General features: G+C 66.7%; 53 protein-coding genes, 1 tRNA gene, 1 other RNA gene and 1 pseudogene (3 of these 56 running past the window's edge). 16 read left to right on the forward strand and 40 right to left on the reverse strand.

Translation table 11 applies throughout. The features are described 5' to 3' along the window. The 10 genes in view from wecB to ACIA49_RS20760 are tightly spaced (at most 26 nt apart) and all read right to left on the reverse strand, a layout consistent with a single transcriptional unit that may run on beyond the window. Positions 1-14, reverse strand: partial view of a non-hydrolyzing UDP-N-acetylglucosamine 2-epimerase gene (gene wecB / locus ACIA49_RS20715; RefSeq protein WP_396378820.1) — the 5' portion only. 1042 nt of this gene lie to the left of the window's left edge; only the first 14 of its 1056 coding nucleotides appear in the window; it begins with the start codon at positions 12-14; its stop codon lies off the left edge, out of view. Beyond that, a complete protein-coding gene (locus ACIA49_RS20720; protein WP_396378821.1) occupies positions 11-1006 on the reverse strand; it encodes a Gfo/Idh/MocA family protein in 996 nt (331 codons plus the stop codon). The genes wecB and ACIA49_RS20720 overlap by 4 nt, the downstream gene beginning before the upstream one ends. 1 nt (position 1007) lies before the next feature. After that, complete coding sequence (locus ACIA49_RS20725; RefSeq protein ID WP_396379038.1) at positions 1008-2099, reverse strand: DegT/DnrJ/EryC1/StrS family aminotransferase; 1092 nt, start codon at positions 2097-2099, stop codon at positions 1008-1010. Continuing rightward, entirely contained in the window at positions 2096-2707 is a 612-nt protein-coding gene (locus ACIA49_RS20730; RefSeq protein ID WP_396378822.1) for a DapH/DapD/GlmU-related protein, read from the reverse strand. The genes ACIA49_RS20725 and ACIA49_RS20730 overlap by 4 nt, the downstream gene beginning before the upstream one ends. Continuing rightward, positions 2704-3891 carry a hypothetical protein gene (locus tag ACIA49_RS20735; protein WP_396378823.1) on the reverse strand — a complete coding sequence of 396 codons (1188 nt, stop codon included), beginning with the start codon at positions 3889-3891 and terminating at the stop codon, positions 2704-2706. Before ACIA49_RS20735 ends, ACIA49_RS20730 begins: the two co-directional genes overlap by 4 nt. A gap of 10 nt (positions 3892-3901) precedes the next feature. After that, entirely contained in the window at positions 3902-4666 is a 765-nt protein-coding gene (locus ACIA49_RS20740; RefSeq protein WP_396378824.1) for a hypothetical protein, read from the reverse strand. Beyond that, positions 4663-6015: a glycosyltransferase gene (locus ACIA49_RS20745; RefSeq protein ID WP_396378825.1), complete on the reverse strand. Its 1353-nt coding sequence runs from the start codon at positions 6013-6015 to the stop codon at positions 4663-4665. Before ACIA49_RS20745 ends, ACIA49_RS20740 begins: the two co-directional genes overlap by 4 nt. Further along, positions 6012-7076, reverse strand: coding sequence for a glycosyltransferase (locus ACIA49_RS20750; protein WP_396378826.1), 1065 nt, complete (start codon positions 7074-7076; stop codon positions 6012-6014). Before ACIA49_RS20750 ends, ACIA49_RS20745 begins: the two co-directional genes overlap by 4 nt. 26 nt (positions 7077-7102) lie before the next feature. Next, entirely contained in the window at positions 7103-7891 is a 789-nt protein-coding gene (locus ACIA49_RS20755) for an ABC transporter ATP-binding protein (RefSeq protein ID WP_396378827.1), read from the reverse strand. Between the two features lie 16 nt (positions 7892-7907). Continuing rightward, positions 7908-8774, reverse strand: coding sequence for an ABC transporter permease (locus ACIA49_RS20760; protein ID WP_391548684.1), 867 nt, complete (start codon positions 8772-8774; stop codon positions 7908-7910). Positions 8775-9766: 992 nt separating this feature from the next. Here ACIA49_RS20760 and ACIA49_RS20765 point away from each other — a divergent pair. Beyond that, positions 9767-10756, forward strand: coding sequence for a helix-turn-helix domain-containing protein (locus ACIA49_RS20765; protein ID WP_396378828.1), 990 nt, complete (start codon positions 9767-9769; stop codon positions 10754-10756). Here ACIA49_RS20765 and ACIA49_RS20770 read toward each other — a convergent pair. The 4 genes from ACIA49_RS20770 to ACIA49_RS20785 all read right to left on the reverse strand — a co-directional run bounded on the left by ACIA49_RS20770 (position 10751) and on the right by ACIA49_RS20785 (position 16102). Continuing rightward, complete coding sequence (locus tag ACIA49_RS20770; RefSeq protein WP_396378829.1) at positions 10751-12520, reverse strand: glycoside hydrolase domain-containing protein; 1770 nt, start codon at positions 12518-12520, stop codon at positions 10751-10753. The genes ACIA49_RS20765 and ACIA49_RS20770 overlap by 6 nt on opposite strands. 76 nt (positions 12521-12596) lie before the next feature. Beyond that, positions 12597-13643, reverse strand: a complete 1047-nt coding sequence (locus tag ACIA49_RS20775; protein ID WP_396378830.1) for a hypothetical protein — start codon at positions 13641-13643, stop codon at positions 12597-12599. A gap of 93 nt (positions 13644-13736) precedes the next feature. Continuing rightward, complete coding sequence (locus ACIA49_RS20780) at positions 13737-14837, reverse strand: aspartate-semialdehyde dehydrogenase (protein ID WP_396378831.1); 1101 nt, start codon at positions 14835-14837, stop codon at positions 13737-13739. Further along, positions 14834-16102 (reverse strand): aspartate kinase, encoded by a 1269-nt coding sequence (locus tag ACIA49_RS20785; protein WP_396378832.1) that lies wholly within the window; start codon positions 16100-16102, stop codon positions 14834-14836. The genes ACIA49_RS20780 and ACIA49_RS20785 overlap by 4 nt, the downstream gene beginning before the upstream one ends. 245 nt (positions 16103-16347) lie before the next feature. Between ACIA49_RS20785 and ACIA49_RS20790 the strand changes: the two genes are divergently transcribed. Together ACIA49_RS20790 and ACIA49_RS20795 are read left to right on the forward strand one after the other, a co-directional pair. Beyond that, positions 16348-16683, forward strand: coding sequence for an ArsR/SmtB family transcription factor (locus ACIA49_RS20790; RefSeq protein WP_396378833.1), 336 nt, complete (start codon positions 16348-16350; stop codon positions 16681-16683). A gap of 63 nt (positions 16684-16746) precedes the next feature. Then, complete coding sequence (locus tag ACIA49_RS20795) at positions 16747-17334, forward strand: dihydrofolate reductase family protein (RefSeq protein ID WP_396378834.1); 588 nt, start codon at positions 16747-16749, stop codon at positions 17332-17334. Here ACIA49_RS20795 and ACIA49_RS20800 read toward each other — a convergent pair. Together ACIA49_RS20800 and ACIA49_RS20805 are read right to left on the reverse strand one after the other, a co-directional pair. Continuing rightward, positions 17220-18428: an MFS transporter gene (locus tag ACIA49_RS20800; RefSeq protein WP_396378835.1), complete on the reverse strand. Its 1209-nt coding sequence runs from the start codon at positions 18426-18428 to the stop codon at positions 17220-17222. The two genes, ACIA49_RS20795 and ACIA49_RS20800, sit on opposite strands and share 115 nt — an antisense overlap. Beyond that, a complete protein-coding gene (locus ACIA49_RS20805) occupies positions 18419-19648 on the reverse strand; it encodes an MFS transporter (protein WP_396378836.1) in 1230 nt (409 codons plus the stop codon). Before ACIA49_RS20805 ends, ACIA49_RS20800 begins: the two co-directional genes overlap by 10 nt. A 53-nt stretch (positions 19649-19701) precedes the next feature. On the opposite strand from ACIA49_RS20805, the gene ACIA49_RS20810 reads away from it, so the two are divergent. Both ACIA49_RS20810 and dinB read left to right on the forward strand, forming a co-directional pair. Beyond that, a complete protein-coding gene (locus tag ACIA49_RS20810) occupies positions 19702-20235 on the forward strand; it encodes a CGNR zinc finger domain-containing protein (RefSeq protein WP_396379039.1) in 534 nt (177 codons plus the stop codon). Positions 20236-20264: 29 nt separating this feature from the next. After that, positions 20265-21461, forward strand: a complete 1197-nt coding sequence (dinB, locus tag ACIA49_RS20815) for a DNA polymerase IV (RefSeq protein ID WP_396378837.1) — start codon at positions 20265-20267, stop codon at positions 21459-21461. Here dinB and ACIA49_RS20820 read toward each other — a convergent pair. From ACIA49_RS20820 to ACIA49_RS20850, 7 genes are all read right to left on the reverse strand, one after another. After that, positions 21436-21930, reverse strand: a complete 495-nt coding sequence (locus ACIA49_RS20820) for a GNAT family N-acetyltransferase (RefSeq protein WP_396378838.1) — start codon at positions 21928-21930, stop codon at positions 21436-21438. The two genes, dinB and ACIA49_RS20820, sit on opposite strands and share 26 nt — an antisense overlap. Further along, a complete protein-coding gene (locus ACIA49_RS20825) occupies positions 21927-22580 on the reverse strand; it encodes a hypothetical protein (protein ID WP_396378839.1) in 654 nt (217 codons plus the stop codon). Before ACIA49_RS20825 ends, ACIA49_RS20820 begins: the two co-directional genes overlap by 4 nt. A 28-nt stretch (positions 22581-22608) precedes the next feature. Further along, the gene (locus ACIA49_RS20830; protein ID WP_396378840.1) at positions 22609-23253 is read right to left on the reverse strand and encodes a DUF5063 domain-containing protein; all 645 of its coding nucleotides are present in this window, start codon (positions 23251-23253) and stop codon (positions 22609-22611) included. Further along, positions 23246-23845: a recombination mediator RecR gene (gene recR / locus ACIA49_RS20835; RefSeq protein WP_344148108.1), complete on the reverse strand. Its 600-nt coding sequence runs from the start codon at positions 23843-23845 to the stop codon at positions 23246-23248. Before recR ends, ACIA49_RS20830 begins: the two co-directional genes overlap by 8 nt. A gap of 1 nt (position 23846) precedes the next feature. Then, complete coding sequence (locus ACIA49_RS20840; RefSeq protein ID WP_396378841.1) at positions 23847-24266, reverse strand: YbaB/EbfC family nucleoid-associated protein; 420 nt, start codon at positions 24264-24266, stop codon at positions 23847-23849. Positions 24267-24463: 197 nt separating this feature from the next. Continuing rightward, complete coding sequence (locus tag ACIA49_RS20845; protein WP_396378842.1) at positions 24464-25084, reverse strand: LysE family translocator; 621 nt, start codon at positions 25082-25084, stop codon at positions 24464-24466. 19 nt (positions 25085-25103) lie between these two features. Next, positions 25104-28109 carry a DNA polymerase III subunit gamma and tau gene (locus ACIA49_RS20850; protein ID WP_396378843.1) on the reverse strand — a complete coding sequence of 1002 codons (3006 nt, stop codon included), beginning with the start codon at positions 28107-28109 and terminating at the stop codon, positions 25104-25106. Positions 28110-28197: 88 nt separating this feature from the next. On the opposite strand from ACIA49_RS20850, the gene ACIA49_RS20855 reads away from it, so the two are divergent. Next, positions 28198-29013 (forward strand): aminoglycoside 6-adenylyltransferase, encoded by an 816-nt coding sequence (locus ACIA49_RS20855; RefSeq protein WP_396378844.1) that lies wholly within the window; start codon positions 28198-28200, stop codon positions 29011-29013. Between the two features lie 35 nt (positions 29014-29048). After that, complete coding sequence (locus tag ACIA49_RS20860) at positions 29049-30464, forward strand: PepSY-associated TM helix domain-containing protein (protein WP_396378845.1); 1416 nt, start codon at positions 29049-29051, stop codon at positions 30462-30464. Positions 30465-31676: 1212 nt separating this feature from the next. Here ACIA49_RS20860 and ACIA49_RS20865 read toward each other — a convergent pair. Then, on the reverse strand, positions 31677-33302 hold the full coding sequence (locus ACIA49_RS20865; RefSeq protein ID WP_396378846.1) for a long-chain fatty acid--CoA ligase: 1626 nt from the start codon (positions 33300-33302) through the stop codon (positions 31677-31679). A gap of 128 nt (positions 33303-33430) precedes the next feature. On the opposite strand from ACIA49_RS20865, the gene ACIA49_RS20870 reads away from it, so the two are divergent. The 3 genes from ACIA49_RS20870 to ACIA49_RS20880 are packed head-to-tail and all read left to right on the forward strand — an operon-like array spanning position 33431 to position 35219. Continuing rightward, positions 33431-33901 carry a MarR family winged helix-turn-helix transcriptional regulator gene (locus ACIA49_RS20870; RefSeq protein WP_396378847.1) on the forward strand — a complete coding sequence of 157 codons (471 nt, stop codon included), beginning with the start codon at positions 33431-33433 and terminating at the stop codon, positions 33899-33901. 28 nt (positions 33902-33929) lie between these two features. Continuing rightward, complete coding sequence (locus ACIA49_RS20875) at positions 33930-34328, forward strand: hypothetical protein (RefSeq protein WP_396378848.1); 399 nt, start codon at positions 33930-33932, stop codon at positions 34326-34328. Positions 34329-34370: 42 nt separating this feature from the next. Then, positions 34371-35219 (forward strand): alpha/beta fold hydrolase, encoded by an 849-nt coding sequence (locus tag ACIA49_RS20880; RefSeq protein ID WP_396378849.1) that lies wholly within the window; start codon positions 34371-34373, stop codon positions 35217-35219. On the opposite strand, the gene nadE is transcribed toward ACIA49_RS20880, so the two are convergent. Next, positions 35212-36030, reverse strand: a complete 819-nt coding sequence (gene nadE / locus ACIA49_RS20885) for an ammonia-dependent NAD(+) synthetase (RefSeq protein WP_396378850.1) — start codon at positions 36028-36030, stop codon at positions 35212-35214. The two genes, ACIA49_RS20880 and nadE, sit on opposite strands and share 8 nt — an antisense overlap. A gap of 25 nt (positions 36031-36055) precedes the next feature. After that, positions 36056-36152, reverse strand: an RNA gene (gene ffs / locus ACIA49_RS20890) — signal recognition particle sRNA small type. A 106-nt stretch (positions 36153-36258) separates the two neighbouring features. Here ffs and ACIA49_RS20895 point away from each other — a divergent pair. Further along, on the forward strand, positions 36259-37068 hold the full coding sequence (locus ACIA49_RS20895; protein ID WP_396378851.1) for a TIGR03620 family F420-dependent LLM class oxidoreductase: 810 nt from the start codon (positions 36259-36261) through the stop codon (positions 37066-37068). Here the strand turns inward: ACIA49_RS20895 and ACIA49_RS20900 are convergent. Then, positions 37057-37683, reverse strand: a complete 627-nt coding sequence (locus tag ACIA49_RS20900) for a CatB-related O-acetyltransferase (RefSeq protein ID WP_396378852.1) — start codon at positions 37681-37683, stop codon at positions 37057-37059. The two genes, ACIA49_RS20895 and ACIA49_RS20900, sit on opposite strands and share 12 nt — an antisense overlap. Positions 37684-37907: 224 nt before the next feature. Here ACIA49_RS20900 and ACIA49_RS20905 point away from each other — a divergent pair. Then, positions 37908-37995 (forward strand) — tRNA-Ser (locus tag ACIA49_RS20905). Between the two features lie 157 nt (positions 37996-38152). Here the strand turns inward: ACIA49_RS20905 and ACIA49_RS20910 are convergent. The 3 genes and pseudogenes from ACIA49_RS20910 to ACIA49_RS20920 form a co-directional block, all read right to left on the reverse strand. Continuing rightward, positions 38153-38413: pseudogene (locus ACIA49_RS20910) on the reverse strand (tyrosine-type recombinase/integrase); the annotation flags it as partial. 210 nt (positions 38414-38623) lie between these two features. Then, on the reverse strand, positions 38624-42511 hold the full coding sequence (locus ACIA49_RS20915) for an SIR2 family protein (RefSeq protein ID WP_396378853.1): 3888 nt from the start codon (positions 42509-42511) through the stop codon (positions 38624-38626). Between the two features lie 1083 nt (positions 42512-43594). Next, complete coding sequence (locus ACIA49_RS20920) at positions 43595-43813, reverse strand: hypothetical protein (RefSeq protein WP_396378854.1); 219 nt, start codon at positions 43811-43813, stop codon at positions 43595-43597. A gap of 249 nt (positions 43814-44062) precedes the next feature. On the opposite strand from ACIA49_RS20920, the gene ACIA49_RS20925 reads away from it, so the two are divergent. Both ACIA49_RS20925 and ACIA49_RS20930 read left to right on the forward strand, forming a co-directional pair. After that, positions 44063-44593: a hypothetical protein gene (locus ACIA49_RS20925; RefSeq protein ID WP_396378855.1), complete on the forward strand. Its 531-nt coding sequence runs from the start codon at positions 44063-44065 to the stop codon at positions 44591-44593. After that, a complete protein-coding gene (locus ACIA49_RS20930) occupies positions 44590-45693 on the forward strand; it encodes a CHAT domain-containing protein (protein ID WP_396378856.1) in 1104 nt (367 codons plus the stop codon). Before ACIA49_RS20925 ends, ACIA49_RS20930 begins: the two co-directional genes overlap by 4 nt. A gap of 410 nt (positions 45694-46103) precedes the next feature. On the opposite strand, the gene ACIA49_RS20935 is transcribed toward ACIA49_RS20930, so the two are convergent. The 3 genes from ACIA49_RS20935 to ACIA49_RS20945 all read right to left on the reverse strand — a co-directional run bounded on the left by ACIA49_RS20935 (position 46104) and on the right by ACIA49_RS20945 (position 49792). Continuing rightward, positions 46104-46691: a PQQ-binding-like beta-propeller repeat protein gene (locus ACIA49_RS20935; RefSeq protein WP_396379040.1), complete on the reverse strand. Its 588-nt coding sequence runs from the start codon at positions 46689-46691 to the stop codon at positions 46104-46106. 157 nt (positions 46692-46848) lie between these two features. After that, positions 46849-47355: a DinB family protein gene (locus ACIA49_RS20940; protein WP_396378857.1), complete on the reverse strand. Its 507-nt coding sequence runs from the start codon at positions 47353-47355 to the stop codon at positions 46849-46851. Positions 47356-47359: 4 nt separating this feature from the next. After that, the gene (locus tag ACIA49_RS20945; protein ID WP_396378858.1) at positions 47360-49792 is read right to left on the reverse strand and encodes a LuxR C-terminal-related transcriptional regulator; all 2433 of its coding nucleotides are present in this window, start codon (positions 49790-49792) and stop codon (positions 47360-47362) included. 73 nt (positions 49793-49865) lie between these two features. Between ACIA49_RS20945 and ACIA49_RS20950 the strand changes: the two genes are divergently transcribed. After that, the gene (locus tag ACIA49_RS20950) at positions 49866-50813 is read left to right on the forward strand and encodes an MBL fold metallo-hydrolase (protein ID WP_396378859.1); all 948 of its coding nucleotides are present in this window, start codon (positions 49866-49868) and stop codon (positions 50811-50813) included. On the opposite strand, the gene ACIA49_RS20955 is transcribed toward ACIA49_RS20950, so the two are convergent. The 6 genes from ACIA49_RS20955 to ACIA49_RS20980 all read right to left on the reverse strand — a co-directional run bounded on the left by ACIA49_RS20955 (position 50810) and on the right by ACIA49_RS20980 (position 56695). Next, a complete protein-coding gene (locus ACIA49_RS20955; protein ID WP_396378860.1) occupies positions 50810-52009 on the reverse strand; it encodes a VWA-like domain-containing protein in 1200 nt (399 codons plus the stop codon). The two genes, ACIA49_RS20950 and ACIA49_RS20955, sit on opposite strands and share 4 nt — an antisense overlap. Positions 52010-52086: 77 nt before the next feature. Continuing rightward, the gene (locus ACIA49_RS20960) at positions 52087-53307 is read right to left on the reverse strand and encodes an AAA family ATPase (protein ID WP_396378861.1); all 1221 of its coding nucleotides are present in this window, start codon (positions 53305-53307) and stop codon (positions 52087-52089) included. A gap of 26 nt (positions 53308-53333) precedes the next feature. Next, entirely contained in the window at positions 53334-54572 is a 1239-nt protein-coding gene (locus tag ACIA49_RS20965) for a hypothetical protein (RefSeq protein ID WP_396378862.1), read from the reverse strand. 96 nt (positions 54573-54668) lie between these two features. After that, positions 54669-55256: a histidine phosphatase family protein gene (locus tag ACIA49_RS20970; protein WP_396378863.1), complete on the reverse strand. Its 588-nt coding sequence runs from the start codon at positions 55254-55256 to the stop codon at positions 54669-54671. Between the two features lie 4 nt (positions 55257-55260). Then, positions 55261-56082, reverse strand: a complete 822-nt coding sequence (locus ACIA49_RS20975; RefSeq protein WP_396378864.1) for a class I SAM-dependent methyltransferase — start codon at positions 56080-56082, stop codon at positions 55261-55263. A 49-nt stretch (positions 56083-56131) separates the two neighbouring features. Next, positions 56132-56695 carry a TetR/AcrR family transcriptional regulator gene (locus ACIA49_RS20980; protein ID WP_396378865.1) on the reverse strand — a complete coding sequence of 188 codons (564 nt, stop codon included), beginning with the start codon at positions 56693-56695 and terminating at the stop codon, positions 56132-56134. Between the two features lie 178 nt (positions 56696-56873). Between ACIA49_RS20980 and ACIA49_RS20985 the strand changes: the two genes are divergently transcribed. Beyond that, positions 56874-57671, forward strand: partial view of a nitroreductase/quinone reductase family protein gene (locus ACIA49_RS20985; protein ID WP_396378866.1) — the 5' portion only. 18 nt of this gene lie beyond the right edge of the window; 798 of the gene's 816 nt are visible here — the first part of the coding sequence; the start codon lies at positions 56874-56876; its stop codon lies beyond the right edge, outside the window. Beyond that, positions 57656-57671: the 3' portion of a class I SAM-dependent methyltransferase gene (locus ACIA49_RS20990; RefSeq protein ID WP_396378867.1), read on the reverse strand. Its footprint extends 758 nt past the window's final position; only the last 16 of its 774 coding nucleotides appear in the window; its start codon lies beyond the right edge, outside the window; the stop codon is at positions 57656-57658. The two genes, ACIA49_RS20985 and ACIA49_RS20990, sit on opposite strands and share 34 nt — an antisense overlap.

Consider the following 57671-nt stretch of genomic DNA (forward strand, 5'->3'; position numbering starts at 1 on the left):
CTCAGGACCTTCATGCGCCGGCGACCTTGATGGTGCGGTCCTCGGCGGCCGACTGGATGACAGCCTCGGCGACCGCGACGGTGGTCAGGCCCTGCTGCAGCGTGACGATGTCGGCTTCCTTGCCCAGAACGGCGTCGCGGAACTGCTCGTGCTCGGTGCGCAGCGGCTCGGGCTTGCTGATCGCGTAGCGGATCATGTCGCCCTCGCTGACACCACGGAAGTGCGCGACGTCGTCCCACGCGGTGGCGACCGTGCCGTTGGCGTGGAAGGTCAGGTCGGCGGTCAGGGTGTCGGCGATGAAGGCGCCCTTCTCACCGGTGACGACGGTGAGCCGCTCCTTCATCGGGGACAGCCAGTTGACCAGGTGGCTGGTGACGGTGCCGTCGGCCAGCTTGCCGGTGACGGCGATCAGGTCCTCGTACTCACGGCCGGACTTGTGCGCGCTCTGCGCGGACACGGTCACGAACGGGGACTGGGTCACCCACGCGGTCAGGTCGATGTCGTGTGTCGCCAGGTCCAGGACGACGCCGACGTCGGCGATCCGGGCCGGGAACGGGCCCTGCCGACGAGTGGTGATCTGGTAGATGTCGCCCAGCTCGCCGGCCTCGAGACGGACCCGCAGCGCCTGCAGCGCCGGGTTGTACCGCTCGATGTGACCGACCGCGCCGACCAGGCCGGCGGCCTCGAAGGCCTTGGCGATCTCGGTCGCCTCGGCCGAGGAACCGGCCAGCGGCTTCTCGATCATCGCGTGCACGCCGGCCTCGGCCAGCGCCTTGGCGATCTCCGCGTGGTACTGGGTCGGCACCGCGACCATGCAGTAGTCGATGCCTTCGGCAATCAACTGCTCGATGTTCTCGTGCACCGGACGACCGCCGGCGACACCGAACTTGTCACCGCCCGGGTCCGCGACGGCGACCAGGTCGACGCCGTCCAGGGAAGCCAGCACGCGGCCGTGGTGACGGCCCATCATGCCCAGGCCGATCAGGCCTGCCCGCAGGTTCGCCATCTCACGCACCAGCCTTCGCCACGGTGTTCACCGCGGCCACGATCCGGTTCAGGTCGTCCTCGGACAAGGACGGGTGGACCGGCAGCGAGAGCACCTCGGCCGCGGCCTTCTCGGTCTCCGGCAGGTCCAGCTCGCGCTGGAACGACGGGAGGCGGTGGTTCGGGATCGGGTAGTAGACGCCGCAACCGACGCCGTACTCGGTGCGCAGCGCGTTCGCGAAACCGTCGCGGTCCTCGGTGACGCGGATCGTGTACTGGTGGTAGACGTGGCTGGCCTCGTCGGCCACCGCGGGAACGCCGACACCGGCGAGGTTCGCGTCCAGGAAGGCCGCGTTCTCCTGCCGCTGCTTGGTCCAGCCGCCGACCTTGGTCAGCTGCACGCGGCCGATCGCGGCGTGCAGGTCGGTCATCCGGTTGTTCAGGCCGACGACCTCGTTCTCGTACTGCTTGAGCATGCCCTGGTTGCGGTACAGCCGCATCTGGCGCTCAAGGTGCTCGTTCGCGACCGAGTTCATGCCGCCCTCACCGGACGTCATGTTCTTGGTCGGGTAGAGGCTGAACATGGCGAAGTCGCCGAAGGTGCCGACCGGAGCGCCGTTCCAGGTCGCGCCGTGCGCCTGCGCGGCGTCCTCGTAGATCGCGATGCCGTGCTTGTCCGCGATCGCCTGCAGCGCGGTCATGTTGGCCGGGTGGCCGAACAGGTGCACCGGCATGACGGCCTTGGTCTTCTCGGTGATCGCGGCCTCGACCGCGACCGGGTCCAGGCAGAAGTACGTCGGCTCGATGTCGACGAAGACCGGGGTCGCACCGGTCAGCGCAACGCTGTTCGCGGTCGCGGCGAAGGTGAAGGACGGGACGATGACCTCGTCACCCGGTCCGACCCCCGCGGCCAGCAGGCCGAGGTGGAGACCCGACGTGCCCGAGTTCGTCGCGACGCACGCCCGGCCGGAGACCAGCGCTGCGCCGAACTCCTGCTCGAACGCCGCCACCTCAGGACCCTGGGCGAGCATGCCGGACTGCATGACACGGTCGACAGCCTCGCGCTCCTCCTTCCCGATGATCGGCTTCGCGGCCGGAATCGGCTGCACCATCAGTTCTCCTCCTGTGCTTCATCGGCCGGCCGCAGCCGTCCGTCGGTTTCGATGTAGATCTCGCCCGTGTTCGGGCATTTCCACTCGCCGTCCCCGACAGCGAGCAGCGGTACGCCGGCCTTGCCGACCCACTTGAGGTGGCGCGCCGGAACCCCGGCGACCAGCGAGAAGTCCGGCACGTCCTTGACCACGACGGCGCCGGCGGCGACGGTCGCCCAGCGGCCCACGGTGACCGGGGCCACGCAGGTGCTGCGCGCACCGAGCGAGCAGCCCTCCTTCAGGGTCACGCCGACCGGCTCCCAGTCGTGCCCGGACTTCGGTGTCCCGTCCGGGTTCACCGCGCGCGGGAAGTAGTCGTTGGTCAGCACCACGGCCGGGCCGATGAAGACGCCGTCCTCGAGCGAGGCGGGCTCGTACACCAGCGCGTAGTTCTGGATCTTGCAGTTGTCGCCGATCTGGACCCCGGTCCCGACATAGGCGCCGCGGCCGACGATGCAGTTCTTCCCCAGCACCGCGTTCTCGCGGACCTGGGCCAGGTGCCAGACCGACGATCCGTCGCCGATCTGGGCGCGCTCGTCGACGTCGGCCGACGGGGCGATGCGGGTGGTCACAGGGTCTCCTTAACAGTCAGCCAGTGGCTGAGAACTTCGGCTGCGCGACGGCCGTCGTGCAGCTCCGCCACGAACCCGGGCCCGGCCGCCGCCTGCGCGGCCGCGCTCTCGGTATCAGCGACGAGATCGCTGACGACGTCACCCAGCGTGTCGTCGTCCGCCTCCACGATCGGTACCTCTCGCCCAGCCAGACTACGCACCTGCGCGCGTAGCTCCGAACCGACGTACGAGACGACGATCCGGCCCGCCGCCAGCGCCTCGGCCGCAGCGACGCCGTACAGGCCGATTCCCAGCTGGTCTACAACGATGTCAGCGGCGCCGATCACCCTCGGCATCTCCGCGTGCGGTACGCCGGTGATGCGCCGGTACTCGATCAGGCCGCGCTCGTGCAGTCCGGTCAGCACCTCGTCGATCCGGGCGCTGCCCTTGAGCTTCGCGCTCGACGGGACGTGCACGACAACCGGACGCTCGCCGCTGAACAGCGGACGAGCGGCCTGGGCCCACGGCGCCGGGTCGATGACGACCGGCAGCCACTGCGCCTGCGGTACGTCGATCAGCAGGTCCGGCGTGGAGACGAAGACCGGCAGTCCGAGGCTCTCGACCAGTTCGGCATGCCGCCGCGCCTGGACCTCGAGCTTCTCGGTGAACTCGTCGCGTTCCGCGAACGGCGAGAACCGCTCCCGCGCCGCATGACGACTGGGCAGCCGGATGTCGGATCCATGGAACAGCAGGCTGACCTTGAGGCCCGCCTGCTGCAGTACGGCGATGTCCGCGGCCGCATCCGGATGGCCGCCGTACCCGAGCAGTGGCCGGAGGGACTCGACCATCACATGGGTGTAGTCGGCCACAACGTGCTCGCGCTGGGCACGGGCCCAGCGCGATTGGTTCCACCACGACTGCGGTACGCCGTAGTCGTCGGCGAACCGGAAGGCCGCCGAGCGCTGAATCGCGAACGACACGGCCGCGACGCCGGGTAACGTCTCGGCCGCGCGGGCCCAGGCGTAGCCCTGCCCGGCGGAGTTGGTCGGTCCGACCAGCAACCGCACGGGAGTGGTGGCAGCCGGCGGGAAGGCCGGCAGGGTCGCGTACGCGTAGCGCAGACCACGCAGACGGGCCCGGACCGCCTTCGCGGTCCGGGCAACTGGCGTCGGCAGGTGGCCACGAAGCGAACGCGACACCGTCATGGACATGACCTCAGTGACCTGCCGGAACCTTGAGCTGGTCCAGCTCACGCCGGGCAGCGGGCAGACCGAGCACGACCGGCCGGTCCGGCCGCTCCTGCCCGAGGTGCCAGCCAGCCCAGATCGCGTTCGCGTCCAGCGCGATGATCACGTCGGCCTGCTGGATGAAGTCGCGCACGTCGGTACGGGTCTGCACGCGCTTCCAGTAGGCCTTGCTGAGGTTCTTGCTGACCCGCGAGGTCCGGACGAACTTCACCGGTCCGAACTTCATCGCGGCGTTGACCGCCTTGCGCCGGGCCCGGCGGTAACGCCAGCGCACCGCCTGCTTGACCCGGGCGCCACCCCACGGCATCGGCTCCGGCCGCTTCTTCGGGCGGTGCCCATGGCCGTGACCATGACCGTGGCCGTGCTCGCCGTCACCGGCGTGCTGCTCGGCCGCGGCCGGCGTCAGGCTCTCCCCGGTGACCGAGTTCGGGTCCGAGACCGCCTCCGGCGCGATGACCGCGTCCGGCGACTCGTCGAACTCGTCGTCGCTGTCCTCGTCGTCGTACTCGTCCTCGTCGTCGTACTCGTCGTACTGGTCCTCGATGGTCGGCATCCGGCCCGGGCCGATCAACGTGAACGTGTTGACCTTCTCGTCGACGATGTCGATCGGCGGCAGCCAGCCGATCACGTCGAGCACGAGGTCGTCGCCACCCCCGAGGTCCTCGCGGATGGTGTCGAAGTAGTCCGGCTTCAGCCGCTTGGTGCTCAGCAGCAGAACCTTCTGCTCACTCATGCGGACACCTCGCTCTTCTTCGTGACGACCTCGGCGAGCGCCTCGATCCGCGGGTCCATCACCAGGTCCCGCCGGTAGCCGGCGCCGAACTCGCGCGCCTTCTGGCGGATGCCCTCGTCGGCCGTCCGGGCCGCGTGCGCGGCCTCGATCAGCGCCGCCGCGATGGCCTCCGGCGTCACCTCGGTGACCGGGAACCAGAGCGGGTGACCACGCAGTACGTCGGACGCCGCGTTCTCGGGGTCGTGCACGGAGACCACCGGCAGGCCGGTCGCCAGGTACTCGAAGACCTTGCCGCTGGTCACGTACTTGCCCTTGCCCAGCATCAGCAGCTGGACGTCGAACTCGTCGTACGCCTTGGCGATCTCGGCCTTGCCGACCGGGCCCTCGTAGCTGACGCCCTCGTCGGCACCGGAGTTGATCGCGGCCAGCATGTCCGGCCGCGGTACGGCGTAGTACCCGAGGTAACCGTGGATCTTGGCCTTCGCACCGGCCAGCTCCTCGGACTGCTCGACGGCGATCTTCCAACCGTCGACGAAGTCCTGCAGCGGCACCTTCGGCGACACGGTACCGACGTACCCGAAGGTCAACGGCCGGTCGGTGACCGGGCCGCGGTCATGGGTGTCCGGGACCAGCTCCGGGTCGAAGCCGTTGGCGACGACGTGCATCTTGCTCGCCTGCGCCGGGTAGAGCTCGACGTGCCACTCCTTGATCGGGTCGTTGACGAACCAGACCTCCTGAGCAGCCTCGACCAGCTTCTCTTCCCACTTCGCGGCCCGGCTCTTCGGCTCGTGCAGCCGGTTGCCGCTGAAGACGTCCAGCAGCCACGCGTCGCGATAGTCCATCACGTAAGGCACGTTGGCCTTCTCGTGCAGGTGGTACGCCGCCGTGAACGCGACATGCGGGTTGGCCGTGGCCACGGTCAGGTCGACCGGGTTCTCGGCGTGGATCCGCTCCGCCGCCTCCTCGATCACCGAACGCCACGGGCCGTAGCCGTGCTCCGGGAACGGGATCAGGTCCTGCTTGTTGCGCCACTTGCTCCACAACCGGGGGTTGCGGGCGCGGGCCTTCGGCCAGCGGCGCAGGTCGGTCTCCATGACCGGCCAGTCGAACGGCACCCGGACCACCTCGACAGAAGGGTCGACCCGGTCCTCAAGGGTCGCGTCGGCGCCGGTGAAACGGTAGAAGGTCTCGCGTTCGGCCGTCAGCACCGTCACCTTCCAGCCGAGCGCGGCGAACCGGTTCGCTGTCGCCAGCGCCCGGTACACACCGCCGCCCCGGCACGGGGGGAACCCCCAGGCGACGTACAACATGTGTGGGCGGTCCGTCATGCCCATCCTCTCAGCAGTCATGCTCTCAGCAAGGTGAGAATCGCGTCGGCCAATTCGTCGTACGGCGTCGTGGCGGGCAGATTGGCGGCTGCCCACTCGAGCGCGTGGTCACGCAGTTTCTCCAGCTCGCCGGGGTCCGCGGACCAGCGCCGCAGGGTCTCCGACGCCTCGGCCACCGAGTCCACCAGGACTCCGCCACCAGACTCCTCGATCACCCGGGTCTGCCGGGGCAGGCGGGTGGACAGCACCGGGAGGCCGCTGGCCAGGTACTCGTAGATCTTCGACGGCATCGCTTCCACGAACGCCGGGGTCGGCTGCAGCATGGCCAGGCTGGCCCAGGCACCCTGGGTCAGCTTCCAGGCGTCAGCCGGTGGCTGGCGGCCGTGCAGGCGGACCCGCCCGGCCAGGTCGGCCCGGTTGATCCGGGCCTCCAGCTCGTCGCGGTCGCTCGGGGCGACCGGACCGATCAGATCCAGGGACCAGTCCGGCGCCGCGGCGACGGTCTCGACCATGTCGAACAGTCCACGGCTGGCCCGCAGGTCCCCGACGTACACGGCGCGCGGGGCACCGGTCGGCGGGGTCAGGGCCAGGAACGGGACGTACGGAAAGTTCTGCACGACCAGGCGTTTCTTCGCCTGGTGCGGGGCAAGATGGGAATCGGCGACAACCGTCAGGTCGGCGCCGGCCGCCAGCTTGGAGCTGGCCCGGACGATCATCCGGGCCGGTAGTCCGGCCGGGCCCTTGGCCCAGGCGCGGTCCGCGAGCAGCCGGGTGTAGTCCTCGTGGACGTCGGCGACCATCTTGCGGCGGCGCAGCGTGGTGACGAGCCGGGTGATCGGGATCATGTCCGGATCGACCGTCATCACCACCTTGGCCTTGGTCCGCCACGGCAGCACCGCGGTGCGGGCGAGCCGCTGGACCAGGTTGCCTCGGGGACCGGCGTGCACGACAGCGCCTGCCGGACCGCCCTCGGGCTCACCGAGGCCCCACAGCTCGACACTGAGGTCGCGGTGCTGCAGGGCCGCGGTGATCTTGTGCAGACGCGCATCGGCGACATCGTGGCCGGTCGTGATGATGCCCACGTCCGGCACTGTCCGGCGAGACATCGTCAGAGGTCCTCGCGCGAAACGGCTTGTGCGGCGTCGACCTTGAGGAAGTTGGTGTACGCGTCGATGACCTCCTTGGGCTCGCCGCGCATCATCACCTTGCCCTTGTCGATCCAGATGCAGTCGTTGCAGAGCTCGCGAACACTGCTCATCGCGTGGCTGACCAGGAACATGGTCCGGCTGTTGGTGGCCAGTTCCTTCATCTTGTCGGCGGCCTTGACCTTGAACTTGGCGTCACCGGCCGACAGTGCCTCGTCGATCATCAGGATGTCGGGGTCCATGTGCACGGCGACCGCGAAGGCCACCCGCGCGAACATGCCGGACGAGTACGTCCGCATCGGCATCTCCATGAACCCCTCGCCGAGCTCGGCGAAGGCCTCGATCTCCTCGTACCGCTCCTGGACCTGCTTGCGGGTCAGGCCGGCCGCGAGACCACCGAGGGTGACGTTCTCCTTGCCGGACAGCTGGGCGTTGAAGCCCACACCCAGCGACAGCAGGGTGCTGACCCGACCGTGCACCTCGATCCGGCCCGTGGTCGGCGGCAGGATGCCGGCGATCGCCCGCAGCAGCGTCGACTTGCCGGCGCCGTTGGCCCCGATGATGCCGATCGCGCTGCCGTGCGCGACGTCGAAGGAGATGTTCTGAACGGCCTTGACCTCGCGGACCGCGCGCTCGCCACGGCCGAACCGGACGATCGCGCTCTTGAAGGTCGGCACCCGCTCGAACGTGGTCCGGTAGGTGATGGAGACGTCCTGGACCTTGACGGCCGGACTGGAGTCGACGTTTGACATGGTCTTCTTCTCGGCCTCAGAGACGGACAGCGAACTCACGCTCCCTCGACATGAAGAACAACGAACCGACCACGAACGCGGCCACCGCCCACGCCACGCCGCCGATCCACAGTTCGGCATCCGGCATCTTGGCGCGGACCAGCAGGTCGGTCCAGCCGCCCAGGAGGGAGTAGAGCGGGTTGTACTGGATGAAGTCCTTGAACTTCGCCGGTGCCTTCTCGGCGAACCACAGCACCGGGGACAGGTACAGCCAGATCCGCATCAGGTACGGCAGGAAGCTGGACGTGTCCCGGAAGTACACCTGGATCGCGGCGAAGATCATGCTGATCCCGGCCGCGAACATCGTCAGCAGGATCAGGAACGCCGGCGCCAGCAGCATCACCCAGTGCAGCGGCTGCTTGGTCAGCAGGTGGATCGCGCCGTACACGACCATCGTCGGCAGGAAGCGGAAGAACGCCGTCCGCAGCGCCGACAGCGGCAGCAGCATCCGCGGGAAGGCCATGTTCATCAGCAGCTTGCCGCCACCGACCACACTGCCGGCACCGGTCGTGACCGCGCCCTGGAAGTAGTAGAAGGCGAACAGGCCACCACACATATGTGCGAAGACCGCGCCCGCGTCCTTGCGGGCCCCGGCTCCGGCGATGATGTCGGTGAGCAGGTAGTAGACCCCGGCGAGCAGCAGCGGGTTGATGACCAACCAGATCTGCCCGAAGAAGGTATTGGTGTTGGCCGCACGGATTCCGCTCCGCGACATCTCTGCCGCGAACACCCGGCGTTCCCAGAGTGCTTTGAAGTACGGCCGCAAGGGCGGCAAGCCGGCCTTGTGTGGTTCGTACACATGCACCGACGGGTTAAATGCCTCGTCGACGCTAGTCGCGTTCATTCAGGCGACGCCTCTCTCTGCCATGAAGTCCTGTCCACGTTCAGCCGCTGGTGTTCGTTTGACCGGGCCACGTAGACCGGGAAGAGAGTAGCGGATCGGCCCCGGCGCCGATGACACAGCAGTCCACCAGTGTGAGCAACGACGTACGCACGGCTACCGACGTCGCGCCCGATCAAAGCGGCCCATCCAGGCTCCGGCCCACTTCGATCGTTATCCGGAATATACATTTGACGGCTCGTCGGCACCAAAACGCCTTCCGGCGCATGGAAATACGCCGTTCCCGATGTTCGTCGGCGGCCGTGGCGAACACGAGTGAACAAGGTCAAATCCGCGTCAAATCACGCCGGTGGGTCCCAGGGGTGCCTAGTGGCCGGGGCGAGCCGCGCGGTGGACGTCGTGTCCCCGCATCCCCATGGACAGCCTCACCATCCACGGAGCACCGCTCAGCACCACCTGGGACCGCACACTGGATCCGGCGGCCCGGCCACACTGGGCGGAGTCGGGCCGGGCAGCCACCGGATCGGCAGGCGCAATGACCAGGGCGGCGGTCATCGCACCAGAGGCCGCACAGGAAGGTGATGCTGATCGCATGGGACTCCCCTTCTCATCGGCCTCACGATGGAGATGCACAGTTTGTACACCCTCCAACACGGCCGGTGATGGCACGGGAGTGCGAGGGCACCGATACGCCGGGATCGAGACCCAACCGAAACGGCCACCGCTGACGGAACAGCGAACACACGCCAGAATTGGAACAGCAGCCCGGCGGCGCTCAGGTGGTCCGTCGCCGGGCTGCTGGACCTCAATCTTCGCTCACAACTGCGCGGAAATGGTGGCCGGATGGTGACACGGCACAAGAATGCTGACAGGACAACAAATATCGCTGCCCGCATTCATCAGGACACGGACAGTGCGGATCGCACTGGATCGCGCATCCTAGGCTGGAGAGGCGGTAGCGGACGGTGACGACTTTCGGAAGGGAGGGACGACTCGTGAGCAGCTCGGACACGGAGCGTGCCGATCATCTGCGCGTGCTCGGACTCAGCGACGACGAGATCAAGGTCTACCAGCACCTGCTGCGGACCGGCCCCTCGTCGATCACCGAGCTGGACGAGGGCGTCCCCGACCGCTCGGCGGGGATCGACACCATCCTCGGCGGGCTGGTGCAGGCGGGGCTGGCCCGGCGGTCCGGGTCCGACCACTCGCGCTTCCTCCCGGTGCCTCCGGACGCCGGTCTGGAGGCGATGACGCTGCGCCGGGAGTCCGAGCTCAAGCAGGCCCGGATCGAGGTCCTGAACGCGTACGACGAGTTCCGGCGGACCGTGCACAACGAGTCGACCACGCACCTGATCGAGGTCGTCACCGGTAGCGCGATCGTCGAGCGGATCCATCAGATCAAGGGCAGCGCCCAGCGCGAGATCCTGGCCATCGACTCCCCGCCGTACTACATCGGCGGCCCGAACCAGGAGGAGATCGACCAGCTCAGCCGAGGGGTCGCCTACCGGGTCGTGTACTCACCGGAGTCGGTCGAGGTGCCCGGCTACCTGACCGAGAACATCCTCCCGTGTGTGGAGGCCGGCGAGCAGGCGCGCGTACTGCCCGACGTACCGGCGAAGCTGACCATCATCGACGGCTCGATGGCGTTCGTGTCGATGTCGGTGCGCGACACCGATGTGAACCGGTCGCTGCTGATCATCCGGCCGAGCAGTCTGCTCACCGCGCTGATCGGCATGTTCGAGCTCTGCTGGCGCAACGCGCTGCCGTTGCACGCGTCGGTGGGCGCCGAGGACGACCGGCTGGAGCCGATCGAGCGCCGGCTGCTCGCCCTGCTCGCAACCGGCGCCGCCGACGACACCATCGCCCGCACCCTCGGCATCAGTCGCCGGACGTTCTTCCGCTACCTGGAGAGGCTGATGAACCGGACCGGCGCCAGCACCCGCTTCCAGTTGGCCCTGCACGCCGCCCGGGAGAACTGGCTATGAGGCTGCGATAGCCCGCGCGAGTCGGAGCCGGGCCCGCTCGTAGTCGTTGCCCTGCTGGGGAAACGAGACGCGCGGGCCGGCTTCGTCGAGGACCGCCGGGACGATCTCCTCGACGATGCCGTCGACGAGGTGGTGCAGGCCGCGGGCGCGGGCCGTCGTCAGGTAGAGGTGGTCCTGGATCCCGCGGCGGAAGTTGGCCAGCTGGATCGTGGAGACCGGGCCGGCGATCCCGCGGTCCTGGTCGGGGTAGATGCGGTCCTCCCCCGGATACATCAGGACGCCGTCACCGTTCGCCCACCAGCCGCGCTTGTTGTAGAACGTGACCGGGTCCACCCAGACGTTCTGGTTGCGTTCGCGCCCCGGCAACACTTGCCGGTTGTGCCGCCAGTGGTTGGTGTGCCAGTAGAAGTATGTCGAGACGTCGTGCTTGAACGCCGCCCACAGGTTGGCCCGTGGATCGGTGGCCGGCGACTCGATCACCACCGATCCGACGTTCGGCCGCTGACCGTTGTAGAACCACAGATCCCGGCCCTCCTTGCGGAGCATCTCCGCGGCCGGCGAGCGGTAGAGGTCGGCCACCGAGGCCCAGAGGTCGACCGCCTTCTCAGGACCATCCAGTACGGCGTCGTAGGCGTGCGTAGCGAAGATCGGCAGCGGCGCGCCCGACTCCCGCACCGCCGCGGACAACGAGCGGATGTAGTCGTAGTCCTCAGGCCCCGGCTCGTCGGGCATGTAGAGGAAGGTCTTCTTCCCCGGCAGGTTCCGCGCCAGCCAATCGGTCCACAGCGGAGCGTTGACCTTCGCCTTCTCCGGGGTGTCGAAGTCGGGCTCCGGACCGTAGAACGTGCGCGGGATCAGAGTGTTCCCGACGCCCTCCCCAGGACCCTCGTAGCCGTTTGCCTTGGTGAAGTCCGCGCCAGTGAAACGTGATCGGGCGGCGGTCGCGGCCGCGAGGTCGTAGGCGTCCACGAACTCGACCCGGTGCCGGTGGGCGAAGCGGTGGAAGACCTGGTCCAGGTTGCGGCCGTAGCGCAGTTCGACCTGAGAACTCTCGAAGTAGAACATCGCGGTGATGCTGTTCTGATCGGGCAGCGTGAAGGCGAAGACCGTCAGTTCGACCGGCACCCTTCGCACCTGGCCGTCGGCTTCGACCTCGATCTGCCCGCGATAGATCCCGGCCGACGCGTGCCGTGGGATGTACACGTCGAACCAGAACGCCTGATTGGTCGCAGCCGGTACGGCGAGCGGAAACCCACCCTGCGCGGCATTCTCGGGGACCAACTGGACCGGCTTGGTACCCAACGGATCCGGCGGTTCGTCCGGTGAGTCACGCAGGTAGATCCAGTCCGCGTTCGACTTCTCGGTAATGCGCATCGAACGTTCGGAGAAGACCTGGATCTGACGACCGACCGTGTCCGACGGATCCGCGGCCGGTGGGGCGTACCGGATCACGCCCGGTCCGCCCACTTGCCGCAGTACCGGAAGCCGTGCCGACAACGCACCGATCCCTGCCTGGCTGGCCTCCACGACGACCTGGAACGCGACCACCTCGTTGCGCGCACCGAAGATGCGCGCGGTGTGGCCGTCCCACGCCGAGTTGCGCCGCTTGTTCGGATTCGCCAGGTCGTCGGCCTCGACCTTCTCGCCGTCATTCACCGCCCACACAGCGGCCAGCGGCTCGGCGGCCGGCCGCACCGCCAGGGGCACGACGGCCGAGAGCGACCCGGCCAGCAGGGATCGCCGCGAGAACACCAACCTGGTCACGTCAGGAATCGTAGGCATCCACGGCGATCGCTGCGCTACTCGTTGCCCGAAAGGACAGCGAAGTCAGCCCTTTCCCTTACAGATAAAGGGCCGTCGCCGGTACGACGCGGCCACCGGCCACCCGGGATCCGGCCGCCCAGATGCCGCCGTCGGGTGCTGCGGCGAACGCCGACCGCACCTCGGAGTAGAGCACCCGGACCGGTGGCGTCGGCACAACCTGCCAGCCAGCCGCTCCCCATCGGTAGTAGCCGTCGTTCTGGGTTCGGATCAACGGTCCGCCGTTACCGACGTCGTACAGGCGGGACACCCGGCCACCGCCGGGGATGTCGAGGCGGCTCCAGGACTCTCCGTTCCAGCGGGCCAGGAAGCCTGAGCTGTTCGCGTCTTGGCCGCTTATCCACACCGCACTGGGTCCGAGAGCCAGCACAGCCTCGGGATAGACCGAGTCGCCCGGCAGTTGGTGGTCTACCCACGCACTGCCGTCCCATTGCACGACCAGCGTCCGGTCCGCTCCCACCCGCGTGCCCACGACCCAGGCGCCGGTCGCACCGGTCACATCGAGGTCCAGTACGTCGAACCCGGCCGTGGTCCGCGGCGGGTTCGGAAGGAGCTGCCACGCGGTACCGTCCCACCGCATCACTCGGTAGATCAGCGGTCCGGTGCCAAGCACAGTCGTGGTCGCTGTCGTGCTCCACGCGGTTCCTCTGGCGTCAGTCACCAGGTTGCCGGTGTCGATGTACATCTCACCCGCCGGTGGCGCCGGCACTGCCCGCACAGTCCAACTGACGCCGTCCCAGTGCATGTTCTTCGCGCCGGTCCCGATCCAGACGTCGTCTGCTGCCGTTCCGGCGATGTCGCCGCCGACAGCGGGTGCCTGGACCGCACGCCAGGAACTGCCGTCCCAACGACCGACCACCGGCTCGACACCGTCGACCCCGATCGACCAGGCCGCAGTGGGCGATGCGGCGAAGATCCCGTTCACTCGCTGCTCGGCGGTGCCGGCACGCGGCGGAAAGTCGTGCCGCGTCCAGCCAGCCGCGAAGGCCCGCACGGGAACGAGGGGTACGACCGCCATCGCCGCCAGACCGGTCAGCACGGTCCGGCGGGTTGTCCGTAGTGCCATCTACGTCTCCTCAGGTCGGGAAATCGATTCCTGCCGACCCAACGAGACGGCCGCCGAAGTGGTTCAGGCTTCGACGGCCGTGGAATGAGCTCTTCAGCCCTGGATGAATTCCTTGGCGACGACCTCGGCGATCTGCGCGGTGTTCAGGGCCGCGCCCTTGCGCAGGTTGTCGCCGCAGACGAACAGCTCCAGCGCGTTCGGGTCGTCGAGCGACTTACGGACGCGGCCGACCCAGGTCGGGTCGGTGCCCACGACATCGGCCGGGGTCGGGAACTCGGCCTCGGCCGGGTTGTCGAACAGCAGCACGCCCGGGGCGTCGCGCAGCACCTCGCGGGCCTCGTCGGCGTCGACCTCGTGGGCGAAGCGCGCGTGCACCGACAACGAGTGCGTGGTCACGACCGGCACCCGGACACAGGTCGCGGAGACCTTCAGGTCGGGCAGGCCGAGGATCTTGCGGGACTCGTTGCGGACCTTCAGCTCCTCGGAGCTCCAGCCGCCGTCCTTGAGCGAGCCGGCCCACGGCACCACGTTGAGCGCCAACGGCGCCGGGAACGGGCCGAGCGAGTTGCCGACAACCCGCCGTACGTCGCCCGGGGTCTTCCCCAGCTCGCGATTGCCCGCCACCTTGGTGATCTGGTCGTAGAGAGCGTCGATGCCCTCCTGACCCGCACCGGAGGCCGCCTGGTACGACGCGACCACCAGCTGCTCGAGCTCGTAGCGGTGGTGCAGTGCACCCATCGCGACGATCATCGACAGCGTCGTGCAGTTCGGGTTCGAGATGATGCCCTTGGGCCGGTTGCGGGCCGCCTCGGCGTTCACCTCGGGAACCACCAAGGGAACGTCCGGGTCCATTCGGAAGGCGCCCGAGTTGTCCACCACGACGGCACCCGCCGCGGCCGCGATCGGCGCCCAGTGCGCGGAGACCTCGTCCGGTACGTCGAACATCGCCACGTCGATGCCGTCGAAGGCGGCCTCGCTGAGCGCGACCACCTCGACCTCCTCGCCGCGGACCTTGAGCCGCTTGCCCGCGGAGCGCTCGGAGGCGATCAGCCGGATCTCACCCCAGACGTTCTCCCGGGTCGAGAGCAGGGTCAGCATCACCGAGCCGACGGCGCCGGTCGCCCCGACCACCGCCAGCGACGGCAGACCCGTCCGGTCCTCGATCGTGTTCTCCACAGCGCTCACAGGGGTCACCGTCCAGTTCCTCCGTACACGACGGCCTGGGTGTGCTCGTCGTCCAGATCGAATGCGGTGTGCGCCGCGGTCACGGCGGCGTCCACCAGGTTCTCGTCCACGACCACCGAGATCCGGATCTCGGAGGTGGAGATCATCTCGATGTTCACGCCGGCGTCGGCCAGCGCGGAGAAGAACTTCGCGGAGACGCCCGGGTGCGAGCGCATGCCGACCCCGACGACCGAGACCTTGCCGATCTGGTCGTCGTACAGCAGCTGCTCGTAGCCGACCTCGTCCTTCATCCGGGCCAGCGCGGACATCGCGCGGGACCCGTCGACGCGGGGCAGCGTGAAGGAGATGTCGGTGCGGTTGGTGGCGACCGCGGACACGTTCTGCACGATCATGTCGATGTTGGTCTCGGCACCGGCCACGGTCTCGAAGATCCGGGCCGCCTCGCCCGGCTTGTCGGGTACGCCGACCACGGTGATCTTGGCCTCGTTGCGGTCCTGGACCACACCGGAGATGATCGCCTGTTCCATCTGATCAAGTTCCTTCGCATCGACAACCCAGGTGCCTTCCTTCTGCGAGAAGGAGGACCGCACATGAACGGGGACGTTGTAGCGCCGCGCGTACTCCACGCAGCGCAGGTGCAGCACCTTCGCGCCGCAGGCGGCCATCTCGAGCATCTCCTCGTAGGAGATCTTCGGGATGTGCTTGGCGGCCGGCACGATCCGCGGGTCCGCGGTGAAGATGCCGTCCACGTCGGTGTAGATCTCGCAGTAGTCGGCCTCCAGCGCGGCGGCCAGCGCGACCGCGGTGGTGTCGGAGGCGCCGCGGCCCATCGTGGTGATGTCCTTGGTATCCTGCGCCACACCCTGGAACCCGGCCACGATCGCGACGTGGCCCTCGGCCAGCGCGTCCTCGATCCGGCTCGGGGTGATGTCGATGATCCGGGCGTTGCCGTGCGCGGACGTGGTGATCACGCCGGCCTGCGAGCCGGTGAAGCTGCGCGCCTCGTAGCCGAGGTTCGCGATCGCCATCGCCAGCAGGGCGGCCGAGATCCGCTCACCCGAGGTGAGCAGCATGTCGAGCTCGCGCGGCGGCGGCAGCGGGGAGACCTGCTTGGCCAGGTCCATCAGTTCATCGGTGGTGTCACCCATCGCCGAGATCACGACGACGACGTCGTTCCCGGCCTTCTTGGTGGCGACGATCCGTTGGGCGACGCGCTTGATGCAATCGGCGTCAGCGACCGACGAACCGCCGTACTTGTGCACGACGCGTCCCACAGCTGTGTCTCCTCAAAACCCACTTGGTTGCCACTGGTTGCGGTACGCCGTGCGGCACTGCACCAGGCGTAGTCTCGTCGCTCATTCTAGCCGTGACCTCGCCGTTGCCTACCGGCTGACCAAGCCTCGGCCGCGGCGTGCGGCAAATCGGGAGTCCGCCGGGAGGTTCGGCGGCGGCGGCCCGGGCGCGCCGGAAGGCGTCCGGTGGAACGGACCACTTGTTCATATAAGTCATCACTGAAACAATGCGGACCGTGCACGCGTTCGACATCCTCGGCGACCCGGTCCGGCGCCGGATCCTGGAGCTGCTGGCCGACGGCGAACTGCCGGCCGGCAGCATCGCCGCGACGATCAACGCGGAGTTCGGGATCAGTCAGCCGGCCGTCTCGCAGCATCTGCGGGTGCTGCGCGACAACGGGTTCGCCACCGTGACGGTGGCCGGCACCCGCCGCCTGTACGCCGTTGCTCCCGAACCACTGCGCGAGATCGACGGCTGGCTGGACCGGTACCGGAAGTTCTGGGGCAACCGGCTGGACGCCCTCGAGACGGAGATCCACCGCGGCCGCCGCGAGAAAAACTGACGCGATCGAAACCTTCCGTCCACTGTCTGCATCGAGCAGGTAGACGACCAAGGAGGGGCGCGGATGCGAGCGATCATTGCCAACCTGTGCATGGCGGAGGACGGGATCGTGGACCGGCCGGAGCGCTGGCTGCCGGCACCGGCTTTGGGCGGTGTGATCGACGACCTGGCCGCCGGAGCGAACACAGTGCTGCTCGGCCGCCGTACCTATGAGCAGTACGCCGGTTCGCTCGGTGGGGTCCGGAAGCTCGTCATCGCCTCGACGCCAGTGGCTTACCAGCCAGGCAGTGAGGTTCTGAAGGGCGATCCGCGCCGAGTGCTCGCGGCGCTCAAGCAGGTGCCCGGTCCGGACCTGCATGTGATCGGCAGCCTCGGTCTGATCCGGTCACTCCTGCGCTGGCGACTGCTGGACGACGTGACGCTGCGGATCCACCCAGTGCGGGCCGGACAGGGCACTGCGCTGGACCGGCGGTCCTTCAAGCTCATCTCTTTGTGTGCAGGGCTTTCCGGCACACTCGAGGCGACCTACAAGGTGCACTACGCGGCGACCGGAGCGCTCTCGAGCGTGGACTCGACCGGCCGGTGGGGCGGTACCCGCAGGACCGCGACAGTGCCGAGCACTCCGAGGACTGCCATCAAGGCCCACGCGTAACGAACGCCGAAGGTCTCCACGACCACACCACCGACAGCCGAGCCAGCGGCGGAGCCGATCATTCCGCCGCTGAGCACCCAGCCGAACATCTCGGTCCGGGAGGCGGCCGGCGTCATTGACCCCAGCCGCTCGTAGAGGGCGCCGACTGTGGGTGCGATGAGACAGCCGGCTGCGAACAGCGTGATGGCCAGTGCGATCACCGAAGCGGTCGCGAACACGCAGGCGCCAGCCAAGACCGTAAAGGCCAGCATGCGCTTCCAGACATAGGAGTCGTGTCGGCCCGGGAGTGCACCACCGACCAGTCCGCCGATCAGGCTGCCCAGTGCCGCGACAGTTTCGAGCACTCCGGCGATCAGCCGGTTGCCGTGCTCGTCAGCGAAGGCGACGATCCCGAGCGACATCGACGCGAAGCCCATCACCATGAAGCCGAACGCGATCACCAACGGCAGCCGATGGCGGTGGAGGAGCAGCTGCCGCGCGGTGGTCCGCTCAGTCTCCGCCGCCTCCCCAACAGGGAGAGGCTGTTGCTTCAGTCCGAACCACCAGATCGCTGCGGCCGCCGCGACGGCGCACGCCAGCAACCCGGCGCGCGGACTGGCCACGCTGACGATCACTGCGCCGAGCATTGGTCCAACGACGAACAGCAGCTCGGTCGCTGACGCATCCAGGGCGTAGAGCACACGCAGCCGCCCACCCTGCACCAGCCGCGGCCAGGCGGCTCGGGAGGTCGAGGCGACGGGCGCCACGCACAGTCCGGCCAGTGCTGCTGCGACGGGCAGCAGCCGGTACCAGCTGTAGGGCAGCAGGGCCGTCACGGCCATGAGCAGGCCCCACGCCATCCCGGTGACGATCACCACGCGACGCGCGCCCCGTCGGTCGGCCATCCGTGCCCAGACGACGCTGGCGACCGCCGTACCGATGGAGTAGGCGCCTGCGACCACGCCGGCCCAGCCGAAGTTGCCGGACGCGTCCTTGGCCAGGAACGCCAGCGGGACCATCGTCGCCATCACCGGCATCCGCGCGGTCAGCGCCGCCGCCATCAGCGTCATCACACCGGGGGTACGCCACAGGTCGCGGTACGCGGTCAGGTCCATGGTGCCGATTCTGTCCTGACAAACTCGTCGGGCGCCTCGGGATTTCTCCCTATCTTGAGGGAGAGGTAGCCGAGCCCGGAGGCGCCGACCAGGCAGCCGGCGATCACCAGGAACGCGGCGCGCGTGCCGACTGCCGGAACCAGTACGCCGGCCGCCGCCTGGCCGAGTGCGGCCGCCCCGACGCGAAGGCTGGCCGCGGTGGTGCTGACCCGGCCCTGCAGCTCCAACGTGCTGTACTGCTGCCGCGCGGCGAACATCGCCGGAATCATCGGGCCGTCCAGTAGCCCGGTGCCGGCAGCCAAGATCAGCAGTACGGCAAAGCTGCCGGCCAGCGGCCAGGTGGTGAAGGCCAAGCCGTAGGCGGCGACGGCGAGCATCACGACGTACTCGGGACGCCAACGGGTGGAGAGGCGGCCCAGCAGCAGAGCCGTCGCAACGCTGGCCAGCTCCAGCACAGCCCAGACATAGCCAGCCGCCGATCGGGGCATCCCGAGCGATGCCATGTGCAACGGCAGGATGATCAGCAGCATGCCGATCACGCCCATGAGGAGTGTCGACGTCACTGTGGACGCCCGCAGTCGCGGAGTGCGGGCCAAGTGCTTCAGCCCACCCAGAACCGAGCTGAGGAAGGGATCCTGGCCCTGAGCGACTGCCGGAAGCACAGGAAGCCTGGTGATGGCCAGGATGCTCAAGGCCGCCAGTCCGGCGATGGTGAGCATCGCTGCCTCGACCGAAACCACCGCGGCGACAGTTGCGGCCACAGCGGGACCGGCGATGGTCGCGATACCGAAGCTGGCAGCCTCAAGCGAGTTGGCACGTGGCAGCTGCTCCGGCCGAACCAGACTCGGCAGCATGCTGGTGAAACCACCGCTCACCAGCGGCAGCGTCGTACCGGCTATCGCAGCCAGCACTGGGGCCGGCCAGTGGCGGCTGCCACCGACGACAACCAGCATGGCGATCATCACGAGGCCCACCACGACCTGGCTCAGAGCCAGCGCAGTACGCCGGTGCGCCGTCCGGTCGAGCCACGCGCCCAGCAGTGGGCCGGTGACGATGGCAGGCAGGGCAAACGCGGCGCCTGTCAGACCAGCCAGAGCTGGATTGTCGGTCCGCTCCAGGACGAGCAGGACCAGCGTGAAGGCGACCATCTCGACCCCGACCCGAGCGAGGGTCGCTGCGGTCAGGTAGCGGACCAGCATGCCGCCTCCTTCGTAACGCATCAATGGTCGTTACGCGTTACCCTAACAACTGCGTTACGCTTGGTCGAGTGGAGATGCTGACGACCCCGGACCGGATGATCCGGATCGCCGTGGACCTGATCAACACCAGGACCCATGATCCGGAGCAGCTGACCTCGCCCGCCGTACTGGAGCAGTTTCTACTCGATCATGGCGAGCCGGTGGCTGACGTCGACGACCAAGACCTGGACCAAGTGAAGGCGATCCGCGAGCAGATCCGCCCTGTCTTCCACGCCGGGCCGGCCGAGGCGGCCGGGGTCCTCAACGAGTTGCTGACCAAGTACGCCGTACGGCCCTATCTGTCGAATCATGATGGATCGCCTTGGCACCTGCATGCCGCTGAGCCCGAGGCGAGCTGGGCCGAGTGGCTCGCCGCCGGAGCCGCGCTCGGACTCGCGAGCTTTGCGGCGGGACACGGATTCGAGGCGATCAAAACCTGCGCGGCGTCGGACTGTGAGCGCGTCTTCGTCAACGCGGCCGAGCGCCGGCCCCGAAGATTCTGTACGCCGACCTGCTCCAGCCGCACGCGGGTCGCGTCGTACCGGGCGCGGCGGTCGAGCTCTACCTGACTGTCGGCGGAGTATGCGAACATGTGTTCGTGTCGTCGTCAGGGCTTGCCTCCATCCTGCATGCCGATCTGGACGCGTTCTACGCGTCGGTCGAGCAGCGGGACGACCCGCGCCTGCGCGGCCGGCCGGTGATCGTCGGCGCCGGGGTCGTGCTCGCCTGCAGCTACGAGGCCAAGGCGATGGGCGTCCGGACCGCGATGAACGGTGGGCAGGCGCTGCGGCAGTGCCCGCAGGCGATCGTGGTCGATCCGCGGATGTCGGCATACTCGGAGGCGAGCAAGGCGGTCTTCAAGGTGTTCGAGGACACCACGCCGTTGGTCGAGGGGCTGTCGATCGACGAGGCGTTCCTCGATGTCGGCGGGCTCGGGAAGATCTCCGGTACGCCGGTGGAGATCGCGCGGCGGTTGCGTTCCGAGGTGCTCACGCGGGTCGGGCTACCGATCACGGTCGGGGTCGCGCGGACGAAGTTCCTCGCGAAGGTGGCCAGCGGGATCGCCAAACCGGACGGGCTGCTCGAGGTGCCACCGGCGTACGAGCTGGAGTTCCTGCATCCGTTGGATGTCTCGCGGTTGTGGGGCGTGGGTGAGGTTACCGCCGAGAAGCTGCGGACACGAGGGCTGACCAAGGTCGGCGATGTCGCGCAACTCCCGGAGGCGGCGCTCGTCGCGATGCTCGGGCGGGCGTCGGGTCGGCATCTGCATGCGCTGGCACACAACCGCGATCCGCGACCGATCGAGGTCGGGCGACGACGACGGTCGATCGGATCGCAGCGAGCCCTCGGGCGGTCGCGGAAGTCGCTGGCCACGTTGGACGCCATACTGGCCGGGCTCGTCGATCGGGTCACTCGGCGGATGCGGTCAGCTGGTCGTTCCGGTCGTACCGTCACGCTGCGCCTGCGCTTCGACGACTTCACTCGCGCCACCCGGTCCCATACGTTGCCTCAGGCAACGGATCAGACGCGGGCGATCCTGGTCACCGCCCGGGCGCTGCTCACCGCCGCCCAGCCCCTGATCACCACACAGGGCCTCACCATGATCGGGATCTCGGTCGGCAACCTGGAGAACGAGGCTGCTCAGCAGTTGGCGCTCCCGTTCGACAAGGCCGCCAACAACGAACTCGACGCGGCCCTTGATCTGGTGAAGGACAAGTTCGGCACCAACGCCATCACCCGCGGCGTCCTCCTCGGCCGCGACCAAGGCCTCACCGTCCCGATGCTTCCGGACTGAGTGGGAGCTCCAACGTGAGTTCGTCGCGGGGCGGGATGCCGTAGTCGCCGGTCTCCGGGATCGTGGGTTTCACCTTGCGGGACTCGTCGACCGCGCCTGGCGCGACGCCGATGATGCGCAGGCCACGGCGCTGGTAGAAGCGCAGCGCGTCGACGTTGTCGTTGGTGGTGATGAGCCAGAGCCGCTTCGCACCGGCCTTCCGAGCGAGCTCGATTGCCGCGGACAGCAACGCCGTACCGACACCGGTACGACGCTCGGCCGCATGCAGGGTCACGACCTCGAAGTCATCACCCTGTACGTCGTACGTGAGCAGGCCGTCGATCTCACCAACGCGCTCGACGATCAACCCGGGCAGGGCGGTTGCGTCGTAGGTGACGCCGTGCCCGATGACCGTCGTACCGCCGTTCAGGGTCAAGAACTGCGCCACGGCACGGCGGTCGTCGGGACCGATCGGCCGGACGTCGATCATGAGCGTGGGTAGCCGATTTCCGCGATGCCCTCGGCCAGATCGGGCAGCCGGCGTTCGCGGTTGAGCGAGGTGACGACGTACTCGGTCAGGGGCATCAGCGCGTAAACGTGCCGGATCGGTTCGATGTCGAGCTCGACGCCGTAGTAGTCCTCCGCGAAGGTCAGGAACGCCTCCGGGTTGCCGTCGGCCAGCAGCTGGAACAGGTAGTTGGCGCCGTCCTTCTCCACGTCCTTGACCGGACCGCATTGCCAGGCGTCATCGGCCGGGGTCCGCCAGAAGCAGACCGTCGCGCGCGGAACGCCGTCATCGGCGAACGCCCGTTCGTCGCGGGCGGCCCAGAAGACCTCCGGTACGCCGTCCAGCAGGCCGGGCCACAGCTTGCCGTCCCGGGCCCACGGCGACATCGGCGACTCGTGGTCGAACCCGTAACCGAACGCACCCTCGGCGGAGAACACGATCGAGTACTCGTTGCCCGAGCCGTCGCGCATCAACGCGGCCTCCTCGGTCTCTGACCAGCGGGCGTCGAACGCGAAGAACGGCAGCATGTCATCGTCGCCGTCCAGAACCAGGTCGAGGACGGCGAGGGCGCGGCTGACCCGGCGGACATGGCCGATGTCGGGCAGCCGCCGGATCACATCATGAACGGACATCGGGCCATTCTCCCCGATATCGCAGGCCTTATCGGCGCTGAACGACTTCCTCGGCGACCTCGACCAGCTCGCGGTCGGTGGCCTCGGTCTCCGGGTCGTGGGCCGGCTCCAGCCGGTCGTGCGCGATCAGCGACTGGATCGCCCGCAGGACGGCGCTCGCGGCCGCGCCCCAGGTCGACACGTAGGAGAACTGCCACCACCACAGCGCCTCGACGATCCGGCCCTCTTCGTAGTGGGCCAGGCCATGCACGAGGTCGGTCGCGATCGCGGTCAGGTCGTCGGAGAGCCGGTTCACCGTGATCTCCGGCGGTGCGGCGTACGGGTCGAAGACCTCGGCGTACTCGTCGAGACCCTCGAAGAGCACCGCCAGCCGGTCGCGCATCGCGTCCAGATCCGGGTCCGGGCCCGCGTCGGACTCGAAGCGCTCCTCCGGCACGAAGTCCTCGAACGCGCCCAGCCGGCCACCGGCCAGCAGCAGCTGGCTGACCTCGAGCAGCAGGTACGGCAACGAGGCGAGCCCCTCGTCCACACCGTCCTCGTCCGGCTGTGCCGCGATGTCGCGCACCGAGATCAGGAAGCTCTGCACCTGGTCGGCGATCTGTTCCGCGAACTCGGTGAGATCGTCCGAGCCGATGCTCAGCGTGCGCTCTGCCATATCGGTTGATTCAGTCATCGATCGATCGTCGCCCTTCAAACGCCCGTCCGAGTGTGACCTCGTCGGCGTACTCGAGGTCACCGCCTACTGGAAGTCCACTAGCCAATCGAGTCACGCGCAAGCCCATGGGCCGCAGCAACCGGCTCAGGTACGTCGCGGTCGCCTCGCCCTCGAGGTTCGGATCGGTGGCCAGGATGATCTCCATCACCTCTCCACCGGCCAGCCGCTGCAGCAGCTCCTTGATCCGCAGCTCGTCCGGCCCGATCCCCTCGATCGGCGAGATCGCCCCGCCGAGCACGTGGTACCGGCCGCGGAACTCGCGGGTCCGCTCGATCGCGACCACGTCCTTGGCCTCTTCGACCACGCAGATCAGGCTCAGGTCCCGGCGCGGGTCCCGGCAGATCCGGCACTGCGGCTCCTCCGCGACATTGCCGCAGATCTCGCAGAACTTGACCTTCTCCTTGACCTGGACCAGCACGTGCGCGAGCCGCCGGACGTCGGTCTCGTCGGACGCCAGCAGGTGGAACGCGATCCGCTGGGCGGACTTCGGACCGACCCCCGGCAACCGGCCGAGCTCGTCGATGAGGTCCTGAACGGCCCCCTCGTACACGTCAGGCCGGGTTCTGGCCGGGCGGACCGGACGGCTTGGTGAAGCCGATGCCGCCGCCGGGGAGCTCCGGGCTCGAGCCGTCGTCGGCCGGACCACCGAAGCCGGGGATGCCGTTGGCCAGCGGGCCCATCGCCTGCGCGGCGGCGGCCTTGGCGTTCTCCGAGGCGTCCCGGACCGCGGCCACGATCAGATCGGCCAGCGTCTCGGTGTCCTCGGGGTCGACGGCTTCCTTCTTGATGTCGAGGCGGAGCAGCTCACCCGTCCCGGACACGACAGCGCCCACCAGGCCACCGCCGGCCGACCCCTCGACCTCCTGGGTCTCCAGGTTGGCCTGCGCCTGCATCAGCTGGTCTTGCATGGCCTGGGCCTGCGCAAGCAGGTTGGACATGTCGAAGCCACCAGCACCGCCACCGTCGAACACGCGATCTCCTCGTCGAGCCGCCACCGAATTCTTCGACCAACCCTAGCCGGTCGCCCGGACAACCCTTCGATCCCCCGGAAACCGACCAGTCTCCCCAAGTTTTCCACAGGGGTGTGAACATCTTCGTCCACACCCCTGTGGAACTTGTGGAAACCCGTGCCGGCTGCCCACAGATACTGAGGGTGACCGGTGGACATTCAACGCTGGAGGGCCAATCGCGCGCCGAGCCCGATGAACAATCCACCGGTCGTCGCGTCGATTCCTCGCCGTACCCGCTCCCGGGTGCGGAGCCAGCCACCGATCCGCCCGGCGGTTACACCGACCGCGCCGTCCACCAGGAACTCGAGCACGACCAGGACTGCCCCGAGGATGGCGAACTGCAGCCACAACGGGCCGCGGGTGGGGTCGACGAACTGCGGCAGGAACGCCAGCGTGAACGTCACCATCTTGGGGTTCACCAGATTGGTCAACAGCCCCATCGAATACGCGCGACGGCCGGACACCCCGCCCTGCAGATCGAGTCCGCCACCTCGCTTGCGGATCATCTGGATCCCCATGAACACCAGATAGGCCCCGCCCGCGATCCGCGTCACCGCGAAGGCGGCGGGCACCGCGGCGAACAGCGCCACCAGTCCAGCCGCGGCCAACGCCACGTGGATCACCTCGCTGGTGGCAACCCCGGCCGTGGCCAGTACGCCGGCCCGGGCTCCTCCGCGGATCCCACAGCCCAGCACGAACATCATGTCCGGCCCGGGCACCACCATGGCCAGCAATGTGGTCAGAACGAACGCAAGAAACACCTGCTCATCAATAGGCACCTCACGATGCTCACACGATTCAGCGCGCCCCGTTGGTCTCTTCCATGATGATCTCAGCGCCGAGGGTGTCCCGCAGCAGATCCGTGTGCGAGCGCGAGTCCTCTTCCAGTACGACGTCGTCCTCGCCGATCGAGTCGGCCTCTTCCTCCGGGGTCAACGGCGCGGCCTGCACCACCGGCGCCGCCTGCTGCCGACGAGCCTGCTCAGCCGCCACTGCCGCCTCGGCCGCCCGCCGCTTGCTGGCCGCCTGCTGTCGCCGATCCACCTCGGGCGCCGCTGCTGCCTGTCCCTGCGCTGCTGGCGCTGAGGCGGGCGCTGCTGCAGCTGATGGTGCTGGTGTGCTTTGCTCCCAGGCCTCGGGCTCAGGCGGTACGTCGTACGGGTCCGGCGGCTCCTGCAGATCCACCGCAGTCGCCGCCTCAGCTCCCCAGGCTCCGCTCTTGGCCACGGGCGCTTTCTCAGGTACGACGGCCTGCGCCGGCTGAACGGGCTGACTGGCAACCGGCGCGTCCACCCGAGCAGTCGGCTCGGCCACCGGCGCATACCCCGTCGGACCAGCAGGAGCCGGCGCAGCCGGACCGCCACCACCAGCCGGAGCCCCGGAACCACCCGCCGGACCTGCCCCGGCCGGCGGACCACCCGCACGCGGTCCACCTCCAGCAGGCACACCTCCCGCACCCGGATCGGCCGACGGGTCCACCACGGCCTCGATCCTCCGGTTCAGCCCGATCGTGTCGATCATGGCCTGCCGCAGGATGTCCTCACTCCCGGACCGCGAGAAGCTCTCCCGCGCCCCGGCATTCAGCATGCCCAACGTCAACGTCTGATCGTCGACCGCGATGACCTGCGAGTTCTGGCTCAGCATGATCCACGCGAACCGCCGCTTGGCCTTCACAGCCTCCAAAACCTGAGGCCACAACCGCCGAACATCCGCCAGCCCCACAGCCCCCACCGAAGGCGACCCCACCGGCGCACTAGAAGCAGGCACCGCGCTCGCAGCCGGCTGCTGACTCACAGGCGCACTCTGCGGGACAGCCGCCGTCGGCTCATCCCCCCAAGCCCCCTGCCGCCCACCAGCAACCTGTCCCCCACCAGCTGGCCCCGAGGCACCAACTGCGGGTGACCCAGCACCCGCCGCACCACCACTCACACCACCAGCCGCCGAGCCACCGCCCGCCACACCACCTGACGACGAGCCAGCACCCGCCACACCACCTACCGACGAGCCACCGCCCGCCGCACCACCGCTCAGACCACCTGCCGCAGAGCCGGCACCCGCCGCACCACCCGTCGGCGAGGCAGCGCCCTCCGACCCACCACCCGCACCACCCGCCGGCGAGCTGGTGCCCGCCGCACCACCGGCGGCCCCCGTCTGCTCTCCCACGCCTCTCGAACTGTTCTCGGCGGCAGCGGCGGTTTGTGGCGCAACGCCACCAGCCGCATCACCGCCGACCGGTGTGGAACCAGGAGCAGCACCAGCCTGCGAACCCGCGGCAGCAGGCGAACCCGCACCAGCCACTGGCACAGGGCCCGTCGCGCCGCCCTGCCCACCCACGGCAGAACCCGCAGCGCCGCCCGCACCTCCGGCACCTGCACCGTCGGCCCCGCGAGCACCTGCCTGCTCAGACCCACCTGTGGCAAACGACTCGGCGGCAGCGGCGGGTTGTGCCGCAACCCCACCCGCCGCATGACCAGCAACCGCGCCCGCGCTCGCCGTACCAGCGTCGACTCCGCCAACCGCCGTACCAGCGGCCTGGCCAGCGGCTGCGGCGCGGGCGGCGGCTCGGCTGGCGGCGGCGTCGGGTGCTGGGGCGGAGGGTGCGGCGTAACCGCCGGCGTCAGCCGGGCCCGGGACGCCCATAGAGAGGCGGCGCTCCATCCGGTCCAGTCGCGCCTGAATTCCGTTCGTGGAGTCGTCGGCGCCCGGCAGCAGCACCTTCGCGCAGATCAGCTCCAGCTGCAGGCGCGGCGCGGTGGCACCGCGCATCTCCAGCAACCCAGCAGCCACGATGTCCGCGGCCCGCGTCAGCTCGGCCGCGCCGATCCCAGCGGCCTGCGTCTGCAGCCGCTCGCCTTGATCCTCAGCGGCCTCGATCAGCCCGGACGCCACCGCATTCGGCACCGCGGACAGTACGACGAGGTCCCGCAACCGCCGCAGCAGATCCTCGGCGAACCGCTTCGGGTCCTGCCCGGTCTCGATCACCTTCTCGACCGTCTCGAACACGGCCTTGCTGTCATGCGCCGCGAACCCGTCGACACACGCATCCAGCAGCGAATCCGGCGTGAACCCGAGCAGCGCGACCGCCAGCTCATACGTCACGCCGGCCGGCCCCGCACCACCGATCAGCTGGTCGAGCACGCTCAGTGAGTCACGCACCGATCCCGCACCCGCGCGCACCACCAGCGGCAGCGCGGCCGTCTCGATCGCAACACCCTCGGACTCACACAGCGTCGCCATGTAATCGCCGAGCACCTTCGGCGGCACCAGCCGGAACGGGTAGTGATGCGTCCGGGACCGGATCGTCCCGATCACCTTGTCGGGCTCGGTGGTGGCGAAGATGAACTTGAGGTGCGGCGGCGGCTCCTCGACCAGCTTCAGCAGGGCGTTGAAGCCCTGCGTGGTCACCATGTGCGCCTCGTCGATGATGTAGATCTTGTAGCGGCTCTCGACCGGCGCGAAGAACGCCCGCTCACGCAGGTCGCGCGCGTCGTCGACACCACCGTGCGACGCGGCGTCGATCTCGATCACGTCGATACTGCCGGGCCCGCCGCGGGCCAGGTCGGTACACGACTTGCAGACGCCGCACGGCTCGGCGATCGGGCCCTTCTCGCAGTTGATCGCGCGGGCCAGGATCCGGGCGCTGGTGGTCTTGCCACACCCGCGGGGCCCGGAGAACAAGTAGGCGTGGTTGACCCGGTTGTTGCTCAGCGCGTTCCGCAGCGGCGCGGTGACGTGCTCCTGGCCGATGACCTCGGCGAACGTCTCCGGGCGATACCGGCGGTACAACGCAAGGGGTGCTTCCACGCCGCAACCCTAGCGCCGCCCGCCGACATTTCCACCGTCGCCCGGATCACGCCCGCGCGCCGGTCCCGGCCCGGCCTAGGGTAAGCGGATGGGCTCCGGCGACGAGCGGTACGACGTGATGATCCAGCGCGCCCGCGAGGTGCTCCCGGCCGACGACCGGGTCCTGGCGGTCTACCTGATCGGGAGCTACGCGACCGGCGCCGAGGACCGGTTCAGCGATCTCGACGTCCACCTCGTGGTGACGGACGCGAGCATCGGCTGGTTCGAGGAGCACTGGGACGACGTACTGCGCGACCTCGCCGGACCGACCGTCTTCACCGAGCGACTCGGCACCCTCGCCGGCGGTCTCGGCATCACCCCCGACTGGCTGCACCTGGACCTCATCGCGCATCCGCTCGCGTCCTTCGACCGATTCCAGTACGACGGGGTCCGGGTGCTGTTCGATCGCGACGGCACGTTGTTCCCGGACGGCGATCAGCGGGCCGAGCACGGTCGCCCCGGTACGGCGTACTGGCCGGACGGCGTCGTCCAGATGTTCCTCTACTTCCTCGGCAATCTGGTCACCGTCCTCGGCCGGGACGAACGGGTGGTCGCCAACCAGGGTGTTGGTGTGGTGCGGGACCAGCTGATTCGGCTCATGCTCGCGGAGCGCGGAGTACGTCGTACTGGGGGCGCGAAGCGGCTGAACGCGCTGCTGTCCGCGGAGCAACGCGCCGTACTGGAAGGTGTTCCGGCCGCCGGGTCCGACCCGACCGACGTCATCGCCGCCAACCAGTACCTCTGCCGGGAGATGCTCCGGCGCGGGAAGGCGCTCGCGTTGGAGACTGGTGCGCCTTGGCCGGCTGAGTTCGTCGACGCCACGCTGGCTCATCTGCAGCGGCACTTCGGGATTGCCTTCGACTGAGGGAACCGCGCGACCAGGTCGCACGTTGCGGTGGTGTGACAACAACGGTCAGCGGGCCTGGTGCGGCCTCGAAGCGTGAGGTCGGCAACCGGGGATCTGGGTGGTTCCGGGCGTTCTGGCGATGGCATTTCTACGCCAGCTTCCTGGTGATCCCGATTTTGTTGCTGTTGGCGACGACCGGGCTGATCTACCTGTTCCGGTTCCAGATCGAGCCGCTGCTGCACGCCGACCTGATGAAGGTGGCGCAGCCCGCCGGGCTGATCGCACAGCCCTACTCGTCGCAGCTCGACGAGGTGAAGGCGGCGATGCCTGGCGCGACGGTCGTGTCGATGACCGAGCCGTCCGGTCCGGATCGATCGACGGTCTTCTCCGTGGAGACCGCGGACGGCGAAGGCCGCGATGTCTTCGTGGATCCCTACGAGGGCAAGGTTCTCGGCTCGCTGAACCCGGACAAGACACTGTCCGGTGCGGCGATCGTCCTACACGGCAACCTGATGGCCGGCCGCGTCGGTGAAGTGGTGGTCGAGATCGCTGCCTGCTGGGCACTCGTGATGGCGATCACCGGCTACTACCTGTTCTTCCGCGGCCGAGTCGCGCGAGCTCGCCGCCGCGCCGCCCGGGCCGCGGGCGCCGTACTGCGATCTCGGCACGCGCTCACCGGTTCGGTGGTCGGCATCGGCGTGCTGTTCTTGATCGTGTCGGGGCTGCCGTGGACCGGCTTCTGGGGCGCGAAGGTGCAGGAAATCGCCAGCAGCCAAGGCAGTTCGATGTGGAGCGAGGACCACGGAGCACTCTCCAACCCGACCTCCACTCTCGACGAATCGCTCCCACACAGCCACACCGTTCCCTGGGCCCTGGGCGACACCAAGGTCCCGCGCTCGGACCCCAACGGCGACCGCCGCTCAGTCGCCAACGTGGACACAGCCGTTGCCGTCGGCGACCGCAACGGGCTCGCCCACCCGATGACCATCGCCTTGCCTGGCGACGAAGAAGGCGTCTACTCGGTCATCGGGTACGCCTTCCAGAACCCCGCCAAGGAACGAACCCTGCACGTCGACCAGTACGGCGGCGCTGTCGTCTCGACGTACGGCTATCAGGACTACCCGCTCCTGGCCAAGACCGTCGCCCAAGGCATCGCCCTCCACGAAGGCCGTCGCCTCGGCGCCCTCAACATGTGGCTCACCACAGCCTTCTGCCTGGCCGTCATCTTCATGTGCATCACCGGCCCCACCATGTGGTGGCGCCGCCGCCCCAAAACCCCCGGCGCCGGCCTCGGCGCCCCCCGCGGCCGCCTCCCCCTCAAAACCACCCCAGCCCTAGCCATCATCGTCACCGCCCTAGCCCTCTTCCTCCCCCTCTTCGGCCTAACCCTCCTAACCGTCCTCCTCCTGGACCGGTACCTAATCCGCCGAACCACCCCCCTCCGCAACTACTTCAACACCACCCCTTGACGCTCAGCCGCCTGCGGCCGGCGTACGGAAAAGGGTGGCCGGGCCAGGTGCCTGGCTGAGCCCGTTGCCTGAGCTTCCGGGATGTGGCTACGGCCACCGGCCAGCAGGCCTACCTGCGGCCGGGAAGGTCCACGACAGTTACTCACCGCTGCGGCCGGGCTTTACAGAAACGGGTGGCTGAGCCGAGTGCCTGGCTGAGGGAGATGGTCCGGTAGGCGATCGCCTGCAGGCTGTCTGAGCTTCCGGGCTGTGGTTGCGGCCGCAAGCGACGAGGTCTGCCAGCTAACCCGCCGCGGACTGCTGGGGCCGAACCCACTCAGTCCGCAGCCATCAAGTGTCCGACATGTCCCTACACATACAACCGTCAGACATGTCCCTTCACAACACACACCCGAATCGGCAGGTAAACGTCCCCAACCTCCCGCCTCGAGAGGTATGGCGATCTGCGGCTGACTAGCTGGGGAGCCGATTGCACCCGAATCGGCAGGTAAACGTCCCCAACCTCCCGCCTCGAGAGGTACAGCGGTCTGTGGATGACTCGCTGGGGAGCCAAATGCACCCGTATCGACAGGTAAGTGTCCCCAGCCCCGCGCAATGTGCACCCTCGGACGACCTCAACCGCTACCCCAGCCACAGCCCGCCAGCCCCAGGCAACGTGCACGCGATCGCCCACCGAACCACCCACCCCAGCCACCACCAACCGCCACCCGAAGGTTCCAGTCGACCGCCGAAGGCGGCCGAGTCGCTTAGCGGCACCTTTGCGGACACCTACTGCCGCAGAGAGGCAGCAACCATCCGCAAAGCGGTCCCGCCCGCGCCCCCACCACCTAACGTCCGAAGATCCGCAGACCACGCCCGCGATCCCTTCGGACGTTACCTCGCACCCGGAGCCGACCCCACCAACGCACCGCGCTCGATGAGCACCCACCCACCACCTTGAGCACGGGCCAACCACCTCCACGAACCGGATCTGGTTGATGGGTGCACAAAGCGCGCCTCAGCCACCACCTCGAGCACCGGTCAACCACCTCCGCGAACTGGACCTGGTCGATGGGCGCTCAAGGTGAGAGCGCTCGTTGGGTTGCGCGGGGGTGGTGAGGGACAACATCCGAAGATCTGGGGACCACGCCCGGGCGCTCGCGGGGGGTGGTGGTGGGCGACGTAATGAGGGTTCCTGGGGTGCAGGAACCCTCGTGGGGGAACGCCGTGGGGTTATTTGAGGTGGTAGTTGGCGAAGCGGGTGCGGAGGTCTTTCTTGGAGAACTTGCCGACGGAGGTCTTGGGGACCTCGTCGATGAACTCGACCGCGTCGGGGAGCCACCACTTGGCGACCTGGGGGCGGAGGTAGTCGAGGATCTCGTCGGCGGTGACCGTCGCGCCTTCTTGCAGGACGACGCAGGCGAGGGGGCGCTCGTCCCACTTCGGGTGCGGTACGCCGATGACCGCGGCTTCCTTGACGTCGGGGTGGGCCATCAGGAGGTTCTCCAGCTCGACGGAGCTGATCCACTCACCGCCGGACTTCACCAGGTCCTTGGTCCGGTCGACCAGGCGGACCGAACCGAACTGGTCGATCGCGGCCACGTCCCCTGTCTTCATCCAGCCGTCCTCGGTGCACAGTTGGACGCCGGCGTCGGGGCGGTAGTACTCGGCCGCGATCCATGGTCCGCGGACCTGCAGTTCGCCGGTCGCCTCGTCGTTCCAGGGCAGGGCCTCGATCGAGCCGGGCTCCACGATCCGCACCTCGACGCCGGGCAGTGGGGTCCCCTGGCGGGCACGCACGTGGGCCTGCTCCTCCTCGGGGAGGTCGGCGTAGCGCGGCGGGACGTGGGAGGCGGTCGCGACCGGGCTGGTCTCGGTCATCCCCCAGGCCTGCAGGATCGGCTTGCCCAGCTTGGCGCGGAACGCCTCCGACAGGGCCAGCGGCACCGCGGAGCCGCCACACGGGATCCGCCGGAGCTTGGGCAGCTCGACCCCGTCCAGCAGCGGCAGCAGCCCCTGCCAGATGGTCGGGACGCCGGCTGCGAGCGTGACGTCCTGCTCCTGCAACAGCTTGAGAATCCCCTGCGGGCTCATGTCCGGCCCGGGGAAGACGAGGCTCGCACCGGCCATCGGCGCCGCGTGGGCCAGGCCCCAGGCGTTCGCGTGGAACATCGGCACGACCGGCAGCACGGTATCCGTCTCGGCCAGCCCGATCGCCGAGTTGGTCAGGACCCCGATCGAGTGCAACCAGGTCGACCGGTGTGAATAGACGACACCCTTCGGATTCCCCGTCGTACCGCTGGTGTAGCACATGGCGGCCGCCTGGTTCTCGTCCTCGACGTGGAACTCGACCGGCTCGGCGGCGGCCACCAGCTCCTCGTAGTCGTGGAACCGTGGGTCGTCCGGCACCTCGGCCCCGGGCGCGCCCGCCGGTAGGTCGTCCATCACCACGATGTGTTTGAGCAGCGGGAGCCGGTCGAGCAGCGGCAGGAACAGCCCCAGCAACGAGCGGTCGACGAAGACGACCTCGTCCTCGGCGTGGTTGGCGATGTAGACGATCTGGTCCGGGAAGAGTCTGATGTTGAGCGTGTGCAGCACCCGGCCGGTGCACGGCGCGGCGAAGTACAGCTCGAGGTGACGCCCGGAATTCCAGGCGAACGTGCCGACCCGGCCGTCCGCGGTGATCTCGAGCGTGTCCAGCACCCCGCCCAGGCGTCTGGTCCGCGCGGCCCACTCGCCGTACGTCATCGTGGTCGGCGCCGGCCCGCCGGTGTGCACGGTCCGGTCCGGGTAGAACTGCTCGGCCCGGAGAAAGATGTTGTCCAGGGACAGCTGGTAGTCCTGCATCAGACCCTTCATGCACACACTGTGCCAGTCCCGATGTCGCGTTGACCATGACCCCCGCAGGACTTTTTCCGGCACTCTTCCGGCACTCTTCGTGCACGCCGATAGATGTCGTGACATACGTGTCGTGTAATGTATTCCGCATGAAGGTTCTGGAGGAGCTGCGTTATCTCGTGCTGGCGATCCAGCGCGAGGGCAACCGGCTGCTCGCCGCCGAGCTGCGCCCACTGGGCATTACGCCTTCCCAGGCAGAGGTTCTGCGGGTTCTGCGCGACCACGGCCCGCTCACGCTGAACGCCTTGGGCGGCCTGCTGGTCTGCGAGACAGGCAACAGCCCGAGCCGTCTCGTCGACCGCCTGGTTGCCCAGGGCCTCGTGCAGCGCAGCGTCGACACAGTCGACCGGCGCTACCTCGCGCTGAGCCTGACCCCGGCGGGTCGCGCACTGCATCGCAAAGTCGTCACCGCGGAGAACCGGCTGCACCGGACGATCGACGGCCTGGTCGCCGACCGCGAGCTCGGCGAGACGATCGCCACCCTCCGTGCCGTCGCCGACGGCTTTCCCGCCGGTGCCGCCCTGGCCCGCCGCCGGGACCCCGCCCACCCGTTCGTCTAAGCGAGATCGTCGCCCAGGAGAGATAGACATGGAGCAAGCCACCGACAACATCCCAGCCGGCCCGACCGCGATCCGACACCTGCTGCTGGACGCCCTCGCCCTCCCGGAATGGAACGAGGCCTTCCTCGCGATCGACGGCCCGCCCGCTGCCGAGCAGGGCTCCCGGTATGCGCTGCGCGTGCGCCCGGGCTTGGCCGGTGAGCTCGTCTACACGGCGGTCGAGGCGGACCGGATCGAGATCACCTGGCAGGTGCCGGGCTTCCGCGAGGTCGGCATCTGGACCATCGGCCCGGACAGCCAGGTCACCCACACCTTCGAGCAGACCGGTCCACTGGCCACGGTCCTACGACCGGCATACCGGAACATCGCCACCATCCGCCTCGCCCGCCTGAGCAACCGCCTCCGCGAGCTGGCTCACAGCGCCTAAAGAGGTACCGGGAGGCGCTCACAACATCTAAGCTTCGGCACCATGCTGATCGAGGTCCGCGGCACCAGGCTGTACGTCGATGAGCGCGGCTCCGCGGAAGCGCCTGCACTCCTGTTCCTGCACGGCGGTCCCGGCTCCGGCTCCTACGACTTCCTGTCGTTCCAGGGCGACCGGCTCGCCAAACGCTTCCACCTGATCGGTGTCGACCAGCGCGGCGTCCAGCAGTCCGACCCCCTCACCGGACCGGTCAACGAAACCGATCTCGTCGCCGACTTCGAGGCCCTCCGCGAAACACTCGGGCTGGAGAGCTGGGCCATCCTCGGCCACTCGTTCGGCGGCCGCCTCGCCCTCCGGTACGCCGTCCTGCACCCGACCGCCGTCAGCAAGGTCATCTTCGAGAACCCTGCCTGGGACCTGCTGCTGAACACCGAGACACTGATCCGGGCAGCCCAACGGATCGAGCCCACGATCGAGCTCCCACCGCACGAAGGCCCGGCGACCACGCAGCTGCTGAACGACCGGTTCGCGCTCCTGCACCAACTGGGCAACCGCCGGATGGAGATCTACCTCGGCCCGGACACCCAGGACCTGGTACTCCCCGCCGACACCGAGATCCCTGATGAGCTTCACGCCCGTTCCGGCCAGTTCTCCGAGGCGATCATGCACACGCCGGAGTTCCTCGAGTCACTGCTGCCGCTGCTCGCCCAGATCACCCAGCCCGCGTTGCTGATCAAGGGTTCGCATGACCCGGTCACCAGCGCAGAAGAGATCACCCGGTTCCAGTCCGACGTACCGACCGGGACCTACTACTTCGCGCAGAACAGCGGCCATTTCGTCCACGCCGAAGCCGCAGACGGCTACACCGAGCTGGTGACCAGCTTCCTCAGCTGACGGCGTGCGGCTGGGCGCGCTTGTGCGCCGTACGGCGATGGGTCGCGATGATCCTGCTCGCAGCCTTCTCGTCGACCTCACGACCCTCGAGGAAGTCGTCGATCTCGTCGTACGTGACGCCGAGAACCGCCTCGTCCGGAACCCCCGGGTTGTTGGTCTCGAGGTCCGCCGTCGGCACCTTGCCGGTGATCTCCGGGGACGCTCCGAGCCGGGCGCCGACCTCACGCACGCGGCGCTTGGTCAGGCCGGAGAGCGGGGTCAGGTCGCACGCGCCGTCGCCGAACTTGGTGAAGAAGCCCATCACGGCCTCAGCCGCGTGGTCGGTCCCGACCACCAGACCGCCGCGCGCACCGGCCACGGTGTACTGCGCGATCATCCGCTGCCGCGCCTTGACGTTGCCAACGTGGAAGTCCTCGCGCTCACCGAATCCGGCGTGCCGGACCGACTCGACCATGGCGTCAGTGGCCGGCTTCACGTCGACCACGAGCGTCTCGTCGGGCCGGATGAACTCCAGCGACCGCTGTGCATCCGCTTCGTCGGCCTGAACGCCGTACGGGAGCCGCATCGCGACGAACGTCGCCTGACCGCCCTCGCCGCGGATCCGCTCGACCGCCAGCTGGCACAGCCGCCCAGCAGTCGCGGAGTCGACCCCGCCACTGATTCCGAGCACGTACGACGTCGCTCCGGACCGGCGGAGCTGGTCGGCGAGGAACTCGACCCGGCGCTCGATCTCCGTCTCCGGATCGAACCCGGCCGGCACGCCCAGCTCGGCGATGATCAGTTCCTGCAGATAGCGGATTTCGTCGCTCACCGGAGCCTCCCAGACCGGGCCTGGACATAAGGATTCCCCGCGCACCCGGAAGAGCTCACTTACCCTTGCTGCCTTCCGGCCCTGGGGGAGTTGGGCGAGATACCGCCACGCGGGGAACCGAGGACGAGTGTACGGGATCCGGACCGCCGACCGGGAATCGGCCCATCCGCCGCACGCTGTCAGCGAACACGCTGGCGCGTTGCCCGACCCCCGGCGCACGCTGACTACGTGACGGATCATCAATTCGGCCGGTTCGGAATCGCGACCGGACTGGACAGCAGCCCCCACTCACTCGCGGCCGCGCAGGCCGCCGAAGAACTCGGCTACCCGGCGATCTGGCTGTCCGGAGGCCCACTCCCCGGCCTGCAGACGATCACCGACCTGATCGGCGCGACGAACTCGATCAAGTTCATCAGCGGCGTCCTGGCGATCGTCACGTATCCGGCCGCCGACGTAGCAGCGACGTACGCCGCTCTGGAGTCGAGCGGCCGCTTCACCGTCGGGCTGGGCGGTGCACACGGCCCACGGCCGATCGAACGCCTCACGGCGTACCTGGAAGAGCTTGAGGTCCCCGTCGAGCACCGGGTGCTCGCAGCGCTCGGTCCGCGGATGCTGGGGCTCGCCCGCGACCACTCCGCCGGCGCCTACCCGTTCCTGATCACCCCGGCGTACACAGCAGAGGCACGGCGGGTGGTCGGGCCGGACAAGCTGCTCGCAGTGAGCCACCTCGTCGTACTGGAGTCAGACGCCGAGAAGGCCCGCGCGATCGCACGGGACACCATCAGCTTCTTCCCGACGATCCCCGGGTACGCGGCCTCGCTGGAACGCCAGGGGTTCAGCAAAGCCGACCAGGCCGAGCTGCCGGACCACATGGTCGACGCACTGGCCGCCTGGGGCTCCCCAGCCGACATCAAGGCCAAGCTGTCCGAACACCACACCGCCGGGGCCGACCACGTCGCCATCAACGTGATCACCGGCATCACCGGTCCGCAGCCCATCGACCAGTGGCGCGCGCTAGCCCCCGTCCTACTCGACTGACAGGTCGTCGATCTGGCCGGCCATGATCGCGCGCACGTTCGCAGTGACCTTCTCGACCGGCCAGTCCCACCACGCGACCCGCAGCAGCCGCTCCACGTCCGCATCCGGGAACCGCCGGCGAATGAGCTTCGCCGGGTTCCCACCGACAACCCCGTACGGCGGTACGTCGTCCACGACGGCCGCCCCGGACGCGATGATCGCCCCATTACCGATCGTCACCCCCGGCATCACCAGACTCCGATACCCGAACCACACGTCGTTCCCGACCACCGTGTCCCCCCGCCCCGGAAGCCCGGTGATGAGGTCGAAGTGCTCCGCCCACGCCCCACCCATGATCGGAAACGGGAACGTCGACGGCCCGTTCATCCGGTGGTTGGCACCGTTCATGATGAACGTCGTCCCCTCACCCAGCGCGCAGTACTTCCCGATCCGCAACCGCTCCGGCCCGTAGTGGTACAGCACATTGCTCGTCTCGAACGCCGCCGGCTCCACCGGATCGTCGTAGTACGAGTAGTCCCCCACCTCGATCAACGGCGACGACACCACCGCCTTCAGCAACACCACCCGCTCAACCCCAGCCATCGGATGAACGACATTCGGATCAGGAGCACCCATAAACCGACCCTAATGAAGGCTCCTGCGGACGTGTATCACCCACCAACCCCGCTCCGGGCCGCTCGCCCAGGCCATGCTGAGCGTGAGCGCGCAGAGTTAGTGGGTGGTGGCGGTCCGGCCCGGTGACCCAGTCGACGTACAGGAGCAGCGATCCGACGTGACCTGGGATCAGCTTGGTGCCCCGATTTCCACAACCAAGTCCTCCTCGCGTATTCTCTCCGCTTGGAGGATTCGCCTAGAGGCCTAGGGCGCACGCTTGGAAAGCGTGTTGGGGGCAACCCCTCACGAGTTCGAATCTCGTATCCTCCGCCACTCTGCCGAGTGGCCACCCGACCGGTGTTTCCGCTGGTCAGAGCGTTATGTGGTCACGGTCAGGGGCTGAACAAAGGAAGGGCCGGTCACCTAGGTGACCGGCCCTTCTTCAGCTTTGGTCTCAGTCTTAGTCTCAACGCCAGTCTCAACAGGCCACTCAGGCAGGCACTCGGACAGCCTCGCCCTCGTCCGGCTCCTCGCCCTTCCGCCTCAGTTTGGCCTTCTTGGGCTTCTTGCTCTTGTTGGACTTGGGCGCCACCTCCCAGCCACCGACCCTCACAGCGATGTCCATGCGGATCTGCTGAGTGATGTACTGGTACCGCTTCACCATCGCGGACGAGGACCAGCCCATCAGATCCATCACTGCCTTCTCAGGCGCACCGAGCAGCAACAGAACAGTCGCTGCCGTGTGCCGGGCATCGTGTAGCTGCCCCTCCCGTAACTCCTGCGGTCCGCCCGAGCCCCCGGCTCGGCTGCGGGCACAGCACCGTCACTCACCCCACTTTGGTCTACAGGGTGGACTTGAGCGTCTTGCCTTCGGGACCGCCAGACCTCCGCCTCACCGGCAAGGCTCTTGCCGGGATCCAATTGTTGGTGACCAGGCAGGTGCCTCAGCGCGACAGTGAGACTAGACGGCGTCACCTTCATCGACCGGCAGATGAGGATCTACGCGCGTCGGAACCGAAGGCGCCGCACCTAGGAACGGCGGTGGAGCTGCCGGCGGGTCTACGCTCAGCACAAGGTCCTCAGCGTCTAATACGCTCACCTTGAGCGCACGAAGGCGCTGCATCACCTCGCCGCCATCGAGCCCCTCACCGCGTGCCTGCGCGAGCTTTGCAATTACTTCGAGCAAGACTTCGGGCCTGATGAACCGAGCAACGGTTGGCCTCTGTGACAAAACGACGCTACCGCTGGTCCTCAGACGGCGCCTGATGAGGACGACACAGTCTTTATCTGCGACAGAATCGATCTCCTCAGCTCCAAGCTCGCCATCAGGAATTATAAAATGAATTACCTCTGCACCAAATCGCCACCACAGGCCCGTAAATCCGGCAGAAACCTCCGAATTCGACGGCTCAATACTTAAGCCCTCCGCAAGTTCAGCAAGAAGGCGAGAATACGTCGGCCCGTCAGCGGCCGCCTCCATCTCTTGACCAAAGTCTTCGAAGGTGGATCCAAGCAGCCCGGGAACTAATTCAGAAGCCCATTCTTGTGCTACCCGATGGCGGTACTGTGCGTCTTCTAGTTCGCGTCGATCGAGAAGCTCTCGCAATTCCTCTCGTTGAACATCTGAAATACCGCGACTGGCCTTTAGTGCAGGCTGATCAAGAACTGCGGATAGATGTTCCACCTGAGGCGTAACATTCCACAATTTCGCAAGGCGACTTCGATGGAGTAGCGGGTTACGAATGCGTGCTATCGGCGCTAGCCAAGTCGGCAACCCAACTTCGACTCGCAAGGCGAGCGACGCAATTCTAGCCGACCAGTCATGACTCTCCGAGAACGAGATCGCGGATGACCCGCGGACCACGCCAGCTATTTGCTCACACAGTTGCTCCACATCACTGTAATGAATCTTGATCTCAACGCGCGCCTTTCCGCGCTGTTCTTCATCAGAGCTGATCGCCGAGGAGAATCTCGCTCGCATCTGATCGAACGGCACTCCGCGACTCCATTCAAAAGATACCAATGCCCGCAAAAGAGCTGTAGCATCCTTGTCGTCGATGAGTTCCACATCACGCTCGAGCATTTCTTTAAGCTCTCGTGAGACTACCATTTGCCCCTCCTCTACCAAGTCGACCGGTAGCGGATGCCTTTCTTGGGCGAAATATTGGGCACAGTCGCGGCGTCTCTGAATATTGTCAGCGCAATAGGCCGTAGCGTACGTAAGAATATTCTCTTTAAGGGACGGATAGTGCCTGCTTGGAACACTAGGCAGGCCGATCCAAGCGGTAACACCGTCAATCTCGGCACTTCGACAAGCATTGAAAAGTATATCTACGTCCCCTGCACCCTGCACTGCAATACGGGCCAACTGTTCTAGTACGTAGGCGCTTTGCAGTGAGAGAGCAGATCTAGCCAAGGCCTCCCCCACCCTCGACAAACGCAGCTTCCCATCTGACTCGCCCGAGATTAGCTTGAGCTCCCTCAGCCTCTCGATGACAAGTTGAGCAGACGGCAAGTCGTCTTCTTCACTCTGCGCAGCAAGAAGGTTCGCAATTACGTTCTGGACACGACCTTCAAGGGATTCCATTCGTCGCCCGAACCCGTCTGAGCAAAGCACATGCAGTGTCAACAAGGCGACATCATCGAGACTGCGTATACGGCCAATTACACGAAGGGTACGATCGCGACCTGTCACAAAACGCTCGAATACACCTGCGATTGATGCGAAGGTCTTAACACTTGTGGCCGTGAGATTCTGAACCTCCTGAAGATCACGTTCACTCGGTACCAGTATGTAAAATTCTCCTCGTTCACGGGCCGCTAATCCACGACGGCCAGCTCGACCCGCCTTGTTGTCCAATTCAGCGGCCGATACCAATGTCAGAAGCCGATCTGATCCGTAGGCAGCTAAGCCACAGTTGATGACCGTATCTGCTGGAAGGTTTACCCCTTGAGCCAACGTGTCCGTAGCGACGAGTACACGGAGAATCCCAGACGAGTTACGAAATTCATCCTCTAAACGTCGTCGCAGTTGAGCAGGCAAACGCGCTGTGTGATACGCAACTCCGTGCCTCATCCCTCTAATGACATTATCAACCATCGGCAAGTCAGAGTCTTTGAGTTCATCAAAAAGACGTTTCGCATGCTCCGGATCCGTATTTGGCACCGCGAACCGTCCCCCTATCCAGGGACTGAGCTTTCGAGGCGGGACCCCTAACCGACCATCTAAGCTTCGCTGGATCGCCAGAGCCATGTCTTCTGCCGCAGTCCTGCCAGGCACGAAAACAATAAGTCTCCGTTCTGGGTCGTCCACGAGCAATTTAGTAACGAGCGCCACAGCTAAAGATGCTGTACTCAATCCTTTTACCGTGATATTTGGTCCGCCAGATGGAGGCAAGAGACTGTGCTCTACATCTTCCCATGGTGGTGGCACAACATCGCTATTACCCAACCCAAACAAGTGCGCATCAGACTGTTTTCGCATCCGCGCCGAATCAACCACATATGCATCTAGCGGCACCGATCGTGAAACACTTTGAAGAAAATGATGATCTGGCACGTCAAGCCAACGCCTAAGCACGTCGGTCGATTCGCTGGATAGCGTTGCAGATAGACCGACGATAGCAGGGCGGGAATCAGGCGGCAGAAGACGGACCATTGTTAATAGGCTTTCGAGTTTAGTCGCCCTGTCTTTGTCTGCAACGAGCGTTTGCAATTCATCAACTACTAGAATTGCCGTTTTGCTCAGCGTTGGCTGTCCCGCTGCAAGATATCCGGCGATCTTCTCGTAGATTGCGACGGCTACATCGAACCGTCCTCGTGAAACTGGCGCATCGCTCTCGGGATAGTCGCGTGACGCGGGATAGACACGAACCTGACGATCTTCTCCCAGCCACGCAGCGATCCATCGGTCCCATTCACGCACTTCTTGAGCGACAAGGGCCTTCGTTGGTACGATCATGACCGCCGAATAGCCTCTCGCCACTGCCAGGTTCATTGCCGCTCGCGAGAGCGTGGTCTTTCCTGTTCCGGTCACAGCACTGATGAGGGCGGCACCTCGCGTGGTGATGACGGATCGTTCGGCATAAAGAACATCTGATTGAAACTTTTCCCAGCTTTCCACGCTACCCAATTGCCGCGCCGTCTCATCCTTCAAACTAGGGGGCAACTCGGCAAGAGGCTGTTCGCGATGGTCAGCCTGAGAGGCCGATGTATCCACCCTCACGTCTTCCTGGCCACCTACCCCACCCTGACCTTCAGGAGCCAGCAACGACTCTAGAAATGAAGGGAGGTGCCCATGCGTCTCACCATACGGAATGTAGTAGAGATTATCTCGTCCAACCAACTGGTGAGGGGCGTTAGCGTTCCGGCAAAGTACATACATTCGCCGTGCTGTCGCATCAAAGTTTTCAGTAAACCATTTCACAAAAGCAGAGAAGTTTGGATCGGTCAAACCATTTCCGTATCCAACGAAAACCGGTGTATACGTTGCGACAATTTGCTGAAACACCCGTGAAACCTCGGGCGCGCTGGCCAACTTCTGATAATCGTCGCCCGAAAGAATAACAGAGTCCGCATCGTCCCAGTGGCCATGTAGATGAAAGATATACTGTTCGGGACGATCATGGAAGCGGGCAATCTTCGCTTGATCGCGCCAGCTTAGAGAATCTCGACCTGAACATTCTTCAAGAAGCCCGTCATAGTTTGTAGTAAGGATCGGAAGCTTGGTTGAGGCAATAAATTCTAGTGCATTCTTGTCTAAGGTAAGTGAGCCAACGGTCACTTCTAGCCATCGTGAAAATTCGCCACCCGGAAGGCTCTGGAAGTGCATGCGGAGCCACTGTGCCACTGCAATTAGACTAGGCGTGCTTGCCTCTTTCATGTTGAGGAGAGCGTGCATTCCTTTAGCCTCATCAACCACCGCGGCGTTAACCTCCGCCAAATGGCTTACGCCCGAACTGAGGAGAGTCCGCCAAGTGGCGTTCTTTGATCCGCCGCTGAGCGCGGCCGATACTCCGGTGCCACACACTAGGACTATGCGATCCTTCGTGGCACGATCCCGAAGGTCATCGATCCACTCTTTTGGCGCTTCCATTTTCCCCCCCACATCGACCCTTGTTCGCCCGACACTGCTCAGGTCTCAGGCCGATGACAATACGTCCCCGTTCGTACATCAGCAATGATGCGTGATTCGTTACAAACCTGGCCTGGTGCTACGGGCGATGTAGGAACGATGCTGGGGTATCGACTGGCGCCTTCGCCAGAAGCGTTGGGTCGCATCGGATGCTGCTTCTCAAGCCGAGATCTTGCTGGCATCGGTTCAAAGTTGAGCACCGCGGAGACGGCCGCGGGGTTCGCACGGAGGCGGCAGCATGTGAGAGAGGTGCTCCACGCGTTCAACGAATACGGGGCGAGGCGTTGGAGCAGAATGCTGGGGCCGTCGACGTTCAGCTCCGGCGCGTGGGACGACAGCGGGGTAACTACGATCTCGCCGCGGCTCAATCGCCTGTTCACGACGCGGAACCGGTCCAAGTGGGCGAGTACCCAGGCGGGAGACGCCCTGGCCGTCGTTCGGGGTGACGGGTCAGCCCGAACCGGATTGGCGAACCGCTGGGTCTGCTGCTAGCGGGCGCAGGGACACTCAAAGAAATAGCCCATGCGTAGTCTCATCCACCTCCGTTCGGAGGCGTTCAACGAGGTACCAAGGCACTCCAGTTCCGCCTTTCCTGACCGTTGCGAATAGCGCTGAACGCCGAATCGAGGGATTGGGAAACGCGTCGGGGGCAACCCCTCACGAGGTCGAATCTCGCATCCTCCGCCACTCTCCGAGCGGCCGACCGACCGGTGTTTCCGCTGGTCAGAGCGCAGTACGGCACTCGCAGGGGCTGAACAGAGAAGGGCCGGTCGCATCAGCGACGGGCCCTTCTGCAGCTTAAGTCTGAGTCTTAGTCTCAACGCCAATCTCATCGGGCCACTCAGGCGGGCATTTCGCCCCTCCGTCGCCCTCGTCCGGCCGCCTCGACTTCTTCTCCGCCTTGTCCTTGGCCTTCTTGCCCTTCTTCTTCTTGGGCTCCTGCCAGAGCAGCCCGCCGACCCGCTTGGCGATGTCCATGCGGACCGTCGCAGTGATGTGCTGGTACCGCTTCACCATCGCTGATGAGACCAGCCCATCACGTCCATCACCGCCCGCTCGGGCACCTTCAACAGCAACAAGACAGTGGCCGCGGTGTGCCGGGCGTCATGTAGCCGGCCTTCGCGAATCTGGCGGCCGCCAGGATCTCTTTCCACTCCCGATAGTCCATGTTCGGGCTGAGAGCTTCACCGGTCCGCTTCGCAAAGATCCAGCCCTCGTCTTTCCAGAGCTGCCGCGTCTGATGTCTACAGATTCCAGTCGGCCATCGTGACCGTGCTGGATCGATTCACTAAGCTTTTGGCTTATGTGAGCGCCCGCGTATTAGCACTCAACGAACCTGTCAATCCTTCGATTATGAGCGTGGCCGCTCAGGAGAACTGGGATTATTACGTAAGGTCTAGTTGGCAGAAGCGTCTCAAGTTTTACGCAAAGATCGACCCATTGACTCAGCCACTGGGCGATGCCAAATGGGAATCCATACTTATAGAAGCAGGAACTCTAGAAGAGAATTTCCTCAAGCAGATGGGGTTTTACTTCACAAGTACCGGTTTCTGGCGGGTCAAGGACGAGCCAATGTTGACCTCCGCGCACACCGCGCGATCAATGAGGCTCAGCAGCGTGGAGACCTCTAGGTCATCCGTACCCGTACCCGTACCCGTACCCGTACCCGCCAGCCCGCCCGATTTTGCTTGCTTGCTCCCAGCTATTGCAAAGTCTGGCCGCCCCAGCGAGCGTGAGCATCGAGAGCTCGGCTTGTCGAGTTCGGGTTATTGGAATTTTATTTGGGAGAAAACATGACCAGAAGCGACACTCTACGCACCGAGATCTCTAGGCTCATCGCGAAGGGATCCAGCCTCACTAGCGAACTGGCTAAGCATCGCGAGGCTGCCAGCAAGGCCCGGTCGGCAGCATCCAAGAAACGTGACGAAGCAGCCCGAGCCAGATCAGATATATCTAGAAGGTCTGCCACTAGCGCAGCAGAGAGAGAAGACAAGAAGGAAGTAGCCGCCACGAAGAAGGCCGGCGACACCGAAAAGAAGATCGCCGACAACGACAAAGCGATAGCGGCAAAGCGCACATCACTGACAAGCGCCGAGAGATCGGAGCAAAACACAAAGGATCGCGAACAAGCAAGCAGGGACAGGAAAGACACTCAGCGACGCGCGAGCGAGAAAGCCCATGCCCGCGACTTGGCACGACTAGCAAAGACTACTCATGAAGTGAGATACATCGAGATAAAGGAACCGCAGCCAGAAGTTCTGCGCGTCTTGTATCTCACCGCGAACCCCGAGGCCGTAGAGACCACGTCGATTCGGCCCGATGGCACCATCGACACGATCGGAACCTGGCTCCGTGTGGACCAGGAGGTACGTCAAGTTAAGGCCCTCTTAAAGGCTTCAAAGTACCGAGATCTGGTGGATCTTCAGCACCTCCCTGCTGCCACAAGTACGGATCTCATGGATGGTTTGAATGAACACCGCCCTCATGTTGTCCATTTCTCGGGGCACGCCAGCTCGCTCGGTCTGGTAATGGAAGATGATATGGGTTCCGAAGACGGCAGAGATCTTGAATTCGACCTCTTAGCGCGCCTCTTAGGAGCAACCGACACTCCACCTACGCTGCTGGTTCTAAATGCCTGCGATAGCCTCTCAGGTGCCGATGATCTACTGCAGACGGTCCCTATCGTCGTTGCAATGGCTGACAGTGTTGTCGACTCAAGCGCGGTAGTTTTTGCCTCTCGCTTCTATTCGGCTATTGCATCGGCACAATCCGTCGGAAGTGCCCTGGAGCAAGGCAGGGTCGCTATGGACTTGGCCTCACTGGAAGGCTCGGACTTGCCGGAGGCTCGAAGTCGCGACGACGTAGACCTCTCCAGCATCATTTTGGTACGACCATAGCCATTCGCGCGCTCACTAGTCTGGCGTTTACACGGATCGGTCGTTACCTCGGATGCAGTTTCGCGTTCCTGGGACGGTCCCGTGAGGATGTCGACGGCAGCTAAGACTGGGCAAGAGCGCAGTCTTAAAACTAGTCTCATCCGCTCCCGTTCGGGGACGTTCAGCGAAGTTCTGAAGTCGCTCGGCGACGCTGCCGTGCCCCTCGAGGGATCTCTCTGAACTCCGAATCGGGGACTTGGAAAGCGTGTTGGGGGCAACCCCTCACGAGTTCGAATCTCGTATCCTCCGCCACTCTCCGAGCGGCCACCCGACCAGCTTTCCACTGGGCAATGTACGACGTGGTCACGCGCAGGGGCAGAACACACTGAGGGGCGGTTCCCAACCGGGAATCGCCCCTCAGTCATTTCGGCTCAGTTGGTTCGTGGGGCCGGGATTGCGTCTACGGCGTACAGGTGGCCGTCTTGGGTGCCTAGGTAGACGACGCCGTCCGCGACGACGGGGGTCTGTACGTGTGCGCCGAGCGGTACCTTCCACCGCACTTGGCCGTTCTGCGCGCTCACTGCCCACAGGTGACCGTCGGCGCTGCCGAAGTAGACGGTGCCGTCCGTCACTGTCGGGGAGGAGTCGACTTCGCCGCCGGTGGTGACGTGCCATCGGGTTTCGCCGGTGGTCGCGTTGAGCGCGTAGAGGCGATGGTCGCGGGAACCGACGTACAGGGTGTCACGGTAGATGGCGGGTGCTGTTTTGATGCTGCTGACACTCTGGATGTCGGGCCACGCTTGCCAGCGATGCGTGCCGGTGGCGGCGTCGAGGGCATAGACGTGAGAGCCCTGGCCTGCTGCCAAGTAGAGGCAGCCGTCGTGCACCAATGGCGTACCGGGCTCAACAGCCGGGGTGGACTGCTTCCAGCGGGTCATGCCGGTGGCTGGGTCGAAGGCCTGGACTGTATGCCGGGCGTCGTGTAGTCGTCCCTCACGGATACCGGCAGCGGCGAGGATGACTCTCCCGTCCGGCGGGGCCTAGATCCCGCTGAGGTGACCTGGGAGGGCCACCCGACCAGCTTTCCACTGGGCAATGTACGACGTGGTCGCGCGCAGGGGGCAGAACACGCTGAGGGGCGGTTCGCGGTCTAGGAGCCGCCCCTTGGTCATGGGGTCAGTGGCCGGTGGTGCCGTCTAGGGCTTCGCGGATGATGTCGGCGTGGCCGTTGTGGCGGGCGGTTTCCTGGGTCATGTGGAGCAGGATCGCGCGTAGGTTGGCTTCGGAGCCCCAGGGGGTGGTGACTACGTCATTCAGGTCACCGGCGGCCACTACTGAGCGGGCTCGCTCGCAGACCTGCAGGTACTGGGTGACCAGCTCGTCCGTCGTCTCGCCGGGTTCGGCGCGGAACTCCGCCTCGCGGTCGCCGGCGTACAGGTCTGGCTCGGTGGAGCCGCCGTAGATCTTGATGAACCAGCTGTGCTCGGTGTCGGCGAGGTGTTTGACCAGGCCGAGCAGGCTGAGGCCGGAGGCTGTCATGGGGCGGCGGAGCGCCTCGTCGTCGAGGCCGTCCAGCTTGCGCAGCAGGGTGGCGCGGTGGAAGTCGAGCTGCTGGGTGAGCGCGTCGCGCTCGTCGGCCAGGCGGTCCGGCGAGGTTCTCTCTACAGACGAGGTGAACACCATGTGGTCAACGTATCCGGGACAGAAGGCCTTGAGCACGAGCTTCCTGTACGGCGGTATTGCGGTCGCTGGCGTTGAGTTTCGCGTAGATGTGGCGGATATGGGTGTTGACCGTGTTGAGGGAGAGCAGGAGGTCGGCCGCGATCTCGGGGCGAGTGAGGTTCGTGGGCAGGTAGCGGAGGACACGGAGCTCACTGGGGCTGAGTGGATCCACCGGGGCTGATGGAGTGTTGTTGCGGACGGCGTCGAGGATGGCAGTGACGAGGGCCGCGTGCTTGGTGTCCCAGGCTGGTAGCGCCTCAAGTAGCTGCCAGGCGCCGGTGATGGCGAACGGGAGGATCAGACGGTCTGGCTCCGCCAGGTCCAGGGCCTGTTCCAGAGCAGTGGTGGCGCTGCGTTTGTCGTCCAGGTCGCAGTAGGCGAGGGCTGTCAGCAGGTGGGCTTCGACCCGAGTCAGGGTGTCGCCTCCGGCAACAGCGGCGGGAGCTGGGTTGCCTTCCATCAAACCAAGAGCTGCTGCCGCAGTGGGGAGGTCACCGGCGGTAGCGAGCGCCGTACGAGCCTGGTCGAGCATGCCAGCGCGAGCTTGAGTGGCGATCGCCCAGGCGGTCACCTGGGTGGACAGGGTGTGCTCACCCGCCATGCTCGCCTGGACCTTGCGCGCGGCGGCGAAGTCGGTCAGAGCGTCGTAGTGGTGACCGCGCGCGGCCGCGACGAGTGCCGAGACCACGTACACGAGGAGCTGCACGCCGGGTTCAGTGTCGGTCTGGTGGACCTGTTCAAGCCGGTACGACGCTTGGTCGAACTCGCCGGTCTGGACGAGTACCCAGGCCAGGGTGGCGTGGGCGGGCGCGGCCACCGCCTCCGTGTCCCAGCCATGTCGAGCAGCGAAGGCAATCGCCTCCTCGCAGCGTTGCCGGGCCAGCGCGAGGGACCGTCCAGTGGAGGCAAACCCGAGATACGCGAGACAAGACACCTCGAGGTAAGGACGGTTGAGGTCGCGGGCGAGCGCCGCGCCCTCCAGCAGGTGGCGTTCGGCGTCGGCGAGCCGCTGCGACCACGCCTCGGTGACACCGAGGTTCAGCAGGACCATGGCGCGCAGAGCGGGGTCGGCGAACGGTTGGACGCCGTCCTGCGCCACGACACAGTCGAAATGACCACGCAGTCTGGCCAGCAGCAGGTCCAGCGCCGTGAGCAGCATCTCGTGCTCACCCCTCAGGCGGGCAACCTCAAGGTGGGCGGCAGCCTCATCGAGGCGCAGGGTGCCGAGCTCATCGATGGCGTAGACAAGCGCGAGCGAATCACCGGGAGCAGGAAAGGCGTGCAGGAGCGTCCGGACAAGCGACCCCTGCCCGTCGAGTGTCAGACCGAGAGCGTGCTCAGTCAGCAGGCGCGTCGCCTCAGCCCAGTCGCCAGCTGCCTGGAGGTGTCGGATGGCGTCGGCCGGCTGCCCGTGCTCCGTGAACCACCCAGCGGCGAGCCGATGCAGGGCAGGGATCTCGTCGGCCTGTGTACGGCGTAACTCCAGCCGCAGCAGTCCCGCGAACAGATGGTGATAGCGAAACCACGTCCGCTCCGGATCGAGTGAGACGACAAACGCGTTCGCCTCCTCCAGATCCAGCAATATGCGCTCCGCCCCGACCGCACCGGTGAGCAGATCAGCCAGCTCGCCGTTGACTCTGTCCAGCAGAGACGTGCGCAGCAAGAGCCGCTGCACGTCGGGACGCTGCCGCTCCAGCATCTCGGCCATCAGATACTCGGCCACAGTCCGATCGCTACCGGAGAACTCGGTCACGAACCGCTCGGGATCCGGATGCCCGGCCAGCGACAGCACCGCGAGCCGCAATCCGGCCGCCCAGCCCTCAGTGCGCTGGTGCAGCAGGTCGACGAGCCGATCAGGCAGCGTGATCCCCGCCGCAGCCAGGAGCTCCCGCGTCTCCGCGACAGTGAAGCGCAGCTGCGGGCTTCGGATCTCAGCCAACTGCCCAGCCAGCCGCAGCTTGTGCAGGTGCAGCGGCAGCTCACCCCGAGTGGCAACGATCGCGTGTGCGAGGGGCGGGAGGTCGGCGAGCAGCTCAGCCAGGTCCTCTGCCGAGCTGAGCTCGTGTGCGTCGTCTATGACCAGAACGAACGGGCCTTCGATCGCATTGACCTCAGAGAGCACCTTGTCGTGCCCGTTGCACCCAGGTGCCGCGAACGGCGGCTCCCCACCGCAGGCGGCCCTGATCGCACTCAGTACGGCGAACCAGAACAGGTGCGCGTCCTGACCGGGCTGCAGCGTCACGAAGGCAATCCGGTGGTTCTGCTCCGCACGGTCGGCCCACAGCCGCAGTACCGACGTCTTCCCGCTGCCCGCAGGCGCAGCGAGGACCGTCACCTTCTTCGTCACCGCATGGTCGAGCGCGGCGACCAGGTCATGGCGGTCAATCAGCCCGGACACACTGCGAGTCTAGAGGCCGAATCACCTGATTCAGGTGATGCCTGCTCACCTGGCCGGTGGCGACGCTGGCCATATGACAACAGAACTCCCGGACTACGCACCGGTGCCGCACTCTTCACTCGGCCCGGCCATGAACGAACAGGGCTTCTACGTCGGGCGGGTGGAGAAGAACCTCTACTGGGTCACCGACAGCGGCTACCAAGCAGCGTTCCTGACCACACCGGACGGCGTCGTGCTCTTCGACGCGCCCCCGACGCTCGGCCACAACCTGCAGCGGGCCATCGACCGGATCGCGTCGGACAACGGCGTGTCCAACAAGGTGACCCACATCGTCTACTCACACCACCACGCCGACCACATCGGCGCCTCGTCGCTCTTCGGCCGCGACGTCGTCCGAGTCGGCCACGCCGAGACCAAGCGCCTGCTGCTCCGCGCCGACGACCCGGCGCGCCCGACCCCCGACCTCACCTTCGACGCCAAGCACACCCTCGAGGTCGGCGGCGAACGCGTGAACCTCGCCTGGCAGGGCTCCAACCACACCCCCGACAACATCTACATCCACCTGCCCGACCACGAGACGATGATGCTGATCGACGTCGTCATCCCCGGCTGGGCCTCCTTCGCCGGCTTCAACGTGAACGTCGATGTACCGGGCTCGCTCGCCGCGCCGGACCTCGCCCTGGCCTACCCGTGGAAGCACTTCATCGGCGGCCACCTCGGCCGGCCGGGTACGCGCGAAGACCTGGATCTGCACAAGCAGTACCTCGCGGACATCGTCGAAAACGTGCGCACTGCCTTGGCCACAGTCGACCCGATGCCCTTCTACGCCCGGTACGGCGACAACGCGTGGGCCGCGGTGAAGGGCTACCTCGACACCGCCTCCGCGCAAGCCGCCGCACCCGTCGTCAAGAAGTACTCCGGAGTGCTCGGTGCTGCGGACGTCTTCATCACCAGCACCGTCTTCGTCATCCTCGAGTCCATGCGCCTCGACCTCGGAATCGGCCTGCAGATCCACCCCTAGCCAATGGCGACTACGCGAGCCCAGTGCGGTGGGGCGTCCGGCGTGTACTCCGGATCGTCCTCATCCACTGCCCTCGCCGGCCGGGCGAAGAGACCGACGACAGTGCGGCACCGCGGCTGTGCGGAGGGCCACGGGGTCTGGCCGTCGGTCAGAACGACGATCACGTCCGGGCGCGACCGGAGCCCCTCAGCGAACCCGGACCGCAGGTCTGTGCCCCCACCTCCCATCAGCTCGAGGTGCTCAGCTCGACAGATCGGTACGGCGACCCCTGCCGCCGCGTCGCACGAGATCACCGACACCAGGTCGCGCCGGCCGCCCACCGCCCGTGAGATCGCCGCCACCTCCAGCAGCGCACTGCCTAGCTCCCCGTCGCTCACCGAGCCCGACGTGTCGATCACGATGCACACGCGGGGCGGCATCCGGCGCAGGCTGGGCAGCAGCACTCCGGGGAGCGCAGCGGATCGGCGAGACGGACGACGGTAGGTGTGGTCATCGCCCACTCCAGGTGCACTGACCGCGGAGCGGATCGCCGCCCCTAGCAACTGTCGCCACGGCTGTGGTGGGTGGAACGCCTCGTCCGCCCATCGCCGCCAACCCGCCGGTGCATCACCCGGCCGGGCCCTGATCCCCGCTGCGATCCGGTAGCGGACCGCATCCTGCTCCTGCCTGCTCAGACCGTTCGCTCCGTCTGGACCGAGTTCCCACGGCCGGGTGTGCCCGTCTGCCCCGCTGCCACAGTCCAGCCACGACAGCTCTACCGGTAGCCCGGACATCGACGTACTGCGCAGGTACTCCTCCATCAGCCACCCCTGCGGTAGCTCCAGCAGCGAGGGCAGCACCGCGCCGGCGGGCTGGGGCAGACCGTCACCGTAGATGTCGTCGTTGATCTCGAAGTCGGCAGCGATGTTCCGCCGTAGCCGCTCACCAGGCCCGTACGCCGATTGCTCCCGCGCATACCGCTCTCCGCGCCCATGGTGGTCTCGGAGCAGGTGGGAGACCTCGTGCACCCAGACCCCGGCAAGCTCCTCCACCGGGGTGCGCAGCACAAAGCCGGGAGCGACGTAGCAACGCCAGTGCGCATCCACTGCCATCGTCAGCACCGTCCGGTCTTCCACCACCTGCAGTGCGAAGAGTGCGCCGGCCAGATAGGGCCGGACCTTCACTGCATGCAGCCGAGCGGCCAGGAGTTTCTCCATGTCCAGTGGGACCCCAGAGTCCCGTACGGCGGTTCGTACGGGTCGTGGGGGCATCGGCCGAGGTACTGGGTTCCCCGTCATCGGCCCGCCACCACTGCGGTGCGCCGTACCGACTGGTCAGCCGTCTGGGAGAGGCCAACCACTCCGGTGAGCCGCTCGACCGCTGCGGGCACCTCCCAGTCGTCGCGGCGCAGTGCGGCGAGCGCCATCGCGGGAGCGACCAACAGATCCGGTAGGCCGGTCTCCAGCGCCCGGATCAGCACCGCCCAGCCCGCCTCCCAGCGAGCGCGCTCCGGCTGTGCACCTATGGCGGCTATGACTGCTTCCAGCGCGGCCTGCCGCAGGTCGCCGCGCTCAGGCAGCTCGGCGGCAGCTGGATCGGCCAGCAGGGACTCCGGGTCCGGTAGCTCCATCCGGTCGAGATGAGCGAGGAGTTCGAGCCCTGGCCCGTCCCCCACCGTTCCACGCACCAGCAGCGCCAAGACGTCCCGGGACGCGGCGGCCGCCGTACCGAAGGCTAGGAGAGTCAGCGCGGCCTCCCAGCTCCGGGGAGACGGCCAAGCTCCACCGCGGCGGGTCTCAGTGGTCGGTAGCCGGTGAATCAGTGTGGGCCGCGCTTCGAGGAAGCTGCAGACTGCACGGCGGGCATAGGCCACTGCCTCTGGCAACCGCTCGGGGACCAGCAAGGGCAGCTCCGCCCGGGGCCAGGTCCCGCCCAGACCGCGCACCACTACCTCTCGGTCGTGCACCCAGTAGAGATGGACGAAACGGTTCGCCAGCGGCGGGCTCAGCTCCCACCCGTCCGCCGCCGAGGCACGCGGGTTGGCAGCTGCCACGATCCGTACTCCTGGCGGCAGTTGCAGTGCTCCGACTCGCCGTTCCAGGACAACGCGGAGCAGTGCGGCCTGAACGGCCGGGGTTGCCGTCGACAGCTCGTCCAGGAACAGCAGCCCACGCCCGGCCTTCACAAGCTCCACTGCCCATTGCGGCGGTGCCATCGGCACCCCTTGCTCCGTTGGGTTGTCGCCCACGATGGGGAGCCCGGAGAAGTCAGTGGGCTCGTGGACACTCGCAATCACGGTCGTCAGCGGCAGGTCGAGGGAGGCGGCAAGCTGAGTGAGGGCAGCGGTTTTACCGATGCCTGGCTCGCCCCAGAGCAGGACAGGCAGGTCAGCCGCGACGGCAAGGGTGAGGGCTTCGAGCTGTTCGTCGGGACGCGGCTCGGTGGTAGTGAGCCGCAGCAGGCCAAGGAGGTCCTCTGCGACCGTGAGACGGGAAGCGGGCAGGGCAGTAGTCATAAGCATCACCTGGTGTTTGGTTGAGGTCAGGACAGGTCGGTACGACGCCGTACCCGGCTGGCGCGCTTCGGGCGCAGCGTGGCGCGCGTACGGCGGTCGAAGCCGCCTGACGCGTACCTGGAGTTGAAGGCCCGCCCAGCGAACCGCAGGTCCGCACGGAAGAGACCGTGGTCGACACAACGGGCAGCAGCCGATTCCAGCTCCTCCCGAAGCGGTCCGTCGCGCAGGATCGCACCGGCGCCGAGCAGCCGCTCAATCACGTCCAGCGCGCCGGCGAAGTCACCGTGATCGATCCGCTCGCGGACGGCGGGCAGGTCGTCCGGATCGCGATGCACCGCGTCAATCGCTTGCAGGCAAGGCAATGCGGGACCGCCGAGCGCCACCAGCAACTCTTCGCGGCGCAGCTCTACCGGGTCGTGATCGACCGCCGCCAGCACTCCGTCGCGCAGCGCGATCCGATGGATCTCACCCCGACACTCCACCCGATGCGGATCGTCGCCGGGCGTCGTGGTCGCAGCGGCCGAGTCGCTCACCGGCAGTGCGGCCGCGACGAGCGGATGCAGCTGGTCAGACGTGATCAGTCCGGCCTGCAGGAGCTCCAGATCAGGGAGGACCCGGACAGCAGCGTCCGGCAGCATCGGGAGCTCCGCAACCTCCGGACGCGCCGCCGACCGGAGCGTCGGCACATGACTGTTGTCAGGAGCAACCAATTCGAGGACCACGTGGTGCCGTGCACTGAGCCGCACGGTGAAAAACCCACTGGGACGACCCAGCAGCAACTCGGCCTCCGCAGCCCACGCCGCTCTACCCACACCGCAGCGCCGCGCGAGTTCGCCGTACCGGGATGAATCCCAGAGATGCCGATGCAGGTCGAGGCGGAAACGCCGACTGGGATGCGGATGGTTGCTCGGGGCACCGACCTCCCACAATCCCAGCGACATTCGCTGGCCGGCATCCGCCCACGCCGGCGGCGTCCGCACGACCAACTGCAGGCCTGGATAGCGACATAGTGAGACGGTCAGTCCCGGCCGAAGCAGGCCGTCGGGAGCGATCCGAGGCATGTGCCAGCGCAACAGATCGGGCGCCAACCGCCGGAGATCCGCTCGCAGCAGGTTGACGACTTCGGTGCCGTGACGGTCGCGCACGGCGCGCAGATCGAGATCGACATCCAGACGGGCTGCAGCACAAGCGCCGGCCCAGTCACCCACCGAACGTCGTACGGTGGCTGTCTCGATCATGGACGGCGGTACGGCGTACTCACGCACGCGCCGCCACATCAACAGGCGGGATGAAACCGGATTCGCGGAGTGGTGCATCAGCACTCACCTGGCGCGAACGATTCCCCCGATCCACACGAGAAGTTATTCATCCCCGGAATCATAAGCACCACACGAAGGATCTGTCATGCGTGATGGGTGAAGGCCGACCATCGACAGACCGTCCGAGGCGAAGGTCAGACGGAACCACCCACCCCGGTCAACGATCGTCGGCGGCGAGCAACTGTGGGTAGACGCCAGGTGAGCCAGCACCACGGGAATCAAGTCACCGTGAGAGCAGACGACCGCCCGACCACCCCGATGCCGAGCAGCGACCTCACCCAGTACGGCGACCCCGCGCGCCGCCGTCCACGCCCCACCCAAGGCTTGCCCGATAGGCGCGAACACCCCGCCAACCCAGTCCGCCGGCTCGTCGAACCCCTCCCGAAGCCGTTCATCAACAGTGACCGGCACCCCAGCCGCCGCAGCCAACGGCCCCACCGACTGACGGCAACGCAGCGCCGAACTCGTGTAAACACCCCGCACACCCTCAGCAGCCACCGCCGCCAAAACCTCCGCCTCCCGCAACCCCTTCTCACTCAACGGCCGCTCATCATTAGCCCCGGCCCACTCCCCCCGCGGCGTCGAGGAGCAATGCGGCAGCAGGTCAATCACAGTCACCTCGTCAGACATGCCCCTATTCTGCTGGGCTTTCGATGGTGATGATGTGGGCTTGGATTTTGCCTTCCAGGGGGCCTGTGCCGTAGCGGTCGCTGAGGGCCTTGGCGCAGGCCGTGGTGGCGGTGGCGAGATCTGGGGTGGCGCGGGCTTCGATCTCGGCGCGTACTGGGGTGCCTTGGCAGTAGGCGATGGCCACTGCTTCGGCTGAGGTGGCGCGGCTGCGGGCGGTGATCGTCTCGTGGTGGGGAGTGCTGGTGAAGCCGGCGGTGGTGAGGTCGTGGGCGATGGCGTCGAGATCGAAGTATCCGTGGGGTGTGCGGACCATGAACTGTGGCGGGTCGGTCGGGTACAGGTCGGCGAGAGTGCTCATGACGGTGGCCGCGAACTCGTTGTCCTCAATGCGGTCCCACACGTTGAACAGCAGCGTGCCGCCGGGACGCAGGACGCGGCGCATCTCGGCGAAGGCCTGCGCCTTGTCCGGGAAGAACATCGCGCCGAACTGGCAGAACACCACGTCGAAACTCGCGGATTCGAACGGCAGGTCCATCGCGTCAGCCTGCTGCCAGCGCACCGGTCGCGTCGTACCGATCGCTTCGGCGCGATCGAGCATCGCCTGGTTCAGGTCCGTTGCCACCAGCTCCACCGACTCGGGCAACAGCCGCGCCGCAACCCGCGTGACCACGCCCGTCCCCGCGGCAATCTCCAGCGCCCGGTCCGGCGCGAGCTCCGCGACCCGGCGCGCCAGATCCTCGGCGTACACCGCGAAGATCATCGGCACCATGTACTCGTCGTAGAACTCGGGAATCGACCCTACGAAGACCGCATCCGAACTGTCCATGTGACACCCCCGTTCGATCGTACGACGTTCCCGCGTCCTGGCTACCCCTCTACGTGGATGGGCTACTGAGGGTCAGGTGGGTGCGGACGACCTGACAGACCAGCGTGGAGACGTCCAGATCGTCCAGGAGGTCGAGGGTTTTGGTGGCTCGGAGGGTGGCTAGGCCGTGGAGGTTGGTCCAGAGAGCTACGGCGCGGAGTTGGGCGTCTGCGGGGTGTGATTCGGCGACCAGGTCGATGAAGGTCTGCAGGAGCGGGAGGGACTGGGCGCGGAGGTTGCCGCCGGCGCCTTCGAGGAGGTCGTGGCGGAAGATCAGGTCGAACATGCCAGGGCGGTCGGCAGCGAACTCGAGGTAGCGCTCGGCGGCCGCGACCAGGCGGTCCTCGACCGATCCGTCGGCCGGCAGGGCGAGGCAGGTGGCGAGGTCGGCGAGGCCGGTGGCGGCGATGGCGGCCAGCAGGGCGTTGTGGGTGGGGAAGTAGCGGCGCGGTGCGCCGTGGGAGACGCCGGTACGGCGGGTGATCGCGCGCAGGGTCAGGTTCGCCAGCCCCTCGGACTCGAGGAGTTCGACGCCGGCCTGGACCAGGCGATCGCGCAGCGGGGTCTCGGTCACGAGGCCATTGTGAACTCTTCGGCCGGTTATCATCTGACACGTGACTACCGGGTCGGCGAAAAGCCATTCACGAGTTGGGTTCCCGGTCGCTCTCTGAGCGCCGAAGGGGCCGCCCGCGGGCCGCCCTCGCTTCTCTCTCCCCAGCACCAGCGCAGTACCCCCCAACCGAGAGAAGAGAATGCCGAACCCTTATACCGATGCACTGATCACTGAGTTCCGCGCGAACGACGGCCGGCTGAGCGGGCCGTTCGCGGGCGGAAGAATGTTGCTGTTGACAACGACTGGCCGCCGTACGGGCCGGCCGCACACCGCGATCATCGCGTACTACCCGGACCGCGACCGGGTGCTCGTCGTCGGCTCGGCCGGCGGCTCCGACAAGCACCCGGACTGGTACCTCAACCTGCTCACCACCCCCGAGGTCACCGTCGAGACCGGCCTGTTCACCTACCAGGCGGACGCCGTACCGCTCGAAGGAACCGAACGGGACGAGGTCTTCGACCGCCTCGTCGAGGCAAACGCGGGCTGGGGTGAATACCAGGCCGGTACGACGCGCGCGATCCCGGTGATCGCCCTGACCCAGAAGCAGATCGGGCCGCCGCGTGGTGGCGGTTCGTTCGCGGACTTGCTCATCCGGATCCACACGGCGTTCCGGCGCGAGCTCGCGTTGATCCGCGAAGAGGTCGCCACCTCCGGTACGGCGGGAGTCGGCGCGCAACTCCGCGTCAACTGCCTCACGCTGTGCCAAGGACTGCACCATCACCACACCGGTGAGTCCGCCGGCGTCTTCCCCGCACTGCTCCAACAACACCCCGAGCTCGCCGACGAGATCACCGCACTCATCACCGAGCACGACCAACTCGCCGTACACCTGGAGGAGCTGGAGAAACTCCTCCAGACACCTCAGCCCAACCTGCTCCCCGAGGTCGACCGCATCGTCGCCCTCCTCACCGCCCACCTGGATCACGAAGAGGCAGCA

This window comes from Kribbella sp. NPDC051587 (assembly GCF_044453945.1).
In the GTDB taxonomy this organism is placed as follows: domain Bacteria; phylum Actinomycetota; class Actinomycetes; order Propionibacteriales; family Kribbellaceae; genus Kribbella.

Excerpts from the sequence above, each read along its gene's own strand:
- ACIA49_RS20830 (WP_396378840.1), bottom strand. The coding sequence starts at position 23,253 with ATGACTGAATCAACCGATATGGCAGAGCGCACGCTGAGCATCGGCTCG.
- ACIA49_RS20720 (WP_396378821.1), bottom strand. The coding sequence starts at position 1,006 with ATGGCGAACCTGCGGGCAGGCCTGATCGGCCTGGGCATGATGGGCCGT.
- ACIA49_RS20975 (WP_396378864.1), bottom strand. The coding sequence starts at position 56,082 with ATGGACAGTTCGGATGCGGTCTTCGTAGGGTCGATTCCCGAGTTCTAC.
- ACIA49_RS20870 (WP_396378847.1), top strand. The coding sequence starts at position 33,431 with ATGAAGGTTCTGGAGGAGCTGCGTTATCTCGTGCTGGCGATCCAGCGC.
- ACIA49_RS20920 (WP_396378854.1), bottom strand. The coding sequence starts at position 43,813 with ATGGTGAAGCGGTACCAGCACATCACTGCGACGGTCCGCATGGACATC.
- ACIA49_RS20855 (WP_396378844.1), top strand. The coding sequence starts at position 28,198 with ATGGGCTCCGGCGACGAGCGGTACGACGTGATGATCCAGCGCGCCCGC.
- ACIA49_RS20875 (WP_396378848.1), top strand. The coding sequence starts at position 33,930 with ATGGAGCAAGCCACCGACAACATCCCAGCCGGCCCGACCGCGATCCGA.
- ACIA49_RS20745 (WP_396378825.1), bottom strand. The coding sequence starts at position 6,015 with ATGACTGCTGAGAGGATGGGCATGACGGACCGCCCACACATGTTGTAC.
- ACIA49_RS20735 (WP_396378823.1), bottom strand. The coding sequence starts at position 3,891 with ATGACGGTGTCGCGTTCGCTTCGTGGCCACCTGCCGACGCCAGTTGCC.
- ACIA49_RS20800 (WP_396378835.1), bottom strand. The coding sequence starts at position 18,428 with ATGGACCTGACCGCGTACCGCGACCTGTGGCGTACCCCCGGTGTGATG.
- ACIA49_RS20930 (WP_396378856.1), top strand. The coding sequence starts at position 44,590 with ATGACCAGAAGCGACACTCTACGCACCGAGATCTCTAGGCTCATCGCG.
- ACIA49_RS20950 (WP_396378859.1), top strand. The coding sequence starts at position 49,866 with ATGACAACAGAACTCCCGGACTACGCACCGGTGCCGCACTCTTCACTC.
- ACIA49_RS20940 (WP_396378857.1), bottom strand. The coding sequence starts at position 47,355 with ATGGTGTTCACCTCGTCTGTAGAGAGAACCTCGCCGGACCGCCTGGCC.
- ACIA49_RS20795 (WP_396378834.1), top strand. The coding sequence starts at position 16,747 with ATGCGAGCGATCATTGCCAACCTGTGCATGGCGGAGGACGGGATCGTG.
- ACIA49_RS20820 (WP_396378838.1), bottom strand. The coding sequence starts at position 21,930 with ATGATCGACGTCCGGCCGATCGGTCCCGACGACCGCCGTGCCGTGGCG.
- ACIA49_RS20865 (WP_396378846.1), bottom strand. The coding sequence starts at position 33,302 with ATGAAGGGTCTGATGCAGGACTACCAGCTGTCCCTGGACAACATCTTT.
- ACIA49_RS20755 (WP_396378827.1), bottom strand. The coding sequence starts at position 7,891 with ATGTCAAACGTCGACTCCAGTCCGGCCGTCAAGGTCCAGGACGTCTCC.
- ACIA49_RS20960 (WP_396378861.1), bottom strand. The coding sequence starts at position 53,307 with ATGACTACTGCCCTGCCCGCTTCCCGTCTCACGGTCGCAGAGGACCTC.
- ACIA49_RS20760 (WP_391548684.1), bottom strand. The coding sequence starts at position 8,774 with ATGAACGCGACTAGCGTCGACGAGGCATTTAACCCGTCGGTGCATGTG.
- ACIA49_RS20955 (WP_396378860.1), bottom strand. The coding sequence starts at position 52,009 with ATGGAGAAACTCCTGGCCGCTCGGCTGCATGCAGTGAAGGTCCGGCCC.
- ACIA49_RS20900 (WP_396378852.1), bottom strand. The coding sequence starts at position 37,683 with ATGGGTGCTCCTGATCCGAATGTCGTTCATCCGATGGCTGGGGTTGAG.
- ACIA49_RS20970 (WP_396378863.1), bottom strand. The coding sequence starts at position 55,256 with ATGTCTGACGAGGTGACTGTGATTGACCTGCTGCCGCATTGCTCCTCG.
- ACIA49_RS20880 (WP_396378849.1), top strand. The coding sequence starts at position 34,371 with ATGCTGATCGAGGTCCGCGGCACCAGGCTGTACGTCGATGAGCGCGGC.
- ACIA49_RS20825 (WP_396378839.1), bottom strand. The coding sequence starts at position 22,580 with ATGTCCGTTCATGATGTGATCCGGCGGCTGCCCGACATCGGCCATGTC.
- ACIA49_RS20775 (WP_396378830.1), bottom strand. The coding sequence starts at position 13,643 with ATGGCACTACGGACAACCCGCCGGACCGTGCTGACCGGTCTGGCGGCG.
- ACIA49_RS20740 (WP_396378824.1), bottom strand. The coding sequence starts at position 4,666 with ATGAGTGAGCAGAAGGTTCTGCTGCTGAGCACCAAGCGGCTGAAGCCG.
- ACIA49_RS20790 (WP_396378833.1), top strand. The coding sequence starts at position 16,348 with ATGCGGACCGTGCACGCGTTCGACATCCTCGGCGACCCGGTCCGGCGC.
- ACIA49_RS20805 (WP_396378836.1), bottom strand. The coding sequence starts at position 19,648 with ATGCGTTACGAAGGAGGCGGCATGCTGGTCCGCTACCTGACCGCAGCG.
- ACIA49_RS20810 (WP_396379039.1), top strand. The coding sequence starts at position 19,702 with ATGCTGACGACCCCGGACCGGATGATCCGGATCGCCGTGGACCTGATC.